The organism is Streptococcus sp. oral taxon 431, from assembly GCF_023115445.1.
Classification (GTDB): domain Bacteria; phylum Bacillota; class Bacilli; order Lactobacillales; family Streptococcaceae; genus Streptococcus.
The window spans coordinates 1-55,406 of record NZ_JALDUI010000016.1 but is presented as its reverse complement, the minus strand read 5'-3'; the positions used below and the strand labels follow the sequence as shown (position 1 = coordinate 55,406).

Below are 55,406 nucleotides of genomic sequence, written 5' to 3'. Positions count from 1 at the left end.
GTGAAGTGGATAGAGAATATCCCTTTTTATTTTGTTCTAAATTCGATTTTTGAATGGAATATCAGATGATGAGACAACATATTTTTGAAAACAGAAAAAGACAAACACCAAAAATGACGTTTGTCTTCGTTCTGAATCCGTAGAAACTTTCTACGGATTTTTGACAAAATAGAGTATCTTACAAACCAGGTGCTTGTCCCAATTCTGCTGCAAGCATCCAGACAGTTTTTTCAAGATCTGCCTTAGCACCAACGAAGATGTCGTTTGTTACATCATCACCTTCTTCATCTGTTACATCCAAGGCTTTTTGGAAAAGAGTGATAAGGTAACGATAAATCTCAAGGACACGTTCCAAGCTTTCTTCTACGTTACGGAACTCTCCAACTTCTTCTTCGATTTCACTGTGTTGAAGGAATTCTGTCAAAGTAGAGTATGGTTTGCCACCAAGTGTAATCAAGCGTTCGCTGATTTCATCAAGGTAACCATCAAGGCTATCCATATATTCATCCATCTTAGGATGCCATACCATGAATCCACGTCCACGCATGTACCAGTGTACTTGATGAAGAGCGATATGTGCTACATACAAGTCTGCTACTGATTGATTCAAAACTTCCTTTGTATTTACTAGCGCTTCAGGAGCTGATTTAGATAATGTTGTTACGTCTTTTAAAGCATCTTTTTTCAATTCAACCATTTTTCTCACCTCGTAAAATTATTTTTGTAACCATATTTATTGATTACTACCTCAGTATACTACTCCAAGTAGACAAAAGCAAGGAAATTAACTCATATTAAAAAAGTTGTAATTGACTGATAATTTAAGAAAATGAGTGGCTATTTATCCTAGCTATTTTCTCTGTTTTTACTAGAAAATTGACTTTGATAAAGATCATAATAGAAACCTTTTGCAGCTAGGAGACTTTCATGATTTCCTTGTTCAATAATCTGTCCATCTTTCAGCACCAAAATCTTATCAGCTTCCTGAATAGTCGAAAGTCGATGGGCAATGACAAAGCTTGTTCTCCCCTTCATCAAACGTTTCATGGCCTTTTGAATCAAGAGCTCTAGACGAGTATCGACTGATGAGGTCGCTTCATCAAGGATTAGAATTTTTGGATCCGCTAAGAGGGCACGCGCGATGGTTAAAAGCTGTTTCTGACCAAGAGAGATATTGCTAGACTCCTGATTCATTTCCATATTATAACCACCTGGAAGAGTGCGGATAAAGTGGTCAACATTGGCCGCCTTGGCAGCTTCAACGATTTCTTCATCTGTTGCCTCAAGATTTCCAAAGCGAAGATTTTCCTTGATACTGCCTTCATAGAGCCAGGCATCCTGTAGGACCATCCCAAACTGTCGACGATAGTCCTGACGAGACAGGTCACGAATATCTTGGCCATCCACTAAAATGGCACCAGCTGTCACATCGTAAAAACGCATGAGAAGGTTAATCAAGGTTGTTTTCCCTGCTCCAGTAGGTCCAACGATAGCTACCATCTCTCCAGGTTCAACATCTAGGTTGAAATTGCGAATCAATGGTTTGTTTTCCACATATTGGAAATCGACGTTTTTGAAACTAACTTGACCTGTCAATGGTGCCAAGTCTTTTACTTCCTCACTTTGAACTTCTTCCTGTTCATCCAAAACTTCAAAGACACGATCAAGCGAAGACTTAGCACTTTGCATTTGTCCTGCTAACTGAGTGATATTTTGGATCGGCTGGCTAACTTGCCACACATACTGAACGAAAGCTTGCATATTACCAATCGTCAAGCGCCCTGCAATAACCTGCAATCCACCTAAGACTGCAACAATCAGGTAGGTTAAATCAGACACGATATGAAGGGCAGGCATCATCAATCCTGAAATAAAGCTCGCCTTAAATCCGACTTGTTGCAATTCATCCGTAATCTTTTCAAATCTCTCTTGAGAGTTTTCTTCGCGTCCGAAAAGTTTTAAAACATTGAAACCTGTTAAGTTTTCCTGTACAAATCCATTCATACGTCCCAATATAGCTGCCTGCTGTTTAAAGTACGGCTGCGAACGATTTAGAATCGTTTTAGCACCAAAATAAGTAATCGGAATCGACAAGATAACAATGATAGCCAACTGAAGATTTAGATAGAGGACCATTCCCATAACAAAAATAATGGTAAAGACTGCATTAACAATCTGTAAGAATGATTGTTGGAGTGCATTAGATACGGTCTCTACATCACTAGTAAAACGTCCCAGCAAATCCCCAAATTGGTGCTTGTCAAAGTAAGACACAGGGATGCGGTTGATTTTTTCGCTCATTTCATTTCGCAAATCCTGTATCATGGACTGTACCGCATTGGTCATGAAGTAGTTTGAGTAATAAGACCCCAACTCATAAAAAAGACCACGCAAGAGATAGATCACCAGAATCACTGCGATATAGCTGGTATTAATCCCTGCTCCTGCAACACCATTTGCCATGGCAAGAAGATTGCTGGTTAACTCAGTGATAGCAAGTCCCAATACGAAAGGCTCGATAACACTCATAATGACGCTGACTATTTTCAAGAAGACAGCAAAGAAAACAGAGAAACGGTAGGCTTTTAAATAGCTCCATAGACGAGCTAGACTAGATTGTTGTTTCATCCTTTACCTCCTATTCTTCTGTCAGAGACGCATTTTTCAACTGCGACTCAGCAATTTCTCGATAGATGTCATTGGTTTCCATCAATTCCTCGTGACGGCCACGACCAACGATTTCGCCTTTATCAAGCACAATAATCTGGTCAGCATCCATAATGGTTCCAACACGTTGCGCAACAATCAATACTGTTGCGTCTTGAGTCACTTCCTTGAGACGACGGCGCAAGATAGCATCTGTACGGTAGTCCAAAGCTGAGAAAGAATCATCAAAGATATAGATGTCTGGACCCTTGATGACTGCTCGGGCAATCGACAAGCGTTGTTTCTGACCACCTGATAGATTGCTTCCCCCTTCAGCCAGATGAGTTGCAAAACCTTCTTCTCGACTTTCGATAAAGTCTTTGGCTTGGGCCACATCAGCTGCTTGGTGCAAGTCCTCATGACTGGCATCCTCTTTCCCGTAACGGAGATTGTCTGCGATAGTCCCTGTAAAGAGCAAGGCTTTTTGTGGAATAAATCCAATCTTTTGACGGAGAGATTTGAGACGGTAATCTCGGACATCTACACCATCGACCTTGATTTTTCCAAGCGTAACATCGTAGAATCTAGGAATCAATTGAACCAGAGTAGACTTACCTGACCCAGTCGAACCGATAAAGGCAATGGTTTCTCCCGGTTTAGCAGTAAAGGAAATGTTATGCAAAACAGGGCTTTCTGTTTCCCCTGGATAGGCAAAGGTCACATTATCAAATTCTAAGTAACCATGTGTTTCTGTTTCTTGAATTCCGTCCTCATTTGGATCAATGGAAATAGGCATGTCCATGATTTCCTTCAAACGCTCGCTAGATACAGCAGTACGTGGATACATGGTAAAGAGGTTTGACAAGAAAAGGAAGGACAAGAGGGCGTGGAAACTATACTCGATGAAGGCCACCAAATCCCCAATCTGCAAACTTCCTTGCTTGAGAGGGGCTAGAGCAAACCAAACGATAGCTACAATCATAGCGATAATGATTTGCACAAAAAGTGGTTCCGTCAAACCAGTCAATTTGAACAAACGATTGGAATTGTCCGCATAGATAGCATTTTTCTCTTCAAAACGTTTTTCTTGGAAGTCTTCACGAGCAAAGGCGCGGATGACACGCAAGCCCATCAAATTTTCACGGACATACTGGTTAATCTTGTCCAGTGTTTTCTGTTGCTTTTCAGATAAGGGACGTGTTTTCACCGCCACATAAAGGACTACTACAGCTAGAAAAGGAACGGAAAAAGCGACAATCCAGGCTAGTGAAGGACTGGTCAAGAAAATCATGAGAATACTCGATAGCATCATCATGGGAGTGATAACACCCAGCTTAAGCGTCTGTTCTGCAAATTGCATGAGGACAAAGGCATCACTGGTAATACGAGTAACTAATGAAGATACACCGATTTGTTCATATTCGTGATGAGAATACTCTTGTAATTTAGCATAAACATCATTTCGCATGTCCTTAACCATATTAGTGGTCAATTTACTAGCCGCATAAGATAGCACAACCCGTCCACATGTTCCCAGGACGATAATAACCAACATTACGATAGCCCAAAAATAAAGCTTATCCTGGTTACCTTGGTTGATTCCTTGGTCAATCATGCGAGCCAGAACAGTTGGTAGACCTAGATTGACAATGACAAAGAAAATAGCTCCGAGGAAGTCTAATAGTAGCCACTTGGGATAACGTTTGAGATAAGACCAAATATAAAGCATAATTCTCCTTTCTTTTTCATTCAAAATGCAGAAAAGAGCGTGCTTACGCACGCCTTTTTACTAAAAAGAAGACAGGCAGTCTTAACCTCGAGAGAGGGAACTGTCTGTCTCAGATATTTGAGGCTTATTTTACAAAGTCAAGCAATGCCAAGAAGCTTTCTGGATCAAGTGATGCACCACCAACAAGAGCTCCGTCAACGTCTGGACAAGCCATGTATTCAGAAACATTTTCAGGTTTAACAGAACCACCGTATTGAACACGAACTTTGTCCGCAACTTCTTGACCGAAGTCAGCAGCTACAACATCACGAACAACTTTACACATTTTTTGTGCGTCGTCTTGTGAAGCAGATTTACCAGTACCGATAGCCCAGATTGGCTCATAAGCGATAACTGATGAAGCTACTTGTTCTGCAGTCAATCCAGCAAGAGCAGCTGAAACTTGAGCACCTACGAATTCTGCTGCTTTACCAGCTTCGTAAGTTTCAAGTGACTCACCACAACAGATGATTGGAAGCATGCCGTTAGCAAAGATTACTTTTGCTTTTTTGTTGATGTCTTCGTCTGTTTCGTGGAAGTAGTCACGACGTTCTGAGTGACCGATAACAACGTAGTCAGTACCGATTTCTTTCAAAACTTGTGGGCTAGTTTCACCAGTGAAAGCACCAGCATTTTCAAAGTAGCAGTTTTGAGCAGCAACTTTAAGGCTTGAACCTTTAGCAGCAGCAAGAACAGTTGTCAAGTCAAGAGCAGGAACTGCGATACCTGCTTCAACAAGGTCTGATGAAGGAAGTTTTGATGCTACAGCTTCAACGAATGTTTTTGCTTCTTCTGGGTTTTTGTTCATTTTCCAGTTCCCAGCGATAAATGGTTTACGTGACATTTCACATACCTCTTTTTTCATTTTATTTTCTACTTATTTTATCATATTTATAGATAGCTTGCAAATCTTACTCTGTAACTAGAAGTCTTCTTTTCAAAAACTTTCCAGTTATTCTTTCTATTTGGAAGCTGACTTACGCCTCGTTAATTTGACCACTGCTTCTGTTCTAGCCGTGTGTGGAAACATGTCAACGGACTGGATATAATGTAAGTCATAAATCTCTAGCAAACGGACTAAATCACGCGCCAAGGTAGATACATTGCAGGATACATAAACCATCTTTTCAGGAGCGTATTTGACGATGGTATCCAAGAGCTTATCATCTAAACCAGTACGCGGCGGGTCTACTATCAAAGCATCGGCACGATAGCCTTCCTTGTACCAACGAGGGATAATTTCTTCTGCAGTTCCTGCTTCATAATGAGTATTGGTATAACCCATACGCTTAGCATTTTCTTTGGCATCCTCAATAGCTTCTGGGATAATATCCATCCCTCTCAAACTTTTGACTTTTTTAGCAAAAGCAAAACCAATGGTCCCAACACCACAATAGGCATCAATCAGATGGTCATTCTCAGTCACATCCAAGGCCTTAACCGCTTCACTATAGAGAATTTCAGTCTGTTCAGGATTAAGCTGATAGAAAGCTCGAGGTGAAAGAGAGAATTCATAATCTAGAACACCTTCGCGTATACTATCTTGACCCCAAATAATCTCTGTCTTGTCCCCATAAATCTCAGAAGTTTTGGCAGTATTGGTATTGACTGCGACAGTCACTACTTCAGGATAATCCTTGACTAGGTCTTTCACAAATTGAGTCAAATTCAATTGGCGATTGGTCACAATGATAATCTGAACTTGCCCAGTTTTCCGTGCTCTACGAACCATGATAGTTCGAACTCCAAGGATTTTCCGTTCATCCGTAATCGGAATTTGATGATAAGTCAAGAGTTCAGCAATGCGATTGGCAATCGCTTGTGTCTCCTTGTCTTGAACAAGACAGTCCTTTAACTCGACCAAATAATGGGAATTCTGAGCATACAAACCTGCCTTGACTTGACCTTTAAACTTTCGCGTTTGGAATTGCAGTTTAGCCCGATAATACTTAGGTTTCTGCATGCCAATAGTTGGTCTGATTTCAAAGTTTTCGTAGCCTGCAGGTGCAAATTTCTTCAGAGCTTGATGAAGAAGATCTGTCTTGAATTCTAACTGCTTGTCATAATGAAGGTGCATGATCTGACAACCACCACACTCATTATAAATAGTACAGTCTGGAACCACTCGAAACTTAGATTTTTTATTGACCTCAAGCAGTTTAGCCTCAACGTAGTTACGCTTAATCGAAGTCACCTGACAATAGATATCTTCTCCCTTGAGGGCACCTGGAACAAAAACAAGGGTTTTCTGGTAAAAACCGATACCTTCCCCGTTAATCCCCATGCGCTTGATTTTTAATGGAATTTTTTGTTTGACTTTTAGATTCATAAGTCTATTATACCACGTAGTTTCTCAATGGTTAAGAATATGTTACAATAAAACCATGAATACAAAGATATCTTTTTCCTCATTGGATTTTCCTGAGCAATTACGAACTTATATAGAGGAGGCAAACCTATCGGACAGCTCTTCTCATTCAGGCGCAAGGGTTCTCTATCTTGATTCAGGTTACTATTTAAAAATTGATCAAAAGGGAAGATTAGAGCGAGAAGCTAGCATTGCAAGTTGGTTTGAACAAGAGGGAATAGGAACTCCAGTCATCCACTATCTATCAACAGATAAAGACTACCTCCTGACTAAAGAGGCTATTGGTCATGATGCTCTCGCTTTTTTAGACCAACCAGAAAAAATCTGCCGAACAATGGCAGAGGCTCTTAAAAAGCTTCACAACTTAAACCCACAAAATTTTCCATCAGAAAATCATTTAAAAGCCTATAAAGAAAGAGCCTTTAAAAACTATGAAAAAGGGGAGTTCTATGCCAAGGCGCTCCTGCCCCAATTCCAGATTAACAGTCGCGAAGAGGCCTTCCAACTCATCCAAGAACAAGGGCACCTTTTAAAAACAGATGCCTTTATTCATGGGGATGCCTGTCTACCAAACTTTATTCTCAAAGATGCTGACCACTTCTCTTGTTTTATTGATCTTGGTTTGGCTGATTTCAGTGACCGGCATATCGATCTCTTTTGGGCAGTTTGGTCCCTCAATTACAACTTAAAAGATCCCAAATATGCTGAACTATTTCTCGACTATTACGGGAGGGAACTGGTTGATAGCAACAAACTTCGACTCGTTGCTGCCTTCGAAGCATTTGGATAAGAGGTAAACCATGAAAATCACAAAACTTGAAAAGAAAAAAATACTCTATCTGCTCGAACTTGATAACGACCAAACCTGCTACATTACAGAGGATACCATTGTTCGCTTTATGTTGACTAAAGGGAAAGAGATCTCAGCTGAGGAACTAACTGAGATTAAATCATTTGCGCAATTTTCCTACAGTAAAAATCTAGCTCTCTACCACTTATCCTTCAAGGCCCGTACTGAAAAAGAAGTTCGAGATTATCTAACCAAGCATGAAATTGATGAGAAAATCATCCCCAGAGTTATCCAGTCTTTAAAAGATGATAATTGGATCAATGATCGCCAATATGCACAAGCTATCATCAATTCCAATCAGCTTTCAGGAGATAAGGGAAGCTATATGCTCATGCAGAAGATTTCTCAAAAAGGTGTTACCAAATCCATTATCCAAGAAGTCTTACAAGAATTTGATATGACGGAAGTCGCAGAACGGACAGCTGAAAAACTACTGAAAAAATACCAGGGGAAATTACCTGCCCGCGCTCTACAGGATAAGATTATCCAAAGCCTAACCAATAAAGGATTTTCCTACACAGAAGCCAAAACAGCCTTTGACCAATTGGACAGCCAGGTCGAAGAAGAAACCGTTCAGGAACTTATTTTTAAAGAGTTAGATAAGCAATACCCAAAATACTCACGAAAGTATGAAGGATACGAACTGAAACAACGTTTGACCCAAGTTTTAGCTAGAAAAGGTTATGATTTTTCGGATATAGCTAGCGCTCTCAGAGAATATCTTTAATTTTTTCATGAAAAAACTAAGAACTTTAAACAAAAATGTGATACAATAGTAAACGATAAACTTATAAATTGTAGAAAGTTGGTTAGTTATGAAACTTCCAAAAGAAGGCGACTTTATTACAATTCAAAGTTATAAGCATGATGGGAGTCTTCACCGTACTTGGCGAGACACCATGGTACTAAAAACAACAGAGAACGCTATTATCGGCGTCAACGACCACACACTTGTTACCGAAAGTGACGGTCGTCGTTGGGTGACTCGAGAACCGGCTATTGTTTACTTTCACAAGAAATATTGGTTTAATATTATCGCTATGATTCGTGAAAATGGTATCTCCTACTACTGCAATATGGCAAGTCCTTACTATCTGGATGAAGAAGCTTTAAAATACATTGACTATGATTTGGATGTTAAAGTTTTTACAGATGGTGAAAAACGCCTCTTGGACGTTGAGGAGTATGAACGACATAAGCGAAAAATGAAGTATTCTTCTGATCTAGACTATATTCTGAAAGAGCATGTTAAGATTCTTGTTGATTGGATTAACAATGAGCGCGGTCCTTTCTCAGAAGCCTATGTCAACATTTGGTACAAACGCTACGTAGAACTAAAGAATCGGTAAAGTTGTCAGAGGTCAGGATTAAAATCCTGACCTCGTTTTTTGGTAGTATAAAATAAGCTGTGTAAACACAAAAAGGAATAAATCCATTATGATATAATTCGTGAGATATACAAAATAAATGGATAGACTAATACTTTTTTAATTTCTTTGTTCCTTGTAAGCTTACAACAACCTTATATTGTTTAATACAAAAATACGAAGATGATTGCTATAAAAGAATTCAGATCACCTTCGTATCAAAAATTTAGTTATTGTATTTCCACATAGCATCAATCATTTAGTACGACATTTTGAAAATAATAATTTGACAGATAAAATGCTATTTAATCTACCAGCTCATTTAATCGTTTTTGAAAATATAAAGCAATATTTTTAGATTCAATAAACTCAAAATATTTAATGACATTTTGCATTTGTTTAATTCCAGATTCTTTAGATTCTATCAGGTAGATTTTATATCCTTCTACAAACTTGAATGTAGATTTTTCAAAGACTTTTGTGTCATCTTTTAATAATTTTCTTAATTTCATTTCAAAGTAGTCTGCATATGATAGATGTGAATTTTCAAGGCAACAGAACCAAAAATTTAAACAAGCTGACACAACTAAATTTCTATTCTTACCGATTTTTTCGTAATAATGTGTACGCTCTAGTATTTCTTTTCCGACCCTGTAGATATAATCTATTTCAAAAAGATGATATAAATTACCAATCAGCGCTATCTCATAGGACTCCCATCGTTCCTTCTGGAATAAATAGTCATATACTAAATTTAGATCATCTCTACTAACTACATAATTACAATCTATCTGATTTAATAATCCCTGAACCATAATTGTATTTATTCTATGAATTTTTCCCCCACTCTTTTCAAAAAGTTTTTGTTGCTCATTTTTTATTTCCTCCAACCCTTTAGTATTCAAACTATAAAAATTTGGAGATAAATTAACCAAAAAATCATCAAGCTCCGATCTTTTATAATGTTCTAAGTAATTACAAAAATTCTCTATCGAAACATTGATATTTGATAATAATTCAAAAAACGTTGAGAGAGAAATTTCATTTTCTCCCCTTTCAAATCTAGAGAGTTGAGATTTTGATATAGAATCAGATGCAGCATACTCTAAAGAATATCCGTTTAATTTTCTAAAATATCGAAAAGCTTCTCCGTAATTTTTCATACTTTCGTTCCCTCAACTTTATTTTCGAGCGATAAACATACCATATTCTTTAGGAATGATCAACATACCATTATTAAACTCACTTTCCAATCTTTTACGTATTATTTCCTCTTCTAGTGAACCTATTTCTGAAATTCCTTTAAACGATTGGATGTATTTAACTAGGTCATCTATACTAGTTACCTGTAACTCATCATCATAGAGTAATGTATCGACAGAGTTAAAATACCTACTCAGGTACATTTTACCATTTTGTAAAGTAAACGTTTTATTTTCTAAATCTTGATCAACTTCATCTCTAAATAAACTTGCCAAATAATCTACAACCCCATTTTCACCAAATGTAGCACAGTAAAAAATGCCTCCTGTTTTTAAGACCCTATTCACCTCAGAAAGAGCTTTAGGAATATCTTTCACATGATGTAGAAGCATATTAGCAATAACAATATCAAAGGTTTCATTCTCAAAAGAAATCTTTTGAATATCCATTATTTCATAGTTGACATTGTCTCTATTTCCAATTACTGACTTCGTTGTTTTTACCATATCTTGAGAAAAATCTGTAACAACCAACTGCTTCATTTTATCTATAGAATCACTATTACTTTTCCACAGTTCTCCTGTACCACATCCTAATTCTAGCACCTTTACTTCATCAGTGATTTGATAGTTAGAAAATATCCAATTATTAAATCCCAGTTTATTTTTTGAATACTTCTTATGCAATTCTACTCGAATATCAAGATTATCATGACTTTTATATTGTTCAATTACTTTATCAATCATTCTGAATGACCTCCACTCTATAATTTGACATTATATCACAAGAATAAATACAGCGTTAAATAAGTTGTATAAATGCAAAAAAGGAATAATTTTACCACAGTATTGAACTATTTTGGGGTCTTCTATACTCCAAAAAACACTTTTAACCTAAACTTCATGTTTATCCACAAATCTTAAGTCTCAACTGATTTATTGAATTCACGCAAGACACGGACTAAAAATTTAAAGATTGATCCATCTATTTCTATCCCAGTACATTTAAACGAAAACCTGCCACATTAGGCAGGTTTCCCTTTAAATATCTAACTTCGTAACAGTGAACTTGATATGCGAATAGTCTTTTTCGATATCCTTATCTACCATAAAGGCAGTTGCATCCTTCTTGACCTGCACCAAGTCGATATTCTGGGCTTGAGCTGCATAGACACAACCACAGTAACATTGGCGATAAATATCGTACTCTTCACACATTTCTACAGAGCGTTTATAGCCTTGATTTTTCTTAAAGTCGCTCGGAAGATAATGAGTTGTGTAGATTTTCTGCACATCAATCCCGATACTATTGATGGTTTGTGAATTTTTGTGAGGACTGATAGTCAGGGCAGAACCGAAGTAATCAAATCCTAAGTCCATGGCCACCTGTGCTGTCTTATCCAGACGATAGTCAAAACAAACCTTGCAACGATCGCCACCTTCAGGTTCTTCTTCCAAACCTCTGACCAGCTGACGGTATTCGTTGGGTTCATAGGGTGCTTCTAGATATTGAACCTTGTTGCCAGTTCGTTCATTGAAATCACTAACAAACTTTTTTGTCACATAGGCACGCTTGTGATACTCAGCTTTAGGATGGATATTTGAATTAGCAAAATAAATAGTCACATCCGCATACTTGGTCAAGTACTCTAGAGTGTAGGTGCTACAAGGAGCACAACAGACGTGCATGAGAATGGTTGGTCTTTCTTCATTTTTTTCCCAAACTTGAACCATCTTTTGCATGACACGGTCATAGTTGATCTTTTGATTGGGATTCATCTTACTTAGAATTTCTTCTACATCGATCATACTCTTCTCCTTTTCCTCTTGCTATTGTACCACAGGATGATCCTTTGGGCAATTAGGTTTTCGTTCTTTACTCAGTTTTTAAGTCCTTGTCCAATACCTTGCCCATCCTTTTTAGACCGATTATTAGGATAGGGTAGGTTAAAAGCAAGATAAGACCTAGAACTAAAAATACAGCTACAAGACCCCAACGATCGATCAACCAACCTGTCAGTGGAAATATAACAATCATGGAAAGACTAAAGAGCATAGAATTGATACTAAGCATAGTTGCTCTTACACTGGAAGGTAAATAACCTTGTAAGTCATTGAAATAGATTGGTTGATAAACTGCATAAAGTGTATCAGTTAAAAGATATACAAGAAGAAAAGCAAAGGGGGTCCCTAAAAACACCAACAACAAGGCCAAGCCCGTTAGTGCAACAAGAGTCGGAAAAACTCGATTACTATTCCATTTTTTACCGATTTGACTAGCTACATAAACCGCTATAAGATTTAACCCACTACCAATAAGCATAACCAGTGAAACCTGCCATCCTGCTAAGTCACTTATTTTCTGCTGATAATAAAAGTAAAACATACACATGAGTGTCCCGACTAGCTGGTAAGTCAGCATCCAGTAAAAGAGTACTGGTTTTTCATGCCATTCTTTTCGTACTTGCAGGACAATCGTTTTAAAGGTTAAGGCTTCATTTTTCTCTCTCTTAGCCATTGGTTCTTTCATAAAATAAATCAAAATGATAGAAAGAAATGATAATCCAATGGCGATCAGATAGGTCCATGCCAATGCTCCGTGAATAAAGAAGCCTGCGACAACTGTACCTAGGGTTCGGGTGACTTCTGCCACACCAGACAAAAAGCTAGAAATCTGAAGATAGCGGTCCTTTTGACCCGCTTCTACCGCAGAATCATATAAGAAAGCGGTACTGGTCCCCGAATCAAAATTATAAGACCAAGCATTGACCATCATAGCAAAAGCATAAATCCAAAAATTCCCCTGACCAAACAAAATCAAGATAGAGGACACAATACTGGCCAAGCGCGCCAAATAGAGATTGGTTTTGTAGCTAAATCGATCGGCCAACATACCAGACGGGATTTCACACAAGAGACTCGTCCCATGAAAGATACTTTCTAATAGACCGATTTGAAGTAAGGAAAGACCATTTTGGATAAAAAACAAAATCCAAAAACTGGTGATTCCAAAATAAGAAGTGAATTCCAGACCTGCTAAGAGTGGAATATTGCGTTTGTAAGTTCTTTTAAACATTGTTTTCTCTCTTTCAATATGTAATATGACTGTTTCTAAAAGACTTACTTAGAGTTGCCTACATTTTCTCCACCTCTTTCATTTAAAGTAATACTCAATGAAAATCAAAGAGCAAACTAGGAAGCTAGCCGCAGGCTGCTCAAAACACTGTTTTGAGGTTGTGGATAGAACTGACGAAGTCAGTAACATATATACGGCAAGGTGAAGCTGACGTAGTTTGAATTTGATTTTCGAAGAGTATAAAAACGCCAGATGGCGTTTTTATAGTTATTAAGGTTTGATACGGTGCAACATACGTGGGAATGGAATGGCTTCACGGATGTGTTTTGTACCAGCTGCGAAGGTTACCATACGCTCGATACCGATACCAAATCCACCGTGTGGGACTGTACCGTATTTACGAAGATCAAGGTAGAATTCATATTCTGTACGATCCATACCGAGCGATTCCATCTTCGCTACAAGGGCATCGTAGTCTTCCTCACGCATTGAACCACCGATGATTTCTCCGTAACCTTCTGGTGCGAGTAAGTCTGCACAAAGAACGCGGTCTGGATTACCAGGAACAGGTTTCATGTAGAAGGCCTTGATGTCTGCTGGATAGTTAATCACGAAGGTTGGTACACCAAAGTGGTTTGAAATCCATGTTTCGTGTGGTGAACCAAAGTCATCACCATGCTCGAGATGTTCGTAGTCTGCATCTTCATCATTTTCATGCTCTTGCAAGAGGTCAATGGCTTGATCGTAAGTGATGCGTTTGAATGGCTCTGCAATGTAGCGTTTCAAAAGCTCAGTGTCACGTTCCAATGTTTCCAAGGCTTGAGGAGCACGATCAAGAACACCTTGAAGCAATGCTTTTACATAAGCTTCTTGCAAGTCAAGTGACTCATCGTGTGTCAAGTATGAGTACTCCGCATCCATCATCCAGAATTCAGTCAAGTGACGACGAGTTTTAGATTTTTCAGCACGGAATACTGGACCAAAGTCAAAGACACGACCAAGAGCCATAGCCCCAGCTTCAAGATAAAGCTGACCAGATTGGCTCAAGTAGGCTGGTGTTCCAAAGTAGTCAGTTTCGAAAAGTTCTGTAGAATCTTCTGCTGCATTTCCTGAAAGAATTGGGCTATCAAACTTCATGAAGCCATTCTTATCAAAGAACTCATAAGTCGCATAGATGATCGCGTTACGGATTTGCATCACTGCTACTTGTTTGCGTGAACGCAACCACAAGTGGCGGTTATCCATCAAGAAGTCTGTTCCGTGTTCTTTTGGAGTGATTGGGTAATCTTGAGATTCACCGATCACTTCGATGTCTGTAATATCCAACTCGTAACCAAATTTAGAACGTTCGTCTTCTTTGACAATCCCTGTCACAAAAACAGATGTTTCTTGGCTTAGGCGTTTGATGGTGTCAAATTTTTCAAGACCTACTTCTTCTCCAAATTTTTCGATAAAGTTTGGTTTGAAAGCCACGCCTTGGAAAAAGGCTGTTCCGTCACGCAATTGCAAGAAGGCAATTTTTCCTTTTCCTGACTTGTTAGCAACCCAAGCACCAATAGTGACTTCTTGACCAACGTAGTCTTTTACTTCGATAATTGTTACACGTTTTGTCATCATTTATCTTCCTTTTTTTGTTTAACTTGTCCAAAGACATTATTACCCACTATTGTACCACAAATAATGCCTGATAGCTAGATTCTATCAGAGAAAAATCTCAGGTTTTATCCAAAAAAATCTCCGTCAGGACAACGAAGATCTTATTTTTATTTTTCCATAAATTGGTGTAAGCGACGAATAGCTTCTTTGAGTGTATCTAGGTCTGTCGCATAGCTGAGACGGACATTCTCTGGTGCTCCAAATCCTGCTCCTGTAATCAGAGCCAGACCAACTTCCTCAAGAATAGCCGTTGTAAATGCTGTTACATCTGTATAGCCTTTCATCTCCATAGCTTTTTTAACATTTGGGAAGAGGTAGAAAGCTCCTTGCGGTTTGACTACTTCAAAGCCAGGGACTTGGCACAAGAGAGGATAAATGGTATTGAGACGTTCCTCAAAAGCCTGACGCATGGTTTCTACAGAGTCTTGTGGACCAGTTAAGGCCTCGATTGTTGCGTATTGTGAAACAGCGGTTAGGTTAGAAGTTGTTTGACCAGTCAATTTGCTCATAGCAGCAATAATTTCTGGATCACCTACTGCATAACCAACACGCCATCCTGTCATAGCGTAGGCCTTAGACACTCCATTGATGACAATAGTTTGTTTGCGAATAGCTTCTGAAAGACTGGAGATTGGAACAAACTCATTCCCGTTATAGACCAAACGACCATAAATATCATCTGCTAGGATAAGAATATCATGCTCAACTGCCCAATTTCCAATGGCTAACAATTCCTCCCGAGAGTAGATCATACCGGTAGGATTAGATGGTGAGTTAAGAACTAAGACTTTAGTCTTATCTGTTCGAGCTGCTTCTAATTGCTCCACAGTTACTTTAAAGTGATTGTCTTCCTTGGCTTGGACAAATACTGGTACACCTTCAGCCATCTTAACCTGATCCCCATAGCTGACCCAGTAAGGAGTAGGAATGATTACCTCATCTCCTGGATTAATCACAGCCATAAAGAAAGTATAGAGGGAGAACTTGGCACCTGTAGCAAATGTGACTTCATTTGCCGCCACAGAATAACCATAATAACGTTCAAAATAGGTATTGACCGCTGCTTTTAATTCAGGCAAACCTGAAGCTACCGTATAGAAAGAAGCACGTCCATCTCGAATAGCCTCAACAGCAGCATCTTGAATATTTTTAGGAGTATGGAAATCTGGCTGACCCAAGGTTAAAAAAAGGATATCCTTTCCTTCTGCTTTTAACTTCTTAGCTTTTGCATCGCTAGCCAGAGTGACGCTTTCTTCTATTTCTAAAACACGTTTGGATAATTTCATAGCTTCTCCTTTTCGAGTATGACACCTGTTTCAAAATCAACCAGATAGTAGTCTCCACCAGACTTGATTTCCCAGACGGGCTTATCAGCATAGCGTCCAAAGGTAACCGTATCAATTTCAGTTGCTCCTTTTTCTCTAACAACTGCTTCTGCTTTTTCTTGTGAAGTACCATTTTCTAGTTGATACACATAGATTTTTTGACTATTTTTCTCAATTAAAACAGCTATTGGCTTTTGATTTTTATCTTGACCTAGGACACTATAGTAGCTCTCTAAACCATTAAAAAAGTCAATCTGACTAACCGTTTCCAGCTCAGCATACTGCTTGGCCAGTCTCTCCCCTTCTGTCTTTGCAGTTCGATAAGGCTTCATACCAAGCCACACCAAATAAAGAAAGGAAGAGGTCACAACTAGAGCCAGCATGGTTAAGCCAATACTGTACTGAAATAATAGGGAATTTTTTTCTTTTTTCTGTCTCATTTTCACTCGTCTATTTTACCATCTATCCTAGTGAATTACAAGTGAATAAAGGGGAGGATTTAGCACGGAACTTCTCTTATGACAGGAGTATATGACGCTTGAATCATTGATTTCACAGACTTTTCATAATCTCTACTCCTAAAAATAATCTTGACTATCATCGATTTTTATTTTCCGAGCAGATTTCTTGCAAATAATTTCCTTTTGTTGTAACATTGTTTATAACAACAGAGATAACTCTGATTAAAATCTAAAGGAGACTCCCTATGTCTAAAAAAGTATTATTTATCGTTGGTTCACTTCGTGAAGGTTCTTTCAACCACCAAATGGCGCTAGAAGCTGAAAAAGCTCTTGCAGGTAAAGCTGAGGTTAGCTACCTTGACTACTCTACAATTCCTTTATTTAGTCAAGACCTTGAAGTTCCTACACTTCCAGCTGTTGCTGCTGCACGTGAGGCAGTTCTTGCTGCTGATGCTATCTGGATCTTCTCTCCAGTCTACAACTTCTCGATTCCTGGTACAGTGAAAAACTTGCTTGACTGGCTTTCACGCGCAATTGACTTGTCTGATACACGCGGAGCATCTGCTCTTCAAGATAAGATTGTAACAGTATCATCTGTAGCCAATGCTGGTCATGACCAACTCTTTGCAATCTACAAAGACCTCTTGCCATTCATCCGTACACAAGTTGTTGGTGAATTCACTGCAGCTCGTGTCAACGATTCTGCTTGGGCAGATGGTCAATTAGTTCTCGAAGACAGTGTTGCTTCTTCACTAAAACAACAAGCTGAAGACTTGGTTCAAGCTATTCAATAATTGAATTAAAAAAGAAAGATAGTAGAAAATGTTAGTTTCTACTATCTTTTTCTTAATCAACTAATTCATCAATCATACTATGTTTCAGTGGTAAACTACACATCACTAAAAGGAAAATAAAGGAAGATTGAATCCAAAAAAGAGCCAAATCAAAAATTCCGTGCACAGCTACTACTGTCAAGAAAGAGAGGTAAAGTCCAAGGATAGGACGCTTACTAGGTACTTGACTCATATCAATCAACATTCGTACCGGAGTGGAAGAAGCAATCCCCAAGAGAACTGTACCAACAACTCCATAACTCAAAATCGTATCTATATAAATACTATGAGCATGTTCATGATAAGGTGCTCCAATACGAGGAAAAGAGTGCATATAGGTTAGCGGTCCTTCACCCCAGAATGGATTTTGCTTAAACAAGGCCATCCCAGCATTCCAAATAGAAACACGCTCTTCCATAGATGAATCTAAGGTTCCCATTCGAACACCCAAATCACTTGAAAATAGAAAGGCTAAACCAACCCCAAAAACTCCAACACTAAGCCAGAAAGCACGCCAGTTCTTAATAGTTGTGAAGAGATAAATAATCGCTCCAAAGATAATGGCTGGAAAAGCTGTGCGATTCTGCGTAAAGTTTAAACCGAATAAATTAGCAAAGATGGCAATCATAGAAAAGATTCGTAACCACCTTAACTTCGTTGTACTAATCAGATAAAAACCAATCATGATACAGAAACAACAGATAATTCCATAGTAATTGGGATTAAAGAAGGCAACCTCCGCTCGATTTTGATGCCAAACCTGCATTCGTGGTGAGAGGAAGGTATAATCAAATTTCTTTACAATTTGGAAATGTTCCAAGGATGCAAAGGCTGCTGCAAAGACACTTAAGGCTAATATTCCTTCAATCGTCAACCTGAAAAATTTAGGAGTCAATTGAGATTGATAATAGTAAAAGAAGATGGCAAACAGAAACATGGCCACCGAAGAAACTACTCCCATCACATTTTGTGCCAGAAGAGAAATTGCAGTGCTATAAGCAATAAAAAAGAGCAAGACAGGGTGTTGAGACAAACGTTTCAAGATCCCCTTCATCTCCCCAGTATATACTAACCAAAGTAAGTAAGAGATAAAAATAATAACAAAAAGATAAAAAGGAAGAAAAATACTCAGAATAACTCCTAAAAGAAGTCCTTCTTGTTTCGATAAACTTTTTAACTTTTCAATGACACCTATTGATTTCACAACAGATCCTTTCCTTCTGAATATCACATTCAGATAAATAAGCTATTAAAACATTTTACCATTTTTCAAGCGATTTGAAAACCTCTTTGCCTCTATCATCGTGACTAAAACAAAGTAAAATTTTATAGTTAGCTAAGATTACTTGAAAATCGCTATCCCTTTTTTAAAAATATGGTACAATAAATCTAATTATTCCAGAAAGGGTCTAGCATGAAATCCTACCAAGAAGTCTATAAAATACTAGTTACTGAGACTAATTATCTAAGCGGAGAAAAAATCGCTGAGAGATTAAACCTATCTCGAACTTCCGTATGGAAGGCGATCCAACGTCTCCAACAAGAGGGACTGGAGATTGACAGTATCAAAAATCGTGGCTATAAACTTCTGGACGGAGACCTTATCTTGCCTCAGGAAATCGAAGCGAATAGTCCCATTACTGTCCAGTTTAAACCCTCAACAAAATCTACCCAAACTGATGCTAAAGAGGCTATGGAAGCTGGTGCCAAAGGGGATAAACTCTACCTTTCCACTAGCCAAACCATGGGACGCGGTCGTTTTCAACGTCCCTATTATTCTCCAGATAAGGGGGGGATTTACATGTCCCTTCACCTACAACCCAATCTCCCTTATCAGAATCTTCCTGCCTATACACTTCTAACAGCTGGAGCTATCTACAAGGCTATCAAAAACCTTAGTTTAATCGACGTGGATATCAAGTGGGTCAATGACATTTATCTGAACCAGAAAAAAATTGCTGGTATTCTAACCGAAGCCATTACCTCCGTAGAAACTGGTCTCGTTACAGATGTTATCATTGGGGTCGGGATCAACTTTTCTATCGCTGAATTTCCCAAGAATCTACAAACTAAAGCTGGAAGCTTATTTTCTCAAAAGACTCCCATTACTCGCAATGAATTGATTGCTGAAATTTGGAAATGTTTCTATGAAACAGAAGCCGATGAACTCCTCTATCTCTATAAAAAGCGCTCAATCGTTTTAGGAAAAGAGATTTCCTTCAAGAAGGATCAGGAAATAATCACAGGAAAAGCCTGTGACATCTCTGACCAAGGTCAACTGCTGATAGAATTAGCCAAGGGTGAAAAGATTTGGCTTAATAGTGGCGAAGTTTCGTTGACTAAATGGTAGTTTTCCTAGATCAAAAAAATCGACCTTTATTATTGAAGGTCGATTTTTTGATTTGTTATTTTTTCAAACGTTCAACGTCACGCGCGATAACGAGTTCTTCATCCGTTGGAATTACCAGTACACGTACACTTGCTGCATCTGTCGAAATATCTCCGGTTACACCAAAGACATTTTTCTCTGGATCTACATCACAACCGAACCAAGAAATTCCTGAAATAACATCTTCACGTACATTAGTAGAATTTTCACCGATACCTGCTGTGAAAATAATAGCATCTGCTCCATTTAGGACTGCAAGGTATTGACCAATATGTTTTTGGATACGGTCAACATACATTTCATAAGCCAAAGTAGCATCGTGATCTCCTGCCTCCATAGCAGCAATTACATCACGCATGTCACTAGATTTACCAGAAACACCCATCAATCCTGACTCACGATTGAGAATACGACTGATGTCCTCAGGCTTGTTAAAGTCCTCTGTATATTGCATTAAATAAGGAATGATGGCTGGGTCAATATCCCCTGTACGAGTTCCCATCATTACACCACCAAGCGGAGTGAATCCCATTGAGGTATCAACAGATTTCCCACCCTTAACAGCTGTAATAGAAGCACCATTACCGATGTGACAAGTGATTAACTTCAACTCTTCAAGTGGACGACCCAAGAGTTTTGCTGCTTCTTGAGCAACGTACTGATGGCTTGTACCGTGCGCTCCGTACTTACGAACCTTGTTTTCTGTGTAATATTTTGTTGGTAGAGGATAGCGATAAGCTTTCTCTGGCATTGTTGTATGGAAGGAAGTATCAAAAACAACGACACTCGTAATATCTGGCAATAATTCTTTGAAGGCGCGAATACCCGCAGCATTTGCAGGATTGTGCAATGGAGCAAGAAGACCTAACTCTTCAACTTTTTCAATTACATCACCTTCCACGACTGTAGACTCTTTGAAGTACTCTCCACCTGCAACGACACGGTGTCCAACACCAGTAATTTCATCATAAGATTTAATAATATCAAAACGAATCAAGTCATCAAGCAAAATCTTAACTGCCAAAGTATGGTTGTCAATGTCAAGGACTTGTTGTTCTGAACGACCATCAAATTTAACTGTAGAAATAGAATCTTTCAATCCAATTCGCTCAATCAACCCTTTTGCAAGCACCTTTTCTTCTGGCATTTGGTAAAGTTGCCATTTCAAGCTAGAGCTTCCAGCGTTAATTGCAATGGTTTTTGTCATAATGTTTCCCCTTTTTTAAGCGTTTTCAACTATTATATCAAAATTTATACTAGATTTCATGTTCTTGACACCAATTTTGAAAATTTTCCTTAAATTCCAACAAAATTTCAGGATCCCGAAGGCTAGTAAGTGGATAAACAAAGGGCTCTGTCCCTTCTCCCACCTTCTTTTGCAAAACAAAAATGGTCTTAGACTGGGCTCCTTGAGCGAATAGCTCCTCTGGTAAAGCTATGATAGCGACTAGTTGAGCTTGATCAGTCAGCCAGGATTTCAAGAAATCACTCTGAGGACTCGTCAAAAGATCTGTTGGAGCAAGAAAAATAGCATAGCCTCCCGTCTTAAGATACTTGAGAGATTGCTCCATAAATAGATGATGAGCGTAAGTATGTTCATCCTTTGCTGCCACTTGGTAACGTGAAGCAATCTGATCGTCTGGGTAGTAGCCAATTGGGAGGTCGCTCACAATAATATCACTTTCTTTTAATACTTGTGGACGTACTGCATCTCCTTGGACAAAGCCCATTTGCAGATCCATAACTTCTGCCATGCTTGCAGCCAGATCGATCAAGAGGTCATCTAGCTCAATCCCAAGGTAATCTACCTTTTTGTTCATGGACGTTAAGAAGCTAGCACCTAGAATTCCCATCCCAGACCCCAACTCTAATAAACTTAGATTCTCAGCAGGCCACAGTTGCTCTATCAGAAAAATCATCAAGTGACCAATGGCATCTGGTGTAAACTGGTGATTTGCTTGGAGAGGTTCTGTTTGCGCTGCCTTCATTAACAAGAATTGGTAGGTTCGTAACCACTCTTCTTTTCGAAGAGCCAATCGTTTTAATGCTTGATTGTTTTTCTTGACATCTTCCAGATTTGTCTGACCATCCAGATAGATTCCATTTTGCTCAATCAAGGCATCGTAAAAATTTGTCGTCAAATCATTTTGAATGATTTGGACATTTTCTAGTAAATAGGTATATGCTTGTTCAATTTTTTCAAAATCCATACCCTTATCTTACCAAAAATAATGTCCTTTTTCCAGATTTTCATGATAGTGAAAACAAATTAAAACCTCTGAGATGACTCTCAAAGGTTTTATTCTGTCTATTTACTATTTTCAACCGCTGCTGTTACAAAAGCAGTGTAAAGTTCCTCTGGGCGGTTTGGACGACTTGAAAGCTCTGGGTGATACTGACACGCTACAAAGAATTTATTTTCTGGAATTTCCACAATTTCTACCAAACGATTATCTGGAGAAACTCCTGAGAAGACAAAACCTGCTCCTTCAAACTGCTCACGGAAGGCGTTGTTAAACTCATAACGGTGACGGTGACGGCGTTGCACCACCTCTTTGTTATGATAAGCTGCCGCTGCCTTAGAACCACGTTTTAACTTAGAAGGATAAAGTCCCAAACGAAGGGTACCACCCATGTCCTCAACATCAATCTGATCACGCATGATATCGATGATAGGGTATTTGGTATCAGGATTTAGCTCTGCTGAATTAGCTCCTTCAAGACCTAAGACATTACGTGCAAACTCGATACAGGTCAACTGCATACCCAAGCAGACTCCCAGCATTGGTACATCATTTTCACGCGCATAGCGGATGGCTTGGATTTTCCCTTCAGTACCACGTTGGCCAAAACCACCTGGTACGATGATTCCGTCCGCATCAGACAAGAGCTCTGCCACATTCTCTGCTGTCACATCATTGGCATTGATCCAATTGATTTTCACTTCTGCATCATTGGCATAACCAGAGTGTTTCAAGGCTTCAACCACAGAAATGTAGGCATCTTGCAACTCGACATACTTACCAACAAGAGCAATTTTGACTTGTTTTTTGAGATTCATGACCTTGTCAACCATAGCTGACCACTCTGTCATATCTGCTGCCGGTGCATCTATTTTCAAATGGTCACAGACGATTTGATCCATGCCTTGTGCCTGCAGATTAAGTGGGATTTGGTAAAGATGATCCACATCCAAGGACTCAATAACTGCTTCTGGCGCCACATCACAGAACTGGGCTAGTTTATTTTTAATCCCTTGTCCTACTTGTTTTTCTGTACGAATGACCAACATATTTGGCTGGATTCCCAAACCACGCAATTCTTTGACAGAGTGTTGAGTTGGTTTGGTTTTCATTTCACCAGCTGCCTTGAGGTAAGGAAGCAAGGTTGTATGGATATACATGACATTTTCTGCTCCGACATCAGACTTCATCTGACGAAGCGCCTCTAAGAATGGAAGGGACTCAATATCGCCGACTGTTCCCCCAACCTCTGTAATAATAACATCAGAGTCAGTCGTTAGAGCAGCACGCTTGATTTTTTCTTTCAAAGCATCTGTAATATGAGGAATAACTTGGACAGTTGCACCCAAATACTCTCCACGGCGTTCCTTGCGAAGAACTTCGCTGTAGATTTTACCAGTTGTCACGTTTGAGTATTTGTTGAGGTTGATATCGATAAAACGTTCATAGTGACCCAAGTCCAAATCTGTCTCAGCCCCATCATCAGTTACAAAGACTTCCCCGTGCTGGTAAGGACTCATAGTTCCTGGGTCGATATTGATATAAGGGTCAAATTTTTGGATGGTCACCTTCAAACCACGATTTTTCAAGAGCCGTCCTAGACTCGCTGCAACGATCCCTTTTCCAATAGACGACACCACACCACCAGTGACAAAAATATATTTCGTAGACATAGATTCCTCTTTCTAAAATGCTCAAGGTCTTGTTCACTAGAGGGGGATTGAGAAAACAAGACCTTCATCAATAACTACAACCCAAGAAGAAAAGTTTCCTGGAAAAACAAAAATAGCTCCCTAATAACTAGGGAGCTCCGACCTCAAAAAGAGGTGCCCGAACAATATATTACCTCAAAATGAACCATTTGTCAAATAGAACAAATCGTTGACTTGGCATTCCATCTTGCATAACTCATTCAAACTAAAAAGTAAAAAGAGGCTGGATCTAGGAAATCGAGACTTAAGCGACCGATACCTGTTCCAGCTCCTTTTTATTTTTATTCTTCCTCTTCTTCAGAGTCTTCGTCGTCCTCTTCATTAAGATCGACTTCTTCATCTAGATCATCTGGGGCGATTTCATTGATTTCAGCATCATAGGCTTCCACTTCATTCTTCTCATCATCTGGATTTTCATCATCATAAGAAAGAGCTGGATCTTCTTCGTATGCATCCTCATCTTCTGGATCATCTGCACTGTAATCAATAGCATCTGCATCACCATCCATGAAGGCGTTGACACGTTTTTTCTTAGCCTTAGGTGCTACTTCTTCATCATCACTTTCTTCAAGAGCAATGATTTCCTCATCGATTTCATCAACTCCATACCATGAACGAAGACCCCATTTGTTATCTCCAAGTGAGATAAAGCTACCGTCAAAGTTCAACTCTGTATAGAACAAAGGCAAAGCTTCACGAATATCGCTATTAGAGGTACCGAGATAGTTTTGGATTTCATTAACCAAATCACTAAAATGCATTTCGTGATTACGACCACGGAGTTCCAAGATGGCACGAGCCACCTCAATCATAGATAGTTCACTTTTTTCTTGCCCAGCAAATACTTCTAATTCCAAAGCGTTTCTCCTCATTTTTTACTACTAACGTCAGAGTAGATAAACTCTGATCTCATTTTATCATGTACTCTTTATTGTACGATAATTTTGCCTAATAGTCAAAGGTTTAGGAGAAATAAATGTGAAATATTTCAGCTAATTAATACTCAATGAAAATCAAAGAGCAAACTAGGAAACTAGCCGCAGGCTGTACTTGAGTACGGCAAGGCGACGTTGACGCGGTTTGAAGAGATTTTCGAAGAGTATAAAAGACCTGGGAGATACACTCACAGGTCCGATACTTTATTTATAACTCAAAGCTCGTTTAAAGGTTTTCCAGATCCCCAAATCATCTGTTTGAAGGACCAAACTAGCATACATACGTCCGATAAAGGCTGTTGCAGTAACTGCAAAAATAACCGTTATAGCAAGCGAAATCCAAGCCTCTAGTCCATTTGCGTAACCATTGATAGCTCTGAAAGGCATAAAGAAGGTTGAAACGAATGGGATGTAAGAACCGATTTTCAAAATCAAATTGTCCCCAGAAGTTCCTAATACTGTTACCCCAATGAAACCTACCATAATCAAAAGCATCAAAGGCGATAAGGCCTTACCAGAGTCTTCAGGTCGCGAAACCATAGAACCTAAGAAGGCAGCCAAGACTACATACATAAAGAGACTAACCAAGACAAATAACAAGGTATTGATCGAAAAGGCTTCTCCCAAGTGATTTAGAATACCTGAATTTGCCAAGATAGGCATATCCTTAAAGAAGAAAATAGCTCCAAGACCACCTACAACATAAATACCAATATGAGTCAAAATAACGAGAAGTAAGGCAATCATGCGGGCGTAGAAATAATGGCTAGCACGAATGCTTGAGAAGACCACTTCCATGATTTTAGTTCCTTTCTCGCTGGCTACTTCCTGAGCAGTAACACTAGCATAAGTAATCAAAATCATATAGAGGAAGAAACCAAGTCCTGCAGCCGCAAAGGTTTGAACCAGCTTTTTATTTTCCTTGGCTTCATCTATCTGCTCTGTAAATTGAACCGTTTGAGCCAAGCGTTTTTCCTGTTCCTGAGACAAATTTGCTTCTGAACGGTTGAGTTGGGATTGGAGTTCATTCAACTTAGCGGTCACTGCTAACTTAATGCCACTCTCTAGTGAAGTCTCACCATGATAGACTGCCTTGAGGACACTATTCTCCTGGTCAATGGTCAGATAACCTTTTATTTTCTCATCCTTGATAGCGGCTTGGGCACTCGCTTCATCCTTATAGTCAAAGTTAAGACCATTGGTCGATTTAAGTTCTTCTGTAACAAGAGGAACAGAACTAACTACTGCTACCTTACTATTTTGAGCCAAGGAAGAACCTTGGAGAACACCAATTCCTCCAGATAGACCTAAAAAGAGGAAAGGCGAAATCACCATAAAGAAGAAACTCCACGACTTGACATGTCTTAGATAGGTTTCTTTGATTACAACCCACATATTTCTCATACTTCCACCCCTGATTCTAATTTAAAGATTTCATCGATTGTTGGAGCTTGTTGATCAAACGTCGCGATATATTGACCTTGAGTCAAGATTGGGAAGAGTTCTCTACCTGCACTTTCATCATCCAAGATCAACTTCCAGCTACCTTGCTTGGTCAAGCTAACCTGTTTGACATGAGGAAGACTCTCCAGTTCTTCCTTGCTTCGTTCACTTGAAACAAAAAGTCGTGTTTTGCCGTATTGATTTCGGACCTCTTGAACCGGTCCATGCAAGACCACACGCCCATCACGAATCATGAGGATATCATCACAAAGTTCTTCGACATTGGTCATGACATGGTCAGAAAAGATAATGGTCGCGCCGCGTTCTTTTTCTTTCAAGATAACCCGCTTAAGAAGTTCGGTATTAACTGGATCCAAGCCACTAAAAGGCTCATCTAGGATAATCAAATCTGGTTCATGAATCAAAGTGATAATCAACTGAATCTTCTGTTGATTTCCTTTTGAGAGACTTTTGATCTTATCCGTCAGTTTCCCCTTGACTTCCAGTTTTTCCATCCATTGAGGGAGTTTTTCTTTGATTTCCTTAGCGTCCATGCCTTTTAGAGTCGCCAAGTAACGAACTTGTTCAAGGACTGTCAATTTAGGCATAAGACTGCGTTCTTCAGGGAGATAACCAATGCGAGCATAGGTCTCCTGACGAATGTCTTGACCATCAAGCTCAATCTCCCCTTGATAGTCTAAAAATTTCAAAATACTGTGAAAAATAGTTGTTTTCCCAGCTCCATTTTTCCCGACCAGCCCTAAAATACGCCCTGGTCGTGCTTGAAAGTCAACACCAAACAAAACTTGCTTAGGCCCAAAACTTTTCTCTAGATTTCTTACTTCGAGCATCATCCACCTCCGAAATTTATTGCACTCATTATACTCCTTTTTGATAGCATTTACAATGATTTATGTACATTTTTAAATCTTGATTTCAAGAAGGATATTTACTGGGTAGGAACTTTATTAGCTTATCACCAAGCATTTTAGTCCTCCAGATTTTAAGTGATAAATTTATTATACTCATTTCTTGATAAATCCGTTGGCTATGTCCTCAAATGTTCATTTTCAGTCCTGAATTGTTACTACTAATCTTCATCTTTCTGCCTAGCTTATCGTGCTATTTTATGGTATATTTTTGATAGACTATCGATTATCATCGGCAAGGAAACTGATATGAAAAAAAGACTTAAACTCGAGCCAAACAACAATAACTTAATCATTTGGGAAGCTGAACAGCCAAAAGCCATTCTTCAGCTTGTACATGGCATGGTAGAATACGTAGAACGATATGAAGAATTTGCTCTAGCCATGAATAACGAAGGCTTTACTGTTTTATCGGCCATGACCATATCGGCCATGGTTATACTGCTCAAAATCCAAGTCAGCTAGGAGTCTTTCCTGAATCTCCCGAGGAACTCATCGATGATATTGAAAGAGTGACCTCTTTTATTCAAGAAAGCTATCCAGAACTTCCAATAGTCCTTCTAGGGCATTCTATGGGGTCTCTTATGTGTCGCTATTATGTAGCTAAGCGAAAACCACCTATCAATGCCTTGATTATCATGGCGACTGGTCAACAACCTCAGTTTCTGACTCGGTTCGCTCTCATACTAACAGAATGCATCCGACTTATAAAAGGGAATAAATACCGTAGTAAACTCTTGACTTATCTATCAACTGATAGCTTTAATCGAACTATTAAAAATCCTAAAACATCTGTCGATTGGCTCTCAAAAAATGAAGAATCCAATCATGCTTATCTGAAGGATCCATTCTGTCAATTCATACCTACTATTCCCATGTACAGAGCCATTTTTTACTTCTCTAACCAAGTAGCGAGTAAACAAGTGATCGATGAGATTCCAACCCAACTCCCAATTCTCGTGATTTCAGGACAAGAAGATCCTCTAGGCGAAAATGGTAAAGGTATAGAAAGATTTGTAAAACTCCTAAAGGTTTCACATTCGAAAGTAAGCCTTCGATTAGTTGAAGAGGCTCGTCACGAAATTCTAAACGAGAATAATCGAAACGATACCTATCACTTCATAGCTGATTGGATGACAAAAAATACCGATGTCTGATTATCTTGTAACAGTATTAAAAAGGAGTTGTTTCCCCGTCAATTTGATTCAATCATCAGGCTAAAGCTTGATGATTTTTTCTACTAAAAAATCCATCCCTAGGGATGGATTGAAAATTTTTAACGCACTTCTGCATTCACTTTTTCTTCGAGTGATGCTTGGATTTTTTCCATGTAGCGTGCAACTTCTTCGTCAGTTAAGCTATCTTCTGGATTTTGGAAGGTCAAGCTATAAGCCATTGACTTCATACCAAGTCCTAGTTTTTCGCCTGAGAAGACATCAAAGAGTTTGATATCTGTCAAACGTTTCACGCCTGCAGCTTGGATAGCGTCTACAACTTCTTGGTGAGTGACTTCTGCCTTGAGGAGAAGGGCGATATCACGGCTGACTGCTGGGAATTTGGTGATTTCCACAAATGGAGCGGCTGGTTGAAGAGCTGTCTCAATAGCTGAAAGGTTGAGCTCTGCTACATAAGTTTCTGGAATATCATAAGCCTTAGCTGTAACAGGATGTACTTGACCGAGGAAACCAAGGACTTGATTACCAAGTGAAATCAAGGCTGTACGTCCTGGGTGAAGGCTAGCGATTTCAGATGTTGCTGTATAAGTCACTTCAAGACTCAAGCGAGCAAAGAGAGCTTCCAAAATTCCCTTGGCATAGAAGAAATCAACCGGTACAGCTGCAGTTTGGAAGTCTTTTTCAGCAACTAAACCTGTCAATGCAAAAGCAAAGCTGTTGATTTCATTTGGCAAGTCTTCTTTTGGATTACCGATTTGCTCGAAGACTTTTCCAATCTCATAAAGAGCCAAGTTTTTATTCTTACGTGCTACGTTGTAGGCAACTGTATCCAAAATACCTGAAACCATATTTTGACGGAGGACTGAACGGTCCACTGTCATTGGCCACATCAATTCTGTCAAATGACTTGGTTGAATCGTAAACTCAACTGCTTTTTCAGGAGTTGTTAGAGCGTAGGTGATGATTTCTGTCAGACCCGCTCCTTCTGCAATGGTACGTACTTGACGACGAAGTTTTTGTGTCGCAGTCAATTCACCAGCTGTTCCATCATCTTTTGGAAGACTAGTTGGCAAGCGATCGTAACCATAGATACGAGCGATTTCTTCAAAGAGGTCCGCTTCAATAGTGATATCCCAACGGCGACGTGGAACGCTAACTGTGAAGGCTTCTGCATTTCCAGAAAGGCCAAATCCAAGACGACGGAAGACATCTTCAACATCAGCAAATGAAAGCTCTGTACCGAGGACACGGTTGACATCAGCAAGAGTTGAAGAAACTTCCACATCAGAAGTGTCAAGCTCACCTGCTGAAACAATGCCCTTACGCACTGTTGCTCCTGCAAGCTCTGCAATCATGCTGGCTGCCGCATCAAGGGCTTCATTTACCGTTGCCACGTTGATGCCTTTTTCAAAACGAGAAGAAGATTCAGAACGAAGATTGAGACGACCACTTGTCTTACGGATAGATTTGCCATTGAAGACAGCAGCTTCAAGAACTACACGACTAGAGTTTTCAGAGATTTCTGTAGCTTGTCCGCCCATGACACCTGCAAGGGCAACAGGTTTATCAGCAACAGTGATGACTAAGTCATTTGTTTCCAAGTCACGTTCTTCACCGTCCAAGGTCACCAATTTTTCACCAGCACGCGCTTCACGCACACGAATCTCGCTTCCTTCAAAGGTATCCAAGTCAAAGGCATGCATAGGCTGACCAAAGTAAAGCAAGATATAGTTGGTTACGTCAACTACATTGTTAATCGGACGGATTCCTTCATTCATGAGAAGATTTTGCAACCATTGTGGACTTGGTGCGATGGTCACATTATCCAAGATACGAGCCGCATAGTAAGGAGCCTTGTCTGTATCAATGCTGACAGAAAGAGCGTCTGCTGCAGATTCATTGGTTTCTGTTAAACTGAATTCTTTAAAGTTGACTGCCTTGTCATAGATAGCTGCTACTTCGTGCGCTACTCCACGCATAGAAAGAGCGTCTGCACGGTTTGGAGTGATAGAAAGTTCGATAATTTCATCATCCAAGTCTAGGTATGAGAAGACTTCCTCACCTGGAACGGCATTTTCTGGCAAGATTTGGATGCCATCTGCGAATTCCTTTGGTACAACTGAATCAGAAATCCCCAATTCACCAAGGGAACAGATCATTCCAAGTGACTCTAAGCCACGGATTTTTCCTTTTTTGATCTTGTAGTTGTCAGCAATACGAGCACCTGGAAGAGCCACCATAACCTTGATGCCTGCACGAACATTTGGTGCTCCACAGACGATTTGACGGGCTTCTTCTTCGCCAACGTTAACCTGACAAACATGGAGGTGAGTTTCTGACACATCTTCGCAAGACAAGACCTCACCGACGACAATTTTTGAGAGACCAGCAGCAGGTGAGTCGACACCTTCTACCTCGATCCCTGTAGTTGACATTTTTTCAGCCAACTCTTGTGATGGCACATCAATGTCCACCAATTCTTTTAACCATTTGTATGATACTAACATAATTCTGATCGTAAGATCTCATCAATCGAGACCTTTTCAATTCCTTTCTTTTTCTTCGAGTAAGCTCTTGCCATTTCTCACCGAGAGGAAATGACTAGAACTGTATAGGATTGTGTTTCAGCTTTCAATCTTATTTAAACTGTTCTGAGAAGCGGACATCTCCTTGGTAGAATCCACGGATATCGTTGATTCCGTAACGAAGCATGGCTACACGCTCTTGTCCAAGACCAAAGGCAAAACCAGAGTATACAGTTGCATCGATACCACTCATTTCTAGAACACGTGGGTGAACCATTCCGGCACCCATAATCTCGATCCAACCAGTTTTCTTACATACATTACAGCCGTCTCCACCACACTTGAAGCATGAAACATCGACCTCAACAGAAGGCTCTGTGAACGGGAAGTAAGATGGACGCAAACGGATTTGACGCTCTTCACCAAACATTTTTTGGACAATCAACTGAAGAGTTCCTTGAAGGTCAGCCATAGAGATGTTTTTCCCGACAACCAAGCCTTCGATTTGGTGGAATTGGTGACTGTGGGTTGCATCGTCTGTATCACGACGGAATACTCGCCCTGGTGAGATCATTTTCAAAGGACCTTTAGAGAAGTCATGGGCATCCATAGCACGCGCCTGAACTGGAGATGTGTGGGTACGGAGCAAGATTTCTTCTGTGATGTAGAAAGTGTCCTGCATATCACGGGCTGGGTGGTCTTTTGGAAGATTCATACGTTCAAAGTTGTAGTAGTCTTGCTCCACTTCAAATCCATCCACAACTTGGTAACCCATACCGATAAAGATATCTTCGATTTCTTCACTAGTTTGTGTTAAAACGTGACGGTGACCAGTCGCAACTGGACGACCTGGAAGTGTCACATCAATGCTCTCGCTAGCTAATTGTGCAGCGACTTTCTTTTCTTCCAATAGTTTAGCTGTTTCTTCAAAAGCAGCTGTCAAGACATCACGAGCCTCATTTACGTATTTTCCGATAACTGGTCGCATTTCTGCAGAAACATCTTTCATTCCTTTAAGGATTTCAGTCAGTGATCCTTTTTTACCAAGGACTGAGACACGCAATTCTTGCATCTCTTTTTCATTTTCAGCAGTAATCTGCTTCAAGCTAGCTAGCGTTTCTTCACGAAGCGCTTTTAATTGTTCTTCAATAGTTGACATAATTCCTCCATCAGTCTCTCGTAGATAAAAAGAAAACCACATGCCAAAAACTCCACTCGGAGCGTTGACACGCGGTACCATCCGTTTTCATCTGACAAGTCAGACCTTTATTTCTGAATCCATAGGCAAGTGAATTCACCCAGCTTTCATATAGAGAGCTTTCAGTCACGGCTCTCCTCCCTGATATACTTCCCCTGAGATACTAGTCTTGCAGATTCCTATTTAATTATTATTCATTTTATCAAATTTTAAGTAATCTTGCAAGGTGTTTTGCGACTAATCAACATAGTCTCCACCTTCAAAGCCATAATACTCCTCCAAACTGAGACCACTTGCTGCAATTTCTTTGGCTTCTTTTCCGACGTAGCGCAAATGCCATTCTTCAGCCATATATCCTGTTTCTTTTTCCTTACCTTTAAGATAACGAACGACGAAGCCATAGTCTGCAGCATGATCCAAGAGCCATTGGGCTGCTTTTTCTTCTGTCACTAAGTCTCCATCTGTGCCGATAAGGTCGAAAGCAAGACCAGTTTGGTGTTCACTATATCCAGGTCGTGCAGAATAGCGGTCAGCCTCTGCCTTTCCGTCTTGATTGACATAATCTTGATACAATTTAACCTGAGTCTCATAACTTCTAAATCCACTATAGTGGTCGCTGATTGGGAAACCTGCTTGCTGCATAGCTGCAATAAGTTTCAACAGTTCTGCCTTAGCGGTAGGATTTTCTCCTGGATTATAATCTTTAGATAAGGGATAGTGTTTATTAGCGATAACAATTTCATCGTACTTGCCTTGAATACTATAGTAATCTCCCTTATTGACCACTTCTGCCTTTTTGGGGCTCGCTTCCTGAGATTTACTTCCCGCGGTTCCTTCTTGTACAGTCTTTTGCTCTGAAGAAGCTTTTGCGTCAGAAGTTGCTGGTTTTTCTTGCGAACAAGCCGCCAATGTTAGGGCTAGTAGTCCAGACAAGATAAGGTATCTTTTTTTCATGATTTATCCTTTCATATGATAACTTTATCCAATGCAACGGATAAAGTTTGAATTAAGTTTTCTAATTGTTTCGGTTGCGCTTGGCAATCTTCTGCTGCCATTTCTTCCCAAGGAACCCACCAGACTGGACCACGACCATTAAGACCGTGCCCCTTCATATCACCCTCACGTCTCGGAAAAATATGCCAGTGGGCATGGGCATCCCCATTTCCAAGCAACTCTACATTCATCTTTTCAGCAGAGAAGGCTTTAGAGACAGCTTCCTGAACCATACTCATTTCCTCTAAAAAACGAAGTTTAACACTTGGATCTAGATGATGTAGTTCTGTGACATGTTCCTTTGCTAAAAACAGAGTGTAACCTTCAAAATACTGGTGGTCTCCAATGACAACATAGCCTGTTTCCAGTTCTTTTACAAAGTAGGGATTGTCACCAGTCTTGATGAGTTCAATTCGATCACAAATCAAGCACATCTTAGTCCACCAAGTCACTCTTGAGATAAGCATCTACCATACGTTCAGTTGCTACAACAGAATCAACATGGGTACGTTCGTATGAGTGACTAGACTCGATACCCGCTCCTAGAAGAGCGTGTTTGACTTCTGCTCCAGCTGACATGGCCGCAGAAGCATCCGAACCGTAAAATGGATAGATATCTAGTTTAAATGGAATATCTTGCTCTTTTGCTAAAGCAACCAAATGTTGACGGAATTCATAGTGGTAAGGACCAGAAGCATCTTTAACACAGATAGACACTGTGTACTCGTCTGTCTGCTGATCATCTCCCATTGCTCCCATGTCTACTGCTAGGTACTCAACAACTTGACTAGGGATACTTGAGTTAGCACCATGCCCCACTTCTTCAAAGACCGAGAAGGCAAAATGCGTAGTGACAGGAAGTTCAATCCCTTCTTCTTTGTAGACTTTGAGGAGATTAAGGAGAATAGCTGCGCTGACCTTGTCATCCAAATGACGAGACTTGATAAAGCCTGTCTCAGTAACGACAGTTCGTGGGTCAAAACTGATAAAGTCTCCAACTTCGATACCGAGTGCGCGTGTTTCTTTTTCGTTGGTTACTTTTTCATCCAAACGAACTTCCATATTGTCCTGCGTGCGTTCCGCAGTTCCAGCATCTTTGTAAACGTGACAAGAAGTCTGGTGGATCAAAATGGTACCTGAAATAGTCTTACCTGTACTAGCCACATGAACTGTACAGTTTTCGCCTTCAATCATATTCCAAGGGTAGCCACCGATACGGTCCATCTTAAGACGACCGTCTGGTTTAACAGCACGGACAATAGCCCCCAAGGTATCCACATGGGCAGTTATAAAACGCTGTTGCTCGTCATTTTTACCTTTGACAGTAACGTTGACACCACCTTTGGCAGTACGGATTGGTTGATAACCTAGTTTTTCAAGAGTCTCAACCAAATAATTCGTAATCTCACGCGTAAAACCTGTTGGGGACGCGATAGCAGTAAGTTCTTTGATATATTCTACAGTTTGATTCATTTCTTCACCTCTTCCTAATATTATATCACTTTTCCCATTTTAGTATGTGTAAAAAAGGACGACACCTAATACTTTGATTCCAAAAAATGGCTGTGCTATAATGATATTAGATTTATGATGAAAGGAAAAAAGACATGAAGAAATATTTCAAAGCTAGCCTCTGTCTAGTTCTATCTTTGCTTGTCTTGTTGGGATGTTCTAAACAATCAACAACTACTTCCTCTAGCCCTAGCAAGGAGGAAAAAAACACGCTTGAAAACTCAGAAACAAAAGCTGAGGTAAAAACTGCTACCTTTGTCAATGATACTCGTCCTGGCTTTACTTCTACCCTGACTTATAGTGTTGAAGGAGACAAAGTATTGAAACAATCAGGTCATAATATCTATGATCCAGAATCTTACAACAAAACACCAGAAGAACTTAAAACCTTGGTTGAAGAAACCTACAAAGGCTATAATGGCATCCAGGGTGTTCGCCAGACTATTGAAATTCAAGATGGGAAAGTCGTTCAAGATGCAGAATTTGATTTTACAGTCGCTAATATTGATGAACTCAGAAAAGCCTTCCCTGAAGAATATTCTGGGGTTGGGAAAACGTTCAGTTTTGCTGCTTCTAAAAAATTGCTAACTGAACTTGGATTTACTGAAAAAACCGACTAACTTTTATAGAATATAAAAACCTTGGCCCAATAGAGCCAAGGTATTTTTTATTCCATTTCAAAAGCTTCACTTTCTTGTTTATTTGGAAGAACAAGAGAAAGTAGAATACCGATAATAGCTGGTACTAACCATGGCAGAGAAGCCTCCGCAAATGGTAGAGTGTTCACGATATTTGCAAGGACCTCAACTTTAAAAGTAGATCCTAAAACACTTGCAATGGCAATGGCTGTGACAATACCAACCGTTAATTGCATTCCTGGTTTTGAAAGAGCAACAAACTTGTTCACAATCACAATCATGACAATGGCAATCGTAATTGGGTACAAAATAACGAGAACTGGTACAGAGTACTTAATAATAGCACTCAAACCAAGATTTGCAATGGCAAAACCAATCAAGGTAAAGACAGTCGCATAAACCTTGTAGCTGACTTGTGGGAAACGTCCGTTAAAGAACTCGGCAGTTGATACAATCAACCCTACAGTCGTTGTGAAGCAAGTAACGGTTACCATAGCCGCAAGGAAAAGCTGAGCAGTAGAACCAAAGATTTCTTGAGTAGCTTGAGACAAGATATAAACTCCAGGAGTTCCACTCTTCATTGCTTCTTCTGTTACTGGGAAATGATTGCCCAAGAAACCTAGACCGATGTAGAGAGCACTAAATCCGAGTGCTACAACGATTCCAACAACCCAAATGGTTGAAATGTACTCTTTCTTGTTTGAAAAACCAAGTTGTTTCAAGGTTTGTACTGCAATAACACTGAAGGCAACCGAAGCAAGCGCGTCAAGTGTATTGTATCCTTCTAAGAAACCAGCTCCAAAGGCGGAAGCTTGATAAGCTCCTGAAGCTGCTTGTGGTGCGTTCCCAGCATACTTTAAAGCTCCAAGGATGACCAGAATAACAATTAAGATGGCAAAAACTGGAGTCAAGACTCGACCAATACGATCCAAGATTTTTGAAGGATTCAGCGAAATTAGGTAGGCAGCTACAAAGTATAGAATGGTGAAGACAATCAAACCTAAACCTTTATCTGCTTGATCTAATAGCGGACTAATACCAACTTCAAATGATGTCGTTGCTGTACGTGGAATGGCAAAGAATGGACCAATCGACAAGTACAAAGCTGCGAGATAAATTGTCGCAAACCATGGTGAAATTTTCTTAGAAATTTCATAGATATAGCCCTTTGGATTAAGGGTTCCAATGATTAAGGTTAGGACGGCAATCCCAACACCTGAAAATACAAATCCTGCAATGGCAGGGAGAAAGTTTTCTCCAGACTGTGCGCCTAGAGTTGGAGGGAAAATCAAGTTACCTGCTCCAAAAAATATTCCAAACAGGAGTAATCCTGTTAAAGCACCTTTTTTAGCCATAAACTCTCCTTATAAAAAATAAAATACTTTCTTAGTATAACATGATTAAAGGCTTGAAAAGGCTATCTCGAAATAATTTTAAAATGTTTTCAATTTTCTGATTTTTAGAGCAAATAAACTCCCTTTAAAACCTTTCTTATTTTCGGTCTCAAAGGGAGATTTTCTTATTCTAAGGCATCCATGCCACCTTGGACATTGATAACCTCATAGCCTTGTTCTGCTAAAAATTGACAAGCGCGTGCGGAACGTATTCCTGATTTACAGATCACATAGTAAGGCTGGGTTTTATCTAGTTGCTCATAAGTATCTGCCAGTTGACTGAGAGGGAAATTACGAGCACCTTCTAAATGAAGAGCCTCAAATTCCTCTACTTCTCTCACATCTAATACAGAAAGCGACTCTTTCTGATAAAGCTGATAAAAATCGTCAAACGTAATTTCGTTCATTCTTTTTCTCCTAAAATAGTTTTAATTCTTTTTTTCAAATCTGGAACCACTTCTTCCTCAAACCAAGGATTTTTTTTCATCCAAATTTGATTACGTGGTGATGGGTGTACCAGAGGGAAATAATCAGGCAAATAATCTTTAAATCGATGCACACGGTCTGTTACCTTGCCACTAACTTTCTCATTTAGATAGTAGGCTTGGGCATACTGCCCAATCAAGAGGGTTAATTGAATATCTGGTAATTCTTTCAAAAGTTTAGGATGCCACTTTTCTGCAAAACCTGGACGAGGTGGCAGGTCACCCGATTTCCCATGACCTGGAAAGTAGAAATCCATGGGCATGACTGCAAAGTAACCTGACTTGTAAAAGGTGTCTTCATCCACACCCAACCATTCGCGCAAGCGGTCCCCACTTTTATCCTTCCAGTATAGCCCTGCTTCTTGGGTTTTGAGACCAGGCGCTTGACCAATGATATTGATACGAGCTGTTTTTGGTGCTGCAAAGAGTGGCTCGATGCCTTGCTCAGTATAGCTGGCATTCTGTGGATCCTCTATGAGAGCTTGCTTGATTCTTTCGATTTGAGACATTTTCTCCTCCAAAAAGAAGTCTAAGCATTAAATCTCAGACTTCTATAGCATTATTTGATCAATTCATAGATAGCTTCAGCGTAGATGGCTGCTGCACGGAAGAGGTCGTCCAAGGCGATAAATTCGTTGGCTTGGTGCATGGTATTGATAGAATCTGGGAACATAGCACCGTAAGCGACACCACGCTCTAACAAACGTCCAAATGTTCCACCACCGATGACTTGTTCGTGACCTTTAAGACCTGTTTGTTTTTCATAAACATTCAACAAGGTTTGAACGAGTGGGTCTTCCATTGGCACATAGTGAGGAGTGTGCCCATGTTCAGAAAGGCTAACTGAAGCAACAGGCAAGTTTTCAAGAACTGATTTGATTTGCTCAGGGCTTGTTCCTTTTGGATAACGGAAGTTAAGGGCAATGGTATTATCAGCACTTGTTTCATCAAAGCGGAAGACACCAGCATTCATAGAAAGAGCACCCATCTTTTCATCCACATGAGCTACTTTCAAGTTTTTCCCTTCATGGTCGTTCAAGAGAATCTTACCAGCAATATCGAGGTAGTCTTTTGCAGGTCCTTCAAAGGCAAATTGGCTGAGGAAAAGAGCAAGATAAGTCGCACCATTGACACCTGAAGCAGGCATAGCACCGTGGGCTGATTTACCAATTACAGTTACCTTGTATTGACCATTCTCTTCTTGAATGTCTCCTCTGAGTTTGTGCTCTGCTACGAAGGCATCTAGTTTAGCTTGCAAGTCAGCCAAGTCACCTGAAACAACTGCCGTTGCTGACTCAGGTACCATGTTTTCACGCAAGCCACCTGTGAAGCTGTGAAGACGAGCTTCACCAGTATTTTCACCAGCAAAGTGAAGGTATTCTGTGATGTTTCCTTTTTCACCATTGATGATAGGGAATTCAGCATCTGGAGAGAAGCCAAAGTCTGGTTTTGCAAGTCCTACATGCTCGAAGTAGTAGTCCATATCTGCCCAACCTGATTCTTCATCAGTTCCGACGATGAAACGAACTTTCTTAGAAGTTGGAAGTCCGAGTTCTTTGATGATTTTCAAACCATAGTAACAAGCTGTAGTTGGTCCCTTATCGTCAGAAGCACCACGCGCATAAAGACGACCATCTTTGATAGTTGGAGTGTAAGGGTCAGTGTCCCAACCGCTACCAGCTGGCACTACGTCCATGTGGGCAAAGATTCCGAGAACTTCTTCTCCTTCACCAAACTCAAAATGTCCGGCATAGTTGTCGACATTTTTTGTTGGGTAGCCATCACGGTCTGCGATTTCAAGGAATTTTTCCAAGGCTTTTACTGGCCCAGGCCCAAATGGATGCTCAGCATCTGCCTTGCTGTCATCACGTTCTGAGTTGATTTCCAAAAGGCTAAACAAGTCAGCCAAGAGGTCTTCTTTACGTTTTTCTACTTCTGCTGTAAAATCAATAACTGTCATTTTTTCTTCCTATCTTTTTTCGATAATTTCATCTACTGGCAAGCGGTAGCTTGGTTCCAACTTCTCATCTGTGTATCCCACTGTAATCAAGAGCTCTGGACGGAAGCGTTCTTCGATTTCCAAGACTTCATTGACTTTTGATTTGTCAAAACCAAGGATAATGTTTGATCCGATTCCTTGGTCAGTCAAAGCAAGGACCAAGTTCATAGCAACAAGTCCAGCATTAAGAGCCAAGTAGTCACTGGCTTGTTGTTCGTTGTAACGCGCAAACTCTGCTGGAAGATTTTTCATAAAGTACTGAAGTTGTTCTTCTGAGAAGTTCTTTGCTCCACCAACACGGGCAATCTTGCGAGCACGTTTGGCTAAGTCTGTATCTGTAAACAAGGCAATGGTTACAGGTGCAGACGCTACTTGCTCAAAGTTTGAACCGTAAGCCAATTTTGCTAGTTCAGCATTTCTCTCACGAACCACGACAAATTTCCAAGGCTGACTGTTGTGGGCACTTGGTGCCAAGGTTGCGATTTCAATAGCTGTACGAACATCCTTCGGATCGACAGGTTTATCAATAAAATGCTTGGTCGCATGACGTTTTTTATTTAACTCAAGAAATTTCATAATTGATTTCCTTTTCTATTTCTATTGCTTCCATTTTACCACATTCTGAAAGAGCTTGCAGAGATTTTTCATTGGTGAAACAAATTATCTTTTTCTTACTTGAGTTGTTTACTACAAAACTGGAAATTATAATATTTCTCTATCACTTCCATAAAAAATATATATTAGATATCTGATTGATTGTCTGGTAAGCTAGACACCATTATCTTATGAAAAAATTATTCTTATGATTAGCCATTAGTCCCTTGTTGGTCGCCTGTGGACAATCTAAACAAGAAAGTACTTCAACTTCCACTGCTAGTCCTAAAACCATTGTCGTAGCAACTGCCGGAGACATCCCACCTTTTGACTTTGAAAAAGATGGTAGCCTAACTGGATATGATGTTGAAGTTTTAAAAGCGGTCGATGAAAAACTGGATCAATACAAGATTGAATTTCAAAAAACAGCTTGGGAAAGTATCTTCCCTGGAGTGGATGCTGGCCGTTACCAAGCTGCTGCCAACAACTTGAGCTATACCAAAGAGAGAGCAGCCAAATACCTCTACTCCCTACCTATCGCTAAAAATCCTTTGGTGCTTGTAAGCAGAAAAGACAAAGCTCTTACTTCTCTGCAAGACATCGCTGGTAAAACAACCCAGGATGATACTGGAACTTCTACTGCCAAGGTTGTTGCGGACTGGAATCAAAGCCATTCAGACAATCCTGCTACCATCCAATACTCTGGTGAAGATGTCGCTAAACGTCTGACTGACCTCGCAAATGGCGAATTTGATTTCCTAATCTTTGATAAAATCTCTGTTCAAAAAATTATCCAAGACCGAGTTTTAGACTTGAACGTAGTTGACTTGGAAAGCAATGACAATCCAAACAATTACATCATCTTTTCAAGTGACCAAAAAGAATTTAAAGACCAATTTGACAAGGTTCTTAAAGAACTCTACCAAGATGGAACCCTTGAAAAACTCAGCAAAACCTATCTCGGTGGTTCTTACCTACCAGATCAATCTCAATTACAATAAGAAATATTAAAAGAGAGTGGGACAGAAATCGGTAATTCGTTAGAATTCGATTTCGTCGTCCCACCTCCGCACAGTTGAGTAGGGCTGTAAAAGCTGATGAAATCAGCGTAGTTGAGCCCACTCAACCACTGCGTCTTGCTCGACAATCCAACATCAAAAAGAGGCTAGGACTTTTGTCCCAGACTCTTTATTTAGTATCTGTTCATTAAAGCAACTCTTACAAAAAATCAAAATAATTCTTGACATCCTCTACATAGCCATGCTTGTCAATTAAACTAGCTAACAAATCTCTATTATGGCCTTGATAGTTGTCCTCACGTCGCAACTCTTCATACATTTCGATAAAAGGAAGGCCTTTTTCCTTGGCTGATTCTAACTCTGCTTCATAATCATAGGCAACCTTACGAAATTGGATATTGACCAATTCACCATTTTCAACTTCGAGTAAGGCATACTGGGCTCGGTGATTTTTCAGCTCTTTCCAGTTAAAATAAGGCATACCAATCGAACCTGGATTGATGATTTGTTGGCCTTGGCTACCATAACGTAGGAGCTGTTTATGGACATGCCCATAGACGGCTACATCCGTAGTTTCATCAAGTAACTGGTCAAATTTTTCGGTATTATTTTCAACCAGCAAATCACCACCATAATTTTTCTCAGGTAAATTATGAGAAAGAGAAAAACGCAAGCCTTCAACTTCTTTCTTGGCTACCATAGGTAGCTTTCTCAACCAATCAATATGCTCTGGGTTTAGACGCTCCATCAGATACTGAGTCATCCTGAGAAGCTGAATTTCTTTGGGATCCTCTAAACCATATTGTCCATCTAAAACCTCTAAAACACTATCATCCCAGTTTCCTCGAACGGATGCTGTAATGGGAAGGTCTTTCAAAAGAGCCACCAAGTCATTTGCTCCCGGTCCAGGTAGAAAAATATCTCCCAAAAGCCAATATTCAGTCGCTCCCAAATTTTTTGCGTCCTCAAGCACTGCAGCTAAGGCCGTCGTATTGCCATGAATGTCTGATAAAATTGCAATCTTATGGTTCATTTTCTGCTCCTTCTTTAGTGGATAGCTTTCAGTCTATCCAATTCACTCTTATAATTCTGTACTTTTCTCCATTATAGCATAAAATTGCTAGAAGATTTTATAACGGAAATATTCTCATCAACTTTCTCTTAAAAATATGTCAAAAATAGTTGACATTTTATTTTTAAAAGAATATACTATAGTCAAATATATGTGACATAAATAAAAAGGAGGAAGCATGAATCGTGTGAAAGAATTCCGCAAGGAATTGGGCATATCCCAGCTCGAACTTGCCAAGGATATCGGTGTCTCGAGACAAACCATCAACATGATTGAAAACGACAAGTACAACCCCACCCTGGAACTTTGTCTCAATCTCGCCCGCAGCCTCCAAACTGACCTCAACAGTCTCTTTTGGGAGGACGATTTTTAAAAAGAAGAAGAAAAATGAAAAAAGAAACCTTCACGGAAAAACTGATCAAACGCACTTACGGTATTTCCGATCCGCTTGACGAATACAAACGACGTGAGGCTGACCGAATCGGAAATAAAGTCTTTATGATTCTCTTTTATCTGATGATTTTCGGCAATGTTATTCCACTCGTTCTAGCCTATAAATATCCCCAACTAGTGGCTCTAGTCTATCCTCCTCTGATTTTAGTGATTGCCCTCATCGCTGCTGGCTATGTCACCTACCAAATGCAAAAAACAGGGATTACAACTATCGAACCAGATATGCTGACTGAGAAAGAAAGTAAGCAACTACATTACCCTGGTCTGAAAGCTGGGATAGTCTATGGATTAATGAGTTTTTTTTCAACCCCTCTTCTCCTTATACTGCTAGGTGAGAGTCAGGACTATCTTCAGTCTCTTCTCGCTTTTAAAAATATTTTTTCAAGTATCCTCCAGTCTGTCTTCTTTGGAGTGGTCATACAGATTATCATCTCCCGTCGCATTGCAAAAGCCAAGGAAGACCAGGATAAGGATTAGGAGGAAACTCATGAAAAAAGAAAAGAAGCAGTTACGTTATCCTGGTCTAAAAGCAGGTTCGATTTATGGAACAGTGATATTTTTTATAATTCCACTCATTGATACCCTAACAAGTGAAAATTCAAATTTTATCAGTTCTCTTCTAAATACAAAACATATTTTTAAAACTATACTGGGAGCTTTCTTTTTCGGAGTTATGATACATATTGTCGACTCACTTCGCATTGCAAGAGCTAAAAAAGAGCAAGATAAGGATTAGGAGAAAGCTTATGAAATCACTAGTAACTTTACTTACCTATCATCTTTTGTTTGCTTCACTGCTCATCTTCATCATCGTTTCAGGGAACTTGCCCATCTACGATACAGTCCTTGTTCTTGTCTTTGTTCCAGCACTCAACAAAGGACTGACTTATCTAAAGATAGATTCCCAAAAAACGCGCATACTCAACTTAGCACTATTCTTTATGATTCTATCCTTTCTATCCTTACCACAACTGACGGTTATTTCAAACGATTGGAAATATTATCTATTGCTAACTATCGCTATCCTTTCTTCTATTACTTATCTTTATTATCTCTATCAATTCGTAAAAGAAACAAAATAACATCGTTCATTTAGGAGAAATTACCCATGAAAAAAGAACCCCTCTATGAAAAACTAATCAAACGTATCTATGGCATTTCAGGGCCACTTGATGAACACAAACGGCGCGAAGCTGAGCACATCGGAAATAAAATCTTTATGATTCTCTTTTACCTCATGACTTTAGGCAATCTTATTCCCTTTGTCCTTGCTTTTAGATATCCCCAAGTAGTCGCTTTTGGATATCCAATCATTATCTTTCTAATTTCCATGGTTTGTGCTATCTATGTCACTAGTCAAACTACAAAAACTGGTATTGCTTCTATTGATCCTGACGTGTTGAACCAGAAAGAAAAGAAACAGTTACGTAATCCTGGTCTTAAAGCTGGTCTTGGCTATGGAATAGCCATGTTGTTTGGAATGCCACTTCTCAATATCCTAATGGATGATAGCAAAAACTATCTTACCGCTCTCTTGAATACAAGAAGTATCTTGTCAACCATCGTTGCAGCCTTCTTTTTCGGATTAACAGTGCATATTGTCATCACTCTTCGTATTCAAAAAGCTAGAGAAGATCAAGACGACGATTAGGAGGAAACTTATGAAATCACTACAAACTTTAATTCTCAGCCATATTTTGATCAGTATCTTTATGACAGTTTTCCTAGTTTATGGCCAAATTACGCGTCCTTTTCTAATCATCTTCCTCTTAGCCCTTCCTGTCTTGAACAAAGGACAAAGATTTCAGAAAATCACATCAAAAAAAATACGCCTCTTAAACGCATCTCTCTGCTTTATCCTCGTATCTTTCCCACAACTGTTAACGAATTCTATGGATTGGAGATATCTCCTATTTCTAACCATCTGTATCGTTTTTAGTCTAGTCTACTTCTATACTCTCTATCAACTCTTTAAAGAAGCTAATCAAAAACAAGGTTATTAAGAGGTCACTACCATGAAAAAAGAAGACTTAACCACTCGCTTAGTTCGAAATTTCTTTCATATACAAGGGCCTTTTGACGAATGCCGTCAAGAGGTCATCTATAAGGCTTGCGCCCGTTCCATGGTCCAAATCTTTTACTCTTCCTTCTTTCTCTTCCTGTTCTATCTTTTGTTTGGACGCTTTATAGAGATGGTTCGAATGGCTATGCCCTATCTCTACTTCTTGATGATTTTTACCCTCAGTCTCAAGGCAAGATATTCTACTAGAGGGCTTCACTTAGAAGATGATGATCAATCCGAGATTCCACAAATCACTTACAGCAAGCGTCAAATCAAGTTAAGAAGTTGGTTAGTTGGAACTAGCATCCCAACTCTCTACTTATTTATCCTATTTTCCAAAAAAGTACTTCTTGAAAATCACTCCATTACAGATTTCTTCTTGCAGTTTCTAGAACTCAAAATGATCGCATTTTTCCTATTAGTAGGACTCGGAGTAGGATCAATCTTCGGTACTATGACTTATTATTTTTTATCCGAACATGAAGAGCAGTAGGAGAAAGCTGAACTAATTGATTGTTTCTATGCTCGACAACAAACCCCTAACACTTCTCAGTGCTAGGGGCTTTTTTAGTTTCTTAAATACCGCATATATTCTACTAATACATAGACAAGAATCGTTAAACAAATGATAATCTCTAACCAAACGAGAAAGTTAAGGACTGGAAACTGCAGAATGCCTTGGGCCATTTTCAATGAAGTTGCTGTGATGATAGTTGGGAAAGTTAGGGCTGAAAAAGCTGGTTGAAATCCCTGTTTTAAAATCCTTGGCAAACGACTGAGGACAAAGAAAAAGAAAGTTTGTGAAGCAAGGATCATGACTAGCAAAATCCAGCCATGAAGTCCTGAACCTCCGATCCGAACGAGTGCTGCTAACAGTAGAGAAAAGGGAGCACAGTAGATTCCTTCTTGCCCCAGTAAAGCCCGTGGCAATGGATTACTTTTCAAATCTTGATAAATCAGAGGATAAAGGAAAAGGGTTAAGGTAAATCCAAAAATCCAAGCTCCATAGGCAATCTCGACTATGCCCACCACTGGGTTGGTCAAGCTTGCTACTGCTATCCCTACATAAAGAACTGTCCAACTTGGCGTTGCGCTCGTTCTTGGTTTAGTCTGCACATAATTTTTAGTGAAGTAGATGATTAAACCTACATCCAGTAGAAAGGCAAACCACCAAAGAGCTTGTGCTATGATACTCATACTCGTAGGTAAGATTCGCAGTAAGTAGGTTGATAAAATCATCCCTGCCATGGGAAAGGTCGCCATTCCCGATAATAGAGGAGCTTTCTTAAGTTCTTGCTGGCTTTCTTGCCAATCACTAAGATGACTGTATAAAAAATAAAACCATAAAATCAAGCCTGACAAACTAAAGACGTGCGATAATAGTGGAAAAATATCCAATATGAGATTGCCTGCTCCAGCCAATCCCAATAAACACCCTGAAAAGGCCAAGGGGAGTTTTTTCATATGAACCTCCAATAGTCATGTTATTATCAGTATAGCATAAAAGCGCTTAAATGAAGTATTAAAAAACGAAGTTTAAAAAGATAAACCTCGTTTTTATTTTCTTTATTTTTAGTTTGTCGCTAGAATATGTCGCAACTGTACTGCACTAGGAGAAACAATTGGCAAAAAGGCACCTTCATTCCAACGACGTATGAAACCGGATGTCGATTTACTAAAGTATCCTCTACCGCCACCAGCTTGTAGTTCTAATAAGAGACTTTGGGCAACAACATCAACAATATCAATTCGTAACTGGAATAGTTCGCGCGGATTTCTAACGAAATAGGACTCTTCAGATAGTCCTTGATAGAGAGAATGTCGAATATCATCTAACTGTTCGACCTGATGCTGCCATTCTTCCTTCAAGACACCTCGTTTCCCCAATTCTTTTTCGACTTCTGAGAGTGAACGTTCAGCTAAGCCAAAGGCTAGGCCAAATTGGTAGCCTAAAAAGGCTGGACGATTTTGTGCTAAAAACTGATGAGCATCCTTGGATAGAATCCACTCTTCCTTTAAAGGGACCTTGTTAAAAGTCAGGGCTGCTGTATTCCCTCCTTGGAGAGAGACAAATTCCAAATCTTCGGAACGACTAAAGTTTTCTGCGTCCGATGGTACGGCTACTACATAACTTTGACTCGGATCATCTGCAAATCCTGCTACAAAAATAGTGAGGAAGCGATCCCTACGAGCATTGGTTACCCAAGGAAGTCGTCCTTTTAGGTAATAATTCCCATTTTCTTCAAGGATTCGAACATTTAGTTCCTCTAAGTCAGATAGATACTTGACCGCATTAGACAAAGCCGTAGCACCTGCATATTCTCCTGATAAGAGTTTTTCCAAGTAAACTTCTTTGAAGTAAGCATTATCAGTATGAAGAATATTGTCTATTAAAGTTCGTTGCCCCCATGAGATAAAGGAAGCTGTTAAGGAATGTTGAGCGAGTTCTGCAAGGATATCGATAACATCTTGATCACTTCCACCTAGCCCTCCAAGAACTTTTGGTACTCCTACACGAAAGGCACCTTCTGCAGCAATTTTCTCAATCAGCTCTTCTCCAGCTTGACATGATTTTTTGTCAATTTCATCAGCGTGCTGGTCTAACCAGCTTAAAAATTCTTCTGAAAAAAATCCCATACTTTGTCCTCCTCTTATGCATAAGGTTGTAATTCTGGATTAATCGGTGTGTTAGCTAGGTTGTTGGCATAGTTACAAAGACTTGCTAGACTGACACCGAGAACGACATCCAAGGCATTTTCTTGTGTATAGCCTGCTTCAAGAAATTCTCCAAGAGCTTCATCTCCTACGCGCCCTTTGGTATTGATAACTGCCAAGGTAAACTTAGCTAGGGTATCCAGCTTAGGATCGCTTTCGATTGGAGTACGATTGCGAAGAGCTTGAAGTAGGTCATCATTCATCTGGATTTGCTTGATAGAAAAGGCTGTATGTCCAGCGACGCAGAAGGCGCAACCATTAGTTACGGCTGCAGTGATTTGCACCACTTCGCGCTCTACAGGTGTTAGACTGTTGCGACGGTTAATAGCGCCAACAGTGCGATAAGCCTCTAGGGCTGTAGGGGCATTGGCCAAAAGACCGATAAGATTTGGGATATAGCCATTGTTGTCCTTTTGTACCGTTTCAAGAACTTCTTTCACTTCTGCTGGTGCTGATTCTACTGTGTGGATAGTAAATGTTGTCATAAGGGGACCTCTTTTCATTTTGTAATTAAATAGTTTCTGCGAAAATCTTACGAAGTCTCATCAGCCTATTGAACAAATCCTTGCCTTGATTGATGAGTCATTAGCTTTTCGTTGACAATAAGTCTAACACAGAATCTATACCTTGCATAATATATATTTTAAATTGCACTGATAAAAAATTTTTATGAAAACAAAAAAATCACACCAGATGTGTGATCATAACTGTTAATTTATCTGATGCTTGTTTTTTAAAACTAAGATGGCCTCTACCAGCAAACAGACTATAGCCAAGACAAAACTAGTAAATACTCCAAAATATTCTGTGATGGAACTCATTAGAAAAACAGAGGCAGAAAAGGCCAAGGTAGAGACAACTTCAATAACGGAGTAAAGATTTACAAGTTCCTTCTCATCAACCGATTCCTGTAATAATACGCTCTCAGGGACTTCCTTAATCTGAGATAGAAAACCAATTACTAGAGATAGGAATAGAAAAGCAGGTGGATTTGGAAATAGTAATATCAAGAGTGTTACTAGTGTTGTCGATAACAAAGAAAATGTCATAGTTTGATACTTATAGGTAACAACTTTCTCGGCTAGACGGAAGATAATAGCTCCTCCCAAGATAATCCCCAAGGAATAGGCCGTATTGACATAACCCCAATAGCTTTCTGACTGATGTAAAATTTCAGTCACAAAAACAAGTAAAACAGAAGATACCCAGATAGCATTAGCTAGAATTTCTAAGAGATTAGCCTGGACAATAAGGCGTAATCTTGATTTTTTAACCACCAATATCCAACCTTTTGTGAGCGTCTCAAGACTTGTTTCAGAGGACAACTCTTCTTTTTCGACTAGTGGCAAACCGAACATCAAAATCGTAGAAATTGTAAACAAGGCTAACACAATGAGCAGGCTAGGCTTCATTCCCAGACTCGCAAATAAGAAGCCTCCTAAGCCCCAACCAACGAGTTGTACACTTTCACCACTCATAGAAATAGCTGCGTTCGCTTTAGCTAAATCTCTTGCATAGCGTGGAACAATCGCATAGGAAATAGGTGCTGCAAAACCATCCAAAATGGAGATAAAAGTTACAATAGCATATAAAAGAGGGAGGGAAATAGTTTCAGATTGCTTGAGTAGAAAAACCAAAATCGCTAGCAGAATCGTCTTACCCAATTGAGTCAAGAAAAGAACACGATTTAAAGCTAGTCTCTTTGTTACTAACGGGACTAAGAAACTGGCTAAAAAGGAGGATAGACCTATCAGAATTGGCACTAGGGAGGTTGAAATAACCGAACCAGATAAGACAAACACATTTGCAATCACAACAACTCTAAAAAAGACATCTGCTAGATTCGCTATTCCTTGTGAAATCACTAATTTTTGAATATCTTTTGACATAAACACCTCCAGTTTATTTCTCTTTCGCATATAGATGAAACAAGATATATCAGACCAAAAACGGATTTATGCTGACTATTATACAATAAATAAAAGTGCAAATAAAGGATATCATAAAAGATGTACTATTGAATTTCATTCATCTTATGACATAAAATAAAAGACTAGCCCTAAAAGTGAAAAAAAGCTAGCATCTCACAAACAGATGCTAGCTTTTCCTTTAAATGGAAAGATCAATCTTACATTATTTATCAAAATATTTCTTAGTCTCAGCAATAACAACTGGCGACAAGGCTAAGAGTGCAATCAAGTTTGGTAGAGCCATAAGTGCATTGACAATATCCGCAATGACCCAGACCATATCCAACTCAATGAAGCCACCCAGTAAGACCATGGCAACAAAGACCACACGATAGAGCCAGATAAAGCGAACACCAAAGAGAAACTCAAAACAACGCTCTCCGTAATAGTTCCATCCCAAAATCGTGGTAAAGGCAAAAAGTACCAAGAAGATTGTTAGAAGAGCAGATCCAAAGAAAGAGAAGACTGTAGAAAAAGCTGACTGAGTCAAAGCAACACCATTCAAATCACCACTCCAAACACCAGTTACCAAGATGGTCAAACCAGTCAGGGTACAGATGATTAGAGTATCAATAAAGGTTCCTGTCATGGAAATCAAACCTTGCTCCACCGGTTCATTTGTCTTGGCTGCCGCAGCCGCAATAGGAGCTGAACCTAAGCCCGACTCATTTGAGAAGACCCCACGCGCCACACCGTTTTGAATAGCCATCCGAACACTGGCTCCTGCAAATCCTCCGACTGCAGCAACTGGACTAAAAGCTGATGTAAAGACCAAGGTCAAAGTTGCAGGGATTTTCTCAATATTAACAAAAATGACTGTCAAGGTTCCCAAGATGTAGACAATAGCCATAAAAGGAACTACTGTAGTAGAAACTTTCGAAATAGATTTGAGTCCACCAAAGACCGCAATCCCAACAAATATAGAAAGGACTAGAGCTGTAATGGTCGGTGACAAGCTGGTTGTATTTTGTATGGACTCTGTGATGGAGTTGACCTGGGTAAAGGTACCAATACCTAAGAGAGCTACCAAAACACCTGCCAAGGCAAAGAGCATCGCCAAGGGTCGCCACCTTTCTCCCATACCTAGAAGAATATAGTGCATCGGTCCTCCAGCGATAGCGCCATTTTCATCCTTACTCCGATATTTGATAGCCAGTAAGCCCTCTGCATACTTGGTCGCCATTCCAAAAAAAGCTGCTATCCACATCCAGAAGAGGGCACCAGGACCTCCCACCTTGATGGCTGTTGCCACCCCGATGATATTTCCCGTACCAACAGTTGCTGCTAGGGCTGTACACAAGGCAGCAAAGCTCGAAACATCACCATGTCCCTTGTCTTTGGTAAAAATAAGCTGGAAGGCCTTAGGGAGACGCAAAATTTGTAAAAGTCCTAAACGAAGAGTCAAGTAAATCCCTGTACCAACCAATAAGATCAAAAGGGGTGGTCCCCATACAAAAGCGTCTATTTCTTTTAGCAAATTTAACATGCATTTCTCCTATCTAATCAACCCCAAAAGAAAGAGCACATGTTAAAAACATGTACTCTGGAATGCATCGATAAATGCCAAAAAGCGCTCTATCATTGCTCTGTCCTTTTACCTGAGAGTTTGAGCAGTTGCCTGCCTTGCCCCTTCGGTGCCTTTACGGTCTCTCCAGAGTTCCGTCCATTTACAGTCATGAAAAATCAAACGATTTTCCGCTTCTATTAAACTTCATTCGGTGTTGTATTTAATTTTTCTTATTTTACAAGAAAAAACAGAACTTGTCAATTATTTTCAGAAAATTTTATTATACTTTTTATGATTTTTGCTTTACTGAAAGTTCTATAATGAAGTTAGCCATCCAGCCCTCCTAAAAATTAGATGCTTCAACTAGCTTATAGCTAGTACTCAATTTCATTTGATAAGCGGCCTGATGATGTTAGGCTGGTGTCCAAGGCTCAGACTAGCCTTGCTTTAGCTGACAAAACAGCTTCAAGGGGTTCTCTTGTCACATAAAAGCTCTTATAGGCATAAGAAAACAGCTCTGTGTTATACTTGTTGTTCAATCACAAACACAAGAAAGGCACAGAGATTCAAAGCCATTATACTACAAAATCCAAACATTTGACAATCGATAGCCGTCGGTTAATCGAACGATGGAAAAAAAGGGAAATCAAATAGAGAAATTGCCCCTCTACTTGGAAAAACTCCTCAAACTATCCATACTGAAATCAAGCGTGGGACAGTCCTACAATGTGTTGGAATAGGGCGCTTCTAAAAGGTTTATTCTGCCGACTATGCTCAACAGTCTTATGAAAGTGCTGGCATTAAAAAATCTTCACACATCACGCAAGGAAATCGATCTATCAAGCAAGCTTTGACTATGTCGGGATTGATTGCAGCACATTCTAAAGATCCAGCTTTTTCTTCTTTTTACAATCGAATTTCCCAAAGAGGAAGCAAGATGAAAGCCATCATTGCTTGCGCCCATAAGATTCTCATACTCTTCGAAAATCTCTTCAAACTGCGTCAACGTCGCCTTGCCGTATATATGTTACTGACTTCGTCAGTTTCATCTGCAACCTCAAAACAGTGTTTTGAGCTGACTTCGTCAGTTCTATCTACAACCTCAAAGCAGTGCTTTGAGCAACCTGCGGCTAGTTTCCTACTTTGCTCTTTGATTTTCATTGAGTATCCTCCACCAAACAGACTTATCAAACAGAAAAGGCGCTAGGACTGAGGAAACAGTTCTAACGCCTAAAATAAAAAATTTTCAATTACAGTGTAGCACAGGAAGTGATTTTTTGCGCTTTTTTACTGTTTTTTTCAAATAAAATACTAAATTATTTTTAACAATCAACTTGAGATAATTGCCTTTAAATAAACATTTTAAATTTTCTTTGTCTTTCTTTACATTAGTAAAAATGCCGATTGCAGGGATCGAACCTGTGACCTTCGCGTTACGAATGCGGTGCTCTACCAACTGAGCTAAATCGGCGATTCCACTTATAGTATAGCACTATAAGAAAGGATGTCAAGGGATTCTTAACCCATCTTTTTAATCAAAATCTGACAAGGATTTTGAGGCCCCCAAAGTTGTGGAAAAATCTCTAATTTTTTAAAGCCAAGACTGCGATAAAAGACATTTGTTCGATCATAATCTTTATTAGAGCCTTCTGCTACTGTTTTCACTTGTAAATAATCAACGTTTTTGCGTGCTTCACTTTCTAAAGTAGCAAGCAATTGACTCCCGATTCCTCTACCTTGATGAGCTTTTTTTACACCGAGACAATCAATCTCTGCACAATCTTCACTAGAATAGGACAAGCTCACAAAGCCAAGCAAATCACTCTCCTGAAAGGCAGCCCACACTTGCAAGTCCTTGGCTCCTTCGATATAGGCTTGCGTACTTTCTGGTATTCCAAACCATTCTGGCAAATCCTTTAAAACTTCAGCGACAACTGCCATTTTTTGATTTTCATCCTTGACTGCTTCAATTACAAACATCATAAGTTCCTTTCTTGATTTTAGTCTTACTTTATCTCTTACGAACCCGCACTTTCGTAAGCGTCTAATCCCCTATCCCAGAGTTTTAGAGAGATTCCAAAGAAGATAAGAGAAATCAGAATCAAACCACCAATATTAAAGAGTCCATCCTTGCCCTGCAAGAAATAGTTGGCAGGATAGTAGGCCGTAAAGGCGAAAGGTACAATAAAGCTAATTAACCAACGAAGGAGCGAATTGTAAATGGAAATCGGGTACTTGGCAAAATCATTAAACATATAGAAAATGTAAATCATGGCACCTGACTGCTTGGTCCAAAAGGCGATACTGGCTGTTGCGATTTTCAAGGAAGTATAAATCAAGGTCGCAAAAGGAATACAAACTAGGAAAAGCAGGAATTTGGGAAGAGTCCAAGCAATGCTAGTCACTGTGGTTCCCAATAGAATGCCACCGACCAAGAGCTCACCCAAGGCATCAATCTGAAAGGTCTCAACCAGAATATGAAATAGGGGATTGATAGGACGAGTCAGATATTTATCAAATTCTCCTTTTCGGACTAGTCGTTGACCTAAAGCCCAGAGGTTGTCAAAAAAGAGATGGTCCAGTCCCTTAGGAATCAAGGAGAAGCCATAGATAAAGGCAATCTCTTGAAAGGTCCAGCCTTCTAAGGATGGGATGTGTTGAAAGATGACATTGAGAAACAAGAGGTTCAACCCTTGTGTCAGGAAAACACCCAGCACACCAACCACAAAATCCACCTTGTATTCCATGATTTGTTTGATGTATTGTCTGATAAAAATCAGATGCATGCGTTGATATTTTTTCATACTAACCTCCCTGAATGGTGATAAATGACTGAACTCGTTTCCAAATCAACTGAGACAAACCTATCATCACTAAAAGCCAGAAAAACTGCAAAGCGAGTGCCTGAAGAATCTGATTGACATCGTATTTTCCAACAATAATCATGACTGGAGTGTAGATCAAGGATGAGAAAGGCAAGAAGGACAGAATATCTGAAACAACCTTGGGAAAGAAAGCCAAGGGAATCAAACTCCCAGACATAAAGGCCACTATGGAAGTCTTGAGTAGATTGGAACCCCAAAGATTTTTAAACACAAAGGCAGAAAATCCAAAGCAGATATTAAAGAAAAAGTTAATCAGATAGGCCAGCGTTAAGCTAAAAAGATAAAGGGTAGTTAGTCCCAGCACTTCTACAATCCCTTGCCCAGATAAAATTTTCATCAAAACAATGACACTTAAAAATGGCAGTCCAACAGAGATAAAAATCAACCACTTGGAACCAAGCTCGGTAAAGAGGTAAGAAGCCGCAAAATGCACTGGTCGCAACAAGCGCATGATAATGGAACCATCCTTGACCTCATCACCAATCATAAAGGAAGAATCCGACCTAGTCAGAAGATTAGTCACAAAACTTATGATGATGTAGAGGGTGATATCCGCCATGCTGAAGCCCTGGATTAAGGACTCCTGCGAGGAATCAAAGACTGCCTTCCAGAGATAAAAAGCCACAAAAGCACCCATGACATCACCAATCCGATAGAGAAGAAAATTCACCCGATAGGTGATCAATTCCTGAATCCCTGCATTGATAAAGGGTTTATAACGTCTCCACAATTTGACCATCTTAGAGCTCCTTTCGATAGAAGCGACGGATAATATCCTCAATATCCGTATCCACCATCTTCAAATCACGGACCTCAAAATCAGATAAGATTTGCTTGATAATATCGGCCGACTGGTAGCGGGAACTATCGAATTCAATATTGAGAATATTTCCTTGTCTAGCAATGGACATATCAGGCAAGCCCTCATAATGAGAGACTAGATGATTTTGACCTGGCGTCAGGTCAAAGGAGAGAGTCTTCATCTTTCCAAAGGTCTCCTTGAGCTGGCTAACCGTTCCATCAAAAATCTCCTGCCCCTTGTCAATCATGAAAATCCGATCACAAAGTTGCTCAATATCACTCAGGTCGTGAGTGGTCAAGAGAATGGTTGTTTCTTCCTCCTGATTGATTTGGGTAATGGCCCGACGAATGTTATCCTTAACCGAAACATCCAAACCGATGGTTGGCTCATCTAAAAAGAGAACCTTGGGATTGTGAAGCAAGGAAGCCGCAATATCCGCCCGCATCCGTTGACCTAGTGAAAGAGTCCGCACGGGATCCTTGATAAAGTCCTTCAAGTCTAAGACTTCATTCAAAAAGTCCATTCGCTTATGAAAGAGCGAATCTGGCACATCGTAAATCTCTTTCAAGACCGTGTAGGTCTCTTGCAGAGCCAAATCCCACCATAGCTGGGTCCGTTGTCCAAAAACAACCCCAATATCCTTGACATAATCTTGGCGATTGTCTTGCGGAATTTTGCCGTTAATTCGGCAAAAACCAGATGTCGGCTTTAAAATCCCGGTCAGCATTTTGATGGTTGTCGACTTTCCAGCACCATTTGCCCCAATAAAGCCTAAAATTTGTCCTTTTGGAACCTCAAAGGTCAAATCCTTGACCGCTTCAAAGGTCTGCTTTTCAGGATGAATAAAGGAGCGCAAAGCCCCCTTCAAACCTGGCTCCTTGACCGTCTTCACAAAATTTTTCTGAAGATGTTCCACTTCTATCATTGCCATATCTATCTCCCTATGGTAAGGAAGAGCAATATTGTATTATTGACTACAAATATTCTAAATCCTTACTTTCTAAACCTTCTACATTTTATTATTACAAAAGGCTTTATACCAACCTATTATAGTCTAATAAAAAATGGAATGCAAGCGTTTGCCTACAGATTATGAAATTAGAGATTTCTCTCATAAAATAATGGTTTTATAGTATCTTAGTTTATAAAATACATGTTATAATAAAGCTATGGCATATAGTACAGATTTTAAACACCGAGCATTA

At 39.7% G+C, this 55,406-nt stretch carries 55 protein-coding genes, 1 tRNA gene, 1 pseudogene and 1 riboswitch; of the genes and pseudogenes, 17 read left to right on the top strand and 40 right to left on the bottom strand.

The window, feature by feature from the left end; translation table 11 throughout:
* Positions 1 to 178: 178 nt before the first annotated feature.
* The 5 genes from M1R56_RS08370 to rlmD all read right to left on the bottom strand — a co-directional run bounded on the left by M1R56_RS08370 (position 179) and on the right by rlmD (position 6,743).
* The gene (locus M1R56_RS08370) at positions 179 to 697 is read right to left on the bottom strand and encodes a Dps family protein (RefSeq protein WP_248035732.1); all 519 of its coding nucleotides are present in this window, start codon (positions 695 to 697) and stop codon (positions 179 to 181) included.
* A 149-nt stretch (positions 698 to 846) separates the two neighbouring features.
* Positions 847 to 2,628 carry an ABC transporter ATP-binding protein gene (locus M1R56_RS08365; RefSeq protein WP_248035730.1) on the bottom strand — a complete coding sequence of 594 codons (1,782 nt, stop codon included), beginning with the start codon at positions 2,626 to 2,628 and terminating at the stop codon, positions 847 to 849.
* A 10-nt stretch (positions 2,629 to 2,638) separates the two neighbouring features.
* Positions 2,639 to 4,375, bottom strand: coding sequence for an ABC transporter ATP-binding protein (locus tag M1R56_RS08360; protein WP_248035728.1), 1,737 nt, complete (start codon positions 4,373 to 4,375; stop codon positions 2,639 to 2,641).
* A 124-nt stretch (positions 4,376 to 4,499) separates the two neighbouring features.
* On the bottom strand, positions 4,500 to 5,258 hold the full coding sequence (gene tpiA / locus M1R56_RS08355; RefSeq protein ID WP_248035726.1) for a triose-phosphate isomerase: 759 nt from the start codon (positions 5,256 to 5,258) through the stop codon (positions 4,500 to 4,502).
* Between the two features lie 117 nt (positions 5,259 to 5,375).
* The gene (rlmD, locus tag M1R56_RS08350; protein ID WP_248035724.1) at positions 5,376 to 6,743 is read right to left on the bottom strand and encodes a 23S rRNA (uracil(1939)-C(5))-methyltransferase RlmD; all 1,368 of its coding nucleotides are present in this window, start codon (positions 6,741 to 6,743) and stop codon (positions 5,376 to 5,378) included.
* 55 nt (positions 6,744 to 6,798) lie between these two features.
* Here rlmD and M1R56_RS08345 point away from each other — a divergent pair, with 55 nt between their 5' ends.
* From M1R56_RS08345 to M1R56_RS08335, 3 genes are all read left to right on the top strand, one after another.
* Positions 6,799 to 7,572 (top strand): aminoglycoside 3'-phosphotransferase, encoded by a 774-nt coding sequence (locus tag M1R56_RS08345; RefSeq protein WP_248035722.1) that lies wholly within the window; start codon positions 6,799 to 6,801, stop codon positions 7,570 to 7,572.
* A 10-nt stretch (positions 7,573 to 7,582) separates the two neighbouring features.
* Entirely contained in the window at positions 7,583 to 8,359 is a 777-nt protein-coding gene (recX, locus tag M1R56_RS08340; protein WP_248035721.1) for a recombination regulator RecX, read from the top strand.
* 88 nt (positions 8,360 to 8,447) lie between these two features.
* Complete coding sequence (locus tag M1R56_RS08335) at positions 8,448 to 8,981, top strand: DUF402 domain-containing protein (protein ID WP_000775325.1); 534 nt, start codon at positions 8,448 to 8,450, stop codon at positions 8,979 to 8,981.
* Between the two features lie 323 nt (positions 8,982 to 9,304).
* Here M1R56_RS08335 and M1R56_RS08330 read toward each other — a convergent pair whose 3' ends face one another.
* The 7 genes from M1R56_RS08330 to M1R56_RS08300 form a co-directional block, all read right to left on the bottom strand.
* Entirely contained in the window at positions 9,305 to 10,162 is an 858-nt protein-coding gene (locus M1R56_RS08330) for an Rgg/GadR/MutR family transcriptional regulator (protein ID WP_248035718.1), read from the bottom strand.
* An 18-nt stretch (positions 10,163 to 10,180) separates the two neighbouring features.
* Entirely contained in the window at positions 10,181 to 10,948 is a 768-nt protein-coding gene (locus M1R56_RS08325; RefSeq protein WP_075232126.1) for a class I SAM-dependent methyltransferase, read from the bottom strand.
* Between the two features lie 294 nt (positions 10,949 to 11,242).
* Complete coding sequence (locus M1R56_RS08320) at positions 11,243 to 12,010, bottom strand: epoxyqueuosine reductase QueH (protein ID WP_000567559.1); 768 nt, start codon at positions 12,008 to 12,010, stop codon at positions 11,243 to 11,245.
* A gap of 67 nt (positions 12,011 to 12,077) precedes the next feature.
* The gene (locus tag M1R56_RS08315) at positions 12,078 to 13,277 is read right to left on the bottom strand and encodes an MFS transporter (protein WP_248035717.1); all 1,200 of its coding nucleotides are present in this window, start codon (positions 13,275 to 13,277) and stop codon (positions 12,078 to 12,080) included.
* 270 nt (positions 13,278 to 13,547) lie between these two features.
* Positions 13,548 to 14,894 carry an asparagine--tRNA ligase gene (gene asnS / locus M1R56_RS08310; protein ID WP_162489300.1) on the bottom strand — a complete coding sequence of 449 codons (1,347 nt, stop codon included), beginning with the start codon at positions 14,892 to 14,894 and terminating at the stop codon, positions 13,548 to 13,550.
* Between the two features lie 146 nt (positions 14,895 to 15,040).
* Complete coding sequence (locus M1R56_RS08305; protein WP_248035715.1) at positions 15,041 to 16,219, bottom strand: pyridoxal phosphate-dependent aminotransferase; 1,179 nt, start codon at positions 16,217 to 16,219, stop codon at positions 15,041 to 15,043.
* Complete coding sequence (locus M1R56_RS08300) at positions 16,216 to 16,704, bottom strand: DUF5590 domain-containing protein (protein ID WP_248035713.1); 489 nt, start codon at positions 16,702 to 16,704, stop codon at positions 16,216 to 16,218. Before M1R56_RS08300 ends, M1R56_RS08305 begins: the two co-directional genes overlap by 4 nt.
* Positions 16,705 to 16,964: 260 nt before the next feature.
* Here M1R56_RS08300 and M1R56_RS08295 point away from each other — a divergent pair, with 260 nt between their 5' ends.
* Positions 16,965 to 17,513: an NADPH-dependent FMN reductase gene (locus tag M1R56_RS08295; protein WP_248035711.1), complete on the top strand. Its 549-nt coding sequence runs from the start codon at positions 16,965 to 16,967 to the stop codon at positions 17,511 to 17,513.
* Between the two features lie 52 nt (positions 17,514 to 17,565).
* Here M1R56_RS08295 and M1R56_RS08290 read toward each other — a convergent pair whose 3' ends face one another.
* Positions 17,566 to 18,756: an O-antigen ligase gene (locus M1R56_RS08290; protein ID WP_248035709.1), complete on the bottom strand. Its 1,191-nt coding sequence runs from the start codon at positions 18,754 to 18,756 to the stop codon at positions 17,566 to 17,568.
* Positions 18,757 to 18,966: 210 nt separating this feature from the next.
* Between M1R56_RS08290 and birA the strand changes: the two genes are divergently transcribed.
* Positions 18,967 to 19,902, top strand: coding sequence for a bifunctional biotin--[acetyl-CoA-carboxylase] ligase/biotin operon repressor BirA (gene birA / locus M1R56_RS08285; protein WP_248035707.1), 936 nt, complete (start codon positions 18,967 to 18,969; stop codon positions 19,900 to 19,902).
* 55 nt (positions 19,903 to 19,957) lie between these two features.
* Here the strand turns inward: birA and M1R56_RS08280 are convergent, their stop codons facing one another.
* From M1R56_RS08280 to M1R56_RS08255, 6 genes are all read right to left on the bottom strand, one after another.
* Positions 19,958 to 21,148 carry an acetate kinase gene (locus tag M1R56_RS08280; RefSeq protein ID WP_248035705.1) on the bottom strand — a complete coding sequence of 397 codons (1,191 nt, stop codon included), beginning with the start codon at positions 21,146 to 21,148 and terminating at the stop codon, positions 19,958 to 19,960.
* Between the two features lie 49 nt (positions 21,149 to 21,197).
* Positions 21,198 to 22,151, bottom strand: a complete 954-nt coding sequence (locus M1R56_RS08275) for a class I SAM-dependent methyltransferase (RefSeq protein ID WP_248035703.1) — start codon at positions 22,149 to 22,151, stop codon at positions 21,198 to 21,200.
* A gap of 98 nt (positions 22,152 to 22,249) precedes the next feature.
* Complete coding sequence (locus M1R56_RS08270) at positions 22,250 to 23,857, bottom strand: CTP synthase (protein ID WP_248035701.1); 1,608 nt, start codon at positions 23,855 to 23,857, stop codon at positions 22,250 to 22,252.
* Between the two features lie 320 nt (positions 23,858 to 24,177).
* Positions 24,178 to 24,753: a DNA-directed RNA polymerase subunit delta gene (gene rpoE, locus M1R56_RS08265; RefSeq protein ID WP_348982772.1), complete on the bottom strand. Its 576-nt coding sequence runs from the start codon at positions 24,751 to 24,753 to the stop codon at positions 24,178 to 24,180.
* A 282-nt stretch (positions 24,754 to 25,035) separates the two neighbouring features.
* Positions 25,036 to 26,235 (bottom strand): ABC transporter permease, encoded by a 1,200-nt coding sequence (locus M1R56_RS08260; protein ID WP_248035697.1) that lies wholly within the window; start codon positions 26,233 to 26,235, stop codon positions 25,036 to 25,038.
* On the bottom strand, positions 26,232 to 27,125 hold the full coding sequence (locus M1R56_RS08255) for an ABC transporter ATP-binding protein (protein WP_045763567.1): 894 nt from the start codon (positions 27,123 to 27,125) through the stop codon (positions 26,232 to 26,234). The genes M1R56_RS08260 and M1R56_RS08255 overlap by 4 nt, the downstream gene beginning before the upstream one ends.
* Positions 27,126 to 27,452: 327 nt before the next feature.
* On the opposite strand from M1R56_RS08255, the gene M1R56_RS10090 reads away from it, so the two are divergent.
* A complete protein-coding gene (locus M1R56_RS10090) occupies positions 27,453 to 27,668 on the top strand; it encodes an alpha/beta hydrolase (RefSeq protein ID WP_248035695.1) in 216 nt (71 codons plus the stop codon).
* Positions 27,614 to 28,360: an alpha/beta hydrolase gene (locus M1R56_RS08245; RefSeq protein WP_348982773.1), complete on the top strand. Its 747-nt coding sequence runs from the start codon at positions 27,614 to 27,616 to the stop codon at positions 28,358 to 28,360. Before M1R56_RS10090 ends, M1R56_RS08245 begins: the two co-directional genes overlap by 55 nt.
* Positions 28,361 to 28,479: 119 nt before the next feature.
* Here M1R56_RS08245 and pheT read toward each other — a convergent pair whose 3' ends face one another.
* From pheT to M1R56_RS08220, 5 genes are all read right to left on the bottom strand, one after another.
* The gene (gene pheT / locus M1R56_RS08240; RefSeq protein ID WP_248035693.1) at positions 28,480 to 30,885 is read right to left on the bottom strand and encodes a phenylalanine--tRNA ligase subunit beta; all 2,406 of its coding nucleotides are present in this window, start codon (positions 30,883 to 30,885) and stop codon (positions 28,480 to 28,482) included.
* Positions 30,886 to 31,015: 130 nt separating this feature from the next.
* Complete coding sequence (gene pheS / locus M1R56_RS08235) at positions 31,016 to 32,062, bottom strand: phenylalanine--tRNA ligase subunit alpha (RefSeq protein WP_248035692.1); 1,047 nt, start codon at positions 32,060 to 32,062, stop codon at positions 31,016 to 31,018.
* A 276-nt stretch (positions 32,063 to 32,338) separates the two neighbouring features.
* Positions 32,339 to 33,055, bottom strand: coding sequence for an LD-carboxypeptidase LdcB/DacB (gene ldcB, locus M1R56_RS08230; protein ID WP_248035689.1), 717 nt, complete (start codon positions 33,053 to 33,055; stop codon positions 32,339 to 32,341).
* A gap of 11 nt (positions 33,056 to 33,066) precedes the next feature.
* Positions 33,067 to 33,528 carry an HIT family protein gene (locus M1R56_RS08225; RefSeq protein WP_248035687.1) on the bottom strand — a complete coding sequence of 154 codons (462 nt, stop codon included), beginning with the start codon at positions 33,526 to 33,528 and terminating at the stop codon, positions 33,067 to 33,069.
* A gap of 1 nt (position 33,529) precedes the next feature.
* Positions 33,530 to 34,567, bottom strand: a complete 1,038-nt coding sequence (locus M1R56_RS08220; protein WP_248035686.1) for a M42 family metallopeptidase — start codon at positions 34,565 to 34,567, stop codon at positions 33,530 to 33,532.
* A gap of 134 nt (positions 34,568 to 34,701) precedes the next feature.
* Here M1R56_RS08220 and M1R56_RS08215 point away from each other — a divergent pair, with 134 nt between their 5' ends.
* A complete protein-coding gene (locus M1R56_RS08215; protein WP_248035685.1) occupies positions 34,702 to 35,226 on the top strand; it encodes a DUF1307 domain-containing protein in 525 nt (174 codons plus the stop codon).
* A gap of 47 nt (positions 35,227 to 35,273) precedes the next feature.
* Here M1R56_RS08215 and brnQ read toward each other — a convergent pair whose 3' ends face one another.
* The 5 genes from brnQ to M1R56_RS08190 form a co-directional block, all read right to left on the bottom strand.
* On the bottom strand, positions 35,274 to 36,599 hold the full coding sequence (gene brnQ, locus M1R56_RS08210; protein WP_248035664.1) for a branched-chain amino acid transport system II carrier protein: 1,326 nt from the start codon (positions 36,597 to 36,599) through the stop codon (positions 35,274 to 35,276).
* Positions 36,600 to 36,763: 164 nt separating this feature from the next.
* Positions 36,764 to 37,045: a rhodanese-like domain-containing protein gene (locus M1R56_RS08205; RefSeq protein ID WP_248035661.1), complete on the bottom strand. Its 282-nt coding sequence runs from the start codon at positions 37,043 to 37,045 to the stop codon at positions 36,764 to 36,766.
* Complete coding sequence (locus tag M1R56_RS08200; protein ID WP_248035658.1) at positions 37,042 to 37,632, bottom strand: uracil-DNA glycosylase family protein; 591 nt, start codon at positions 37,630 to 37,632, stop codon at positions 37,042 to 37,044. Before M1R56_RS08200 ends, M1R56_RS08205 begins: the two co-directional genes overlap by 4 nt.
* A gap of 50 nt (positions 37,633 to 37,682) precedes the next feature.
* The gene (gene pepV, locus M1R56_RS08195; RefSeq protein ID WP_248035656.1) at positions 37,683 to 39,083 is read right to left on the bottom strand and encodes a dipeptidase PepV; all 1,401 of its coding nucleotides are present in this window, start codon (positions 39,081 to 39,083) and stop codon (positions 37,683 to 37,685) included.
* Between the two features lie 9 nt (positions 39,084 to 39,092).
* Positions 39,093 to 39,698, bottom strand: a complete 606-nt coding sequence (locus M1R56_RS08190) for a nitroreductase family protein (RefSeq protein WP_248035653.1) — start codon at positions 39,696 to 39,698, stop codon at positions 39,093 to 39,095.
* 236 nt (positions 39,699 to 39,934) lie between these two features.
* On the opposite strand from M1R56_RS08190, the gene M1R56_RS08185 reads away from it, so the two are divergent.
* Positions 39,935 to 40,717: an amino acid ABC transporter substrate-binding protein gene (locus M1R56_RS08185; protein ID WP_248035735.1), complete on the top strand. Its 783-nt coding sequence runs from the start codon at positions 39,935 to 39,937 to the stop codon at positions 40,715 to 40,717.
* 217 nt (positions 40,718 to 40,934) lie between these two features.
* Here the strand turns inward: M1R56_RS08185 and M1R56_RS08180 are convergent, their stop codons facing one another.
* Positions 40,935 to 41,768 (bottom strand): metallophosphoesterase family protein, encoded by an 834-nt coding sequence (locus M1R56_RS08180; protein ID WP_248035651.1) that lies wholly within the window; start codon positions 41,766 to 41,768, stop codon positions 40,935 to 40,937.
* Positions 41,769 to 41,985: 217 nt separating this feature from the next.
* Between M1R56_RS08180 and M1R56_RS08175 the strand changes: the two genes are divergently transcribed.
* The 7 genes from M1R56_RS08175 to M1R56_RS08145 are packed head-to-tail and all read left to right on the top strand — an operon-like array spanning position 41,986 to position 44,815.
* The gene (locus M1R56_RS08175) at positions 41,986 to 42,180 is read left to right on the top strand and encodes a helix-turn-helix transcriptional regulator (RefSeq protein WP_001082470.1); all 195 of its coding nucleotides are present in this window, start codon (positions 41,986 to 41,988) and stop codon (positions 42,178 to 42,180) included.
* Between the two features lie 14 nt (positions 42,181 to 42,194).
* Positions 42,195 to 42,737, top strand: a complete 543-nt coding sequence (locus tag M1R56_RS08170) for a DUF3278 domain-containing protein (protein ID WP_248035648.1) — start codon at positions 42,195 to 42,197, stop codon at positions 42,735 to 42,737.
* A gap of 10 nt (positions 42,738 to 42,747) precedes the next feature.
* Positions 42,748 to 42,996, top strand: a complete 249-nt coding sequence (locus M1R56_RS08165; protein ID WP_248035645.1) for a hypothetical protein — start codon at positions 42,748 to 42,750, stop codon at positions 42,994 to 42,996.
* Between the two features lie 10 nt (positions 42,997 to 43,006).
* A complete protein-coding gene (locus M1R56_RS08160; protein WP_248035642.1) occupies positions 43,007 to 43,342 on the top strand; it encodes a hypothetical protein in 336 nt (111 codons plus the stop codon).
* A 26-nt stretch (positions 43,343 to 43,368) separates the two neighbouring features.
* A complete protein-coding gene (locus M1R56_RS08155) occupies positions 43,369 to 43,911 on the top strand; it encodes a DUF3278 domain-containing protein (RefSeq protein ID WP_248035638.1) in 543 nt (180 codons plus the stop codon).
* Between the two features lie 10 nt (positions 43,912 to 43,921).
* A complete protein-coding gene (locus M1R56_RS08150; RefSeq protein ID WP_049508169.1) occupies positions 43,922 to 44,263 on the top strand; it encodes a hypothetical protein in 342 nt (113 codons plus the stop codon).
* Positions 44,264 to 44,275: 12 nt separating this feature from the next.
* Entirely contained in the window at positions 44,276 to 44,815 is a 540-nt protein-coding gene (locus M1R56_RS08145) for a DUF3278 domain-containing protein (RefSeq protein WP_248035636.1), read from the top strand.
* 74 nt (positions 44,816 to 44,889) lie between these two features.
* Here M1R56_RS08145 and M1R56_RS08140 read toward each other — a convergent pair whose 3' ends face one another.
* From M1R56_RS08140 to M1R56_RS08120, 5 genes are all read right to left on the bottom strand, one after another.
* On the bottom strand, positions 44,890 to 45,786 hold the full coding sequence (locus tag M1R56_RS08140; RefSeq protein WP_248035634.1) for a TDT family transporter: 897 nt from the start codon (positions 45,784 to 45,786) through the stop codon (positions 44,890 to 44,892).
* A gap of 108 nt (positions 45,787 to 45,894) precedes the next feature.
* Positions 45,895 to 46,959, bottom strand: a complete 1,065-nt coding sequence (locus tag M1R56_RS08135) for an acyl-CoA dehydrogenase family protein (RefSeq protein ID WP_248035632.1) — start codon at positions 46,957 to 46,959, stop codon at positions 45,895 to 45,897.
* Between the two features lie 14 nt (positions 46,960 to 46,973).
* Entirely contained in the window at positions 46,974 to 47,522 is a 549-nt protein-coding gene (locus M1R56_RS08130) for a carboxymuconolactone decarboxylase family protein (protein WP_045763587.1), read from the bottom strand.
* A gap of 225 nt (positions 47,523 to 47,747) precedes the next feature.
* Positions 47,748 to 48,926: a ryptide export MFS transporter gene (locus M1R56_RS08125; RefSeq protein WP_248035629.1), complete on the bottom strand. Its 1,179-nt coding sequence runs from the start codon at positions 48,924 to 48,926 to the stop codon at positions 47,748 to 47,750.
* A 244-nt stretch (positions 48,927 to 49,170) separates the two neighbouring features.
* Entirely contained in the window at positions 49,171 to 50,493 is a 1,323-nt protein-coding gene (locus tag M1R56_RS08120; RefSeq protein ID WP_248035626.1) for a sodium:alanine symporter family protein, read from the bottom strand.
* Between the two features lie 90 nt (positions 50,494 to 50,583).
* Positions 50,584 to 50,672: riboswitch (glycine riboswitch) on the bottom strand.
* A gap of 406 nt (positions 50,673 to 51,078) precedes the next feature.
* Here M1R56_RS08120 and M1R56_RS08115 point away from each other — a divergent pair.
* Positions 51,079 to 51,262 (top strand): annotated as a pseudogene (locus M1R56_RS08115) (helix-turn-helix domain-containing protein); the annotation flags it as partial.
* 650 nt (positions 51,263 to 51,912) lie between these two features.
* On the opposite strand, the gene M1R56_RS08110 reads toward M1R56_RS08115, so the two are convergent.
* The 5 genes from M1R56_RS08110 to M1R56_RS08090 form a co-directional block, all read right to left on the bottom strand.
* Positions 51,913 to 51,985, bottom strand: a tRNA-Thr gene (locus M1R56_RS08110).
* 47 nt (positions 51,986 to 52,032) lie between these two features.
* A complete protein-coding gene (locus M1R56_RS08105; RefSeq protein WP_248035733.1) occupies positions 52,033 to 52,494 on the bottom strand; it encodes a GNAT family N-acetyltransferase in 462 nt (153 codons plus the stop codon).
* Positions 52,495 to 52,532: 38 nt separating this feature from the next.
* Complete coding sequence (locus M1R56_RS08100; protein WP_248035624.1) at positions 52,533 to 53,318, bottom strand: ABC transporter permease; 786 nt, start codon at positions 53,316 to 53,318, stop codon at positions 52,533 to 52,535.
* Position 53,319: 1 nt separating this feature from the next.
* Complete coding sequence (locus M1R56_RS08095; protein WP_248035622.1) at positions 53,320 to 54,138, bottom strand: ABC-2 family transporter protein; 819 nt, start codon at positions 54,136 to 54,138, stop codon at positions 53,320 to 53,322.
* Between the two features lies 1 nt (position 54,139).
* Positions 54,140 to 55,132, bottom strand: coding sequence for an ATP-binding cassette domain-containing protein (locus M1R56_RS08090; protein WP_248035620.1), 993 nt, complete (start codon positions 55,130 to 55,132; stop codon positions 54,140 to 54,142).
* Between the last annotated feature and the right edge of the window lie 274 nt (positions 55,133 to 55,406).

What these genes read in the sequence shown, in the direction of transcription:
- M1R56_RS08345 (WP_248035722.1), top strand. Translation starts at nt 6,799, where the DNA reads ATGAATACAAAGATATCTTTTTCCTCATTGGATTTTCCTGAGCAATTA.
- M1R56_RS08125 (WP_248035629.1), bottom strand. Translation starts at nt 48,926, where the DNA reads ATGTCAAAAGATATTCAAAAATTAGTGATTTCACAAGGAATAGCGAAT.
- M1R56_RS08120 (WP_248035626.1), bottom strand. Translation starts at nt 50,493, where the DNA reads ATGTTAAATTTGCTAAAAGAAATAGACGCTTTTGTATGGGGACCACCC.
- rlmD (WP_248035724.1), bottom strand. Translation starts at nt 6,743, where the DNA reads ATGAATCTAAAAGTCAAACAAAAAATTCCATTAAAAATCAAGCGCATG.
- M1R56_RS08275 (WP_248035703.1), bottom strand. Translation starts at nt 22,151, where the DNA reads ATGGATTTTGAAAAAATTGAACAAGCATATACCTATTTACTAGAAAAT.
- M1R56_RS08175 (WP_001082470.1), top strand. Translation starts at nt 41,986, where the DNA reads ATGAATCGTGTGAAAGAATTCCGCAAGGAATTGGGCATATCCCAGCTC.
- pheS (WP_248035692.1), bottom strand. Translation starts at nt 32,062, where the DNA reads ATGTCAACTATTGAAGAACAATTAAAAGCGCTTCGTGAAGAAACGCTA.
- M1R56_RS08130 (WP_045763587.1), bottom strand. Translation starts at nt 47,522, where the DNA reads ATGACAACATTTACTATCCACACAGTAGAATCAGCACCAGCAGAAGTG.
- M1R56_RS08200 (WP_248035658.1), bottom strand. Translation starts at nt 37,632, where the DNA reads ATGTCTCAAATCGAAAGAATCAAGCAAGCTCTCATAGAGGATCCACAG.
- M1R56_RS08145 (WP_248035636.1), top strand. Translation starts at nt 44,276, where the DNA reads ATGAAAAAAGAAGACTTAACCACTCGCTTAGTTCGAAATTTCTTTCAT.
- M1R56_RS08260 (WP_248035697.1), bottom strand. Translation starts at nt 26,235, where the DNA reads ATGAGAAATATGTGGGTTGTAATCAAAGAAACCTATCTAAGACATGTC.
- M1R56_RS08135 (WP_248035632.1), bottom strand. Translation starts at nt 46,959, where the DNA reads ATGGGATTTTTTTCAGAAGAATTTTTAAGCTGGTTAGACCAGCACGCT.
- M1R56_RS08150 (WP_049508169.1), top strand. Translation starts at nt 43,922, where the DNA reads ATGAAATCACTACAAACTTTAATTCTCAGCCATATTTTGATCAGTATC.
- M1R56_RS08095 (WP_248035622.1), bottom strand. Translation starts at nt 54,138, where the DNA reads ATGGTCAAATTGTGGAGACGTTATAAACCCTTTATCAATGCAGGGATT.
- M1R56_RS08100 (WP_248035624.1), bottom strand. Translation starts at nt 53,318, where the DNA reads ATGAAAAAATATCAACGCATGCATCTGATTTTTATCAGACAATACATC.
- M1R56_RS08295 (WP_248035711.1), top strand. Translation starts at nt 16,965, where the DNA reads ATGTCTAAAAAAGTATTATTTATCGTTGGTTCACTTCGTGAAGGTTCT.
- ldcB (WP_248035689.1), bottom strand. Translation starts at nt 33,055, where the DNA reads ATGAAAAAAAGATACCTTATCTTGTCTGGACTACTAGCCCTAACATTG.
- M1R56_RS08225 (WP_248035687.1), bottom strand. Translation starts at nt 33,528, where the DNA reads ATGTGCTTGATTTGTGATCGAATTGAACTCATCAAGACTGGTGACAAT.
- M1R56_RS08365 (WP_248035730.1), bottom strand. Translation starts at nt 2,628, where the DNA reads ATGAAACAACAATCTAGTCTAGCTCGTCTATGGAGCTATTTAAAAGCC.
- M1R56_RS08170 (WP_248035648.1), top strand. Translation starts at nt 42,195, where the DNA reads ATGAAAAAAGAAACCTTCACGGAAAAACTGATCAAACGCACTTACGGT.
- recX (WP_248035721.1), top strand. Translation starts at nt 7,583, where the DNA reads ATGAAAATCACAAAACTTGAAAAGAAAAAAATACTCTATCTGCTCGAA.
- M1R56_RS08220 (WP_248035686.1), bottom strand. Translation starts at nt 34,567, where the DNA reads ATGAATCAAACTGTAGAATATATCAAAGAACTTACTGCTATCGCGTCC.
- asnS (WP_162489300.1), bottom strand. Translation starts at nt 14,894, where the DNA reads ATGATGACAAAACGTGTAACAATTATCGAAGTAAAAGACTACGTTGGT.
- M1R56_RS08205 (WP_248035661.1), bottom strand. Translation starts at nt 37,045, where the DNA reads ATGAACGAAATTACGTTTGACGATTTTTATCAGCTTTATCAGAAAGAG.
- pepV (WP_248035656.1), bottom strand. Translation starts at nt 39,083, where the DNA reads ATGACAGTTATTGATTTTACAGCAGAAGTAGAAAAACGTAAAGAAGAC.
- M1R56_RS08270 (WP_248035701.1), bottom strand. Translation starts at nt 23,857, where the DNA reads ATGTCTACGAAATATATTTTTGTCACTGGTGGTGTGGTGTCGTCTATT.
- M1R56_RS08140 (WP_248035634.1), bottom strand. Translation starts at nt 45,786, where the DNA reads ATGAAAAAACTCCCCTTGGCCTTTTCAGGGTGTTTATTGGGATTGGCT.
- M1R56_RS08320 (WP_000567559.1), bottom strand. Translation starts at nt 12,010, where the DNA reads ATGATCGATGTAGAAGAAATTCTAAGTAAGATGAATCCCAATCAAAAG.
- birA (WP_248035707.1), top strand. Translation starts at nt 18,967, where the DNA reads ATGAAATCCTACCAAGAAGTCTATAAAATACTAGTTACTGAGACTAAT.
- M1R56_RS08335 (WP_000775325.1), top strand. Translation starts at nt 8,448, where the DNA reads ATGAAACTTCCAAAAGAAGGCGACTTTATTACAATTCAAAGTTATAAG.
- M1R56_RS08280 (WP_248035705.1), bottom strand. Translation starts at nt 21,148, where the DNA reads ATGACAAAAACCATTGCAATTAACGCTGGAAGCTCTAGCTTGAAATGG.
- M1R56_RS08155 (WP_248035638.1), top strand. Translation starts at nt 43,369, where the DNA reads ATGAAAAAAGAACCCCTCTATGAAAAACTAATCAAACGTATCTATGGC.
- M1R56_RS08090 (WP_248035620.1), bottom strand. Translation starts at nt 55,132, where the DNA reads ATGGCAATGATAGAAGTGGAACATCTTCAGAAAAATTTTGTGAAGACG.
- tpiA (WP_248035726.1), bottom strand. Translation starts at nt 5,258, where the DNA reads ATGTCACGTAAACCATTTATCGCTGGGAACTGGAAAATGAACAAAAAC.
- M1R56_RS08160 (WP_248035642.1), top strand. Translation starts at nt 43,007, where the DNA reads ATGAAATCACTAGTAACTTTACTTACCTATCATCTTTTGTTTGCTTCA.
- M1R56_RS08255 (WP_045763567.1), bottom strand. Translation starts at nt 27,125, where the DNA reads ATGCTCGAAGTAAGAAATCTAGAGAAAAGTTTTGGGCCTAAGCAAGTT.
- M1R56_RS08330 (WP_248035718.1), bottom strand. Translation starts at nt 10,162, where the DNA reads ATGAAAAATTACGGAGAAGCTTTTCGATATTTTAGAAAATTAAACGGA.
- pheT (WP_248035693.1), bottom strand. Translation starts at nt 30,885, where the DNA reads ATGTTAGTATCATACAAATGGTTAAAAGAATTGGTGGACATTGATGTG.
- M1R56_RS08370 (WP_248035732.1), bottom strand. Translation starts at nt 697, where the DNA reads ATGGTTGAATTGAAAAAAGATGCTTTAAAAGACGTAACAACATTATCT.
- M1R56_RS08165 (WP_248035645.1), top strand. Translation starts at nt 42,748, where the DNA reads ATGAAAAAAGAAAAGAAGCAGTTACGTTATCCTGGTCTAAAAGCAGGT.
- M1R56_RS08105 (WP_248035733.1), bottom strand. Translation starts at nt 52,494, where the DNA reads ATGTTTGTAATTGAAGCAGTCAAGGATGAAAATCAAAAAATGGCAGTT.
- M1R56_RS08315 (WP_248035717.1), bottom strand. Translation starts at nt 13,277, where the DNA reads ATGTTTAAAAGAACTTACAAACGCAATATTCCACTCTTAGCAGGTCTG.
- M1R56_RS08180 (WP_248035651.1), bottom strand. Translation starts at nt 41,768, where the DNA reads ATGAACCATAAGATTGCAATTTTATCAGACATTCATGGCAATACGACG.
- M1R56_RS08190 (WP_248035653.1), bottom strand. Translation starts at nt 39,698, where the DNA reads ATGAAATTTCTTGAGTTAAATAAAAAACGTCATGCGACCAAGCATTTT.
- M1R56_RS08305 (WP_248035715.1), bottom strand. Translation starts at nt 16,219, where the DNA reads ATGAAATTATCCAAACGTGTTTTAGAAATAGAAGAAAGCGTCACTCTG.
- M1R56_RS08215 (WP_248035685.1), top strand. Translation starts at nt 34,702, where the DNA reads ATGAAGAAATATTTCAAAGCTAGCCTCTGTCTAGTTCTATCTTTGCTT.
- brnQ (WP_248035664.1), bottom strand. Translation starts at nt 36,599, where the DNA reads ATGGCTAAAAAAGGTGCTTTAACAGGATTACTCCTGTTTGGAATATTT.
- M1R56_RS10090 (WP_248035695.1), top strand. Translation starts at nt 27,453, where the DNA reads ATGAAAAAAAGACTTAAACTCGAGCCAAACAACAATAACTTAATCATT.
- M1R56_RS08325 (WP_075232126.1), bottom strand. Translation starts at nt 10,948, where the DNA reads ATGATTGATAAAGTAATTGAACAATATAAAAGTCATGATAATCTTGAT.
- M1R56_RS08360 (WP_248035728.1), bottom strand. Translation starts at nt 4,375, where the DNA reads ATGCTTTATATTTGGTCTTATCTCAAACGTTATCCCAAGTGGCTACTA.